Source organism: Cryomorphaceae bacterium, from assembly GCA_017798125.1.
GTDB lineage: Bacteria > Bacteroidota > Bacteroidia > Flavobacteriales > ECT2AJA-044 > ECT2AJA-044.
Genome location: CP059070.1, coordinates 692057 through 749727, shown reverse-complemented (window position 1 = coordinate 749727; position 57671 = coordinate 692057). Strand labels below are relative to the sequence as shown.

Below are 57671 nucleotides of genomic sequence, written 5' to 3'. Positions count from 1 at the left end.
GGAAAGTAGTCGTATTCAATCGCGTATCCGGGACGAAAAATCTTGACGTTCTCGAAGCCTTTTACTTTGCGCAGGGCTTCGTATTGGACCTCTTCAGGAAGAGAGGTGCTGAAACCATTGACATAGATTTCAACTGTATCCCAACCTTCTGGCTCAACAAATATTTGGTGCTGATTCTTATCTGCGAATCGATCAATTTTGTCTTCTATGGAAGGGCAATAACGCGGCCCGATACTTTGAATGCGGCCGTTGAACATAGGAGAACGGTCGAAGCCCGTCTTCAATACATCATGAACTTCTTCGCTGGTATAGGTAATCCAGCAGGACCGCTGCGTTTGGAGCGGCTGGGTATCCGTAAAACTGAACTTTTGAGGAGCTTCATCACCGGCTTGTTCAGTCATCTTGGAGTAGTCCAGAGAACGACCATCGACCCGTGGGGGAGTCCCCGTTTTCATACGCCCATGATCAAAGCCCAATTTGATCAAATCTTCGGTTAATCCTGTAGCAGCACGCTCCCCAGCGCGCCCTCCACCAAAGTTCTTTTCTCCGATGTGGATGAGCCCATTGAGGAAGGTCCCATTGGTCAGGACCACACTTTTGGCACGAGCCTCCAGCCCTAGGCCTGTGCGAACACCAACCACTCGATCTCCTTCGACGATGATGCCGGTCACCATATCCTGAAAGAAATCAAGATTAGGCGTTTGCTCCAGCATGAGGCGCCATTTTTCCGCAAATCTCATTCGGTCGCTCTGAACGCGAGGACTCCACATAGCTGGACCCTTAGAGCGGTTGAGCATTCGGAATTGAATGGCTGTTTCATCAGAGATGATCCCGCTGTAGCCTCCCAAAGCATCGATTTCACGAACGATTTGCCCTTTGGCGATCCCGCCCATGGCGGGGTTGCAGCTCATCTGCCCAATGGTCTGAAGGTTCATGGTGATCAGTAGGGTAGAGGAGCCCAGGTTTGCAGCAGCTGCCGCTGCCTCTGAGCCGGCATGCCCTGCGCCTACTACTATAACATCGTATTCTTTAGCAAACATGTGTCAATGTTTCACGTGGAACAACCAAGGTACTTTGGCTTAACTAGTTGTGCCTCAAAAAATTAGCTGCAAAAATAAGAAAAAGGGCAAAGCTGTACAACGCTGAAGAAAAGACTTGGTTCAACCGTGAAAAACAGCCAAGTGTCGGTCCTCCTCTGCGCGCATCGCTTTCTTTTCCTCTTCGCTGTGATCAGAATGCCCCAGGAGGTGAAGTACCCCATGGACCATTACCCGAGAAAGCTCCATATCAAAAGATACGTCGAAGGCTTCTGCGTTCTCCCGCACCCGATCTGTTGAAATGAAAATGTCCCCGCTGATTAAATCGTCTTGACTGTAATCAAAGGTGATGATGTCCGTGTAGGTGTCGTGTTTCAGGTATTGTTGATTGATTTCTAACAACTGCTCGTCGGAACAAAAGATGTAGGTGATTTCCCCACAGTGATTTTCCGCCTCTTCAATGACCGAAACGATCCAATCCCCACGTCTTTTCTCGTCGTCTGGACTCAATTGAAAATCGTTCTGACTTTGATAGTAAATGGCCATTAGTTCTCGATCCCGTTAAAGTATTCGTTAACCAAATTACGGTAGAATGGAGCTAGTTGAGGGGGTACCGTCTTCAACATTTCCGCCTGCTCTTCTTTAAGTTTTTGATACTCTAGGAAGGCATTTGGATTTCGTTCGGGTGTCTGAAGCGCCTCTTTCGATTCGCGCTTATTGTCATATTCACGCTCACGTTCGGCTTTTTCCGCCTCTAGTAATCGGGTCAAGATTTCTTCTTGCCGGCGAATGGTCTCTTCCGTAATCTGTCGGTTGACAAGGTCGCGCTCCGTTTCTTCCATTTTTTCCATGGCGTCTTGAAGGCCACCTGGCCCTTGTCCATTTTCACCGTCCTCGCCCATTTCGTCAGAAAGCTTTCGAAGCTGTTGGCGAAGAGCCTCTTGTTGAGCTGCCATTTGGGCCAGACCCTTGCTCATCTTTTGCCCTTGTCCTTGACCCTTTTTGTCTCCGGGTTTTTGACCTTGTTCCATCTGCCCCTTCATCTGCTTCATCTGCTCCGCCAGCTTTTGCTGCTGCTTCATCATTTCAGACATGCTTGGAGACCCGTTATTCGGCTTTTCGCAACTCTGTGATCCCTTCATCATAGAGGCCATGGAGTTCTGCATTTGATTGAGAACTTCGCTGAGAAGAAGGGCCAAATCATTGGTGGCGGTCATTACAAATTGTTGACGTGAAGAGGCCTGCTGCGTACGACGTTCAGCTAGGTCTGCCAAGGCGAGGTCCATATTGCGATTGACCTCACCCATGCCTTTATTGATCGCACTTTCAATTTGAATTACTCGCTTGCTCAAGGCAAACAAAGAGTCCTCAATCATTTTAGAGTCTTCCTTCAAGCGGTTTTGCTCTCGCAGTACATCGACGAATTTCGGATCGTTTCGGTTGAGCTCCACAGTGGTCTCCAACAGTTCTTCCTGCTCAAAACTCAGGCGGACCAAATTGTCCAAGAGTTGGCGAAGCGCCTCCATGTCTTCCATTTGCTGCTCTTGACCCATGCTTTGCATCATGTTGTTCAGAGAGTCGCTCATTTCGTCCATCTTCTCCTGGGCCTTCTTTTGCTTTTTCGAGGACTCTTTTTTCTCCCCTTGCTCTAGCTTTTCAGCACTTTGCTGCATTTCCTGTTCGATCTCCTTTTCGAGATCTTCGGTATCCGGCATTTCATTCTTAAACTCGAGCTCCTCGTTCTTCTTCTCCAGCTCGTCCATGTCTTTCTGAAATTCCTCGAACTCCTCTTTGAGCTTTTCCTGCTCTTCCTTTAGCTCTTCATCGGACATAGAACCATCCTCAGTCTTTTCCTGAAGTTCTTCTTGCTTTTGCTTTAATTCATCGAGCTTGTCGATATTGTCCTGAAGCTGTTGCTCAAATTCCAATTGCTTGAACAACTCTAGGTTTCGATCGAGTTCTTTTTCCAGGTCCTCGTTGCTCAGCTTCAACTCTTCGATTTGTTTTTGTAGCTCATCTTTGTCGAGCTCTTCCATCAATTTCTCGATCTCCTCCATGAGCTCTTTCATCTCGTCGGACATGATCTCGTTGAACATTTTATCCAACTGCTCCTGTTTCTGGCGAATGCGTTCCTCCTGCTCTCGGTACTCCTTCTGCTCCCGATTGTTGCGCTCGTTTTCCTTGTTCATTTCCTCCATGTTCTGCTCCAACTTTTTCTGTTTGTCGAGCAGGTTTTGAAGGCGTTGTTTGTCGCTAAAATCCAGTTTCTTTTTGTCGAGCATGCGCTCTTGAAGCTCGTCCAAGTCCTTCTGAATATCCTTGGCCAAATCAATGCTCTCCTCCAGTTTATCCTTGACTTCTTCCTTGGTCGCCTCATCTTGCGCCTTGAGCTCTTCCAGCGTTGGAGCCTGGTACATTTGGGTCTGAGAACGAACGGACTTAGGGCCACTCACCCCATCGTTATCGCTCAATTGAAAGAAATACTCTACTTGATCCCCGGGCTCTAGCCCTAGCGGGCCGATATCAAAGCTGTGGAAGAAACTGTGAACCGTAGAAGAACGAGGAACTTCGAGGGCTTCCACTTGAACAGGAAGTGGGCCTTCTTCCTTCAATACGCGGTATTGAAAAGTCAGACGACTGAACCCATAATCGTCCTTCCCCAAACCTCTGAAGTACAACAAACGATCATTCGCGCTGTCCGCCTGCTCCTCCACGTTCAAAACGGGATAAGCGTCCGGAGTCACTTTGATGTAGTAGCTTACGGTATCCGCTCCTTCTACAAATTCATTGGCCGTAGTGAGTCCGTACCTTAAGTCTTGTAATAAGCGTCGCTCATAGCTGTATTTGTCCTCAGCCAAACGTTCTGCAGATAGAGAAGTGTCAGCGAAGAATAGGCGAATATCTTCGGTGTTCCGCGTGGTGAAATTCCAACGAGCTTCTGTACCCGCAGGAACCACTAGGTCGCCGGAATTCTTCAAGGTTTCCGCTGATCGGCCTGTATAGGCGGGATAGACAAGCGAAACCTCAAACCCCAAGAGTGCAGGATCGGGCAAGGCTTTCAGCGTGTAGGATCCCGAAGCAAACCCTGCGGCTTCAAGCCGGAAATCAACGTCTTTTTGGACATTCTGGAAGGTGTACCGATACGTGTTCGGACCTACTTCAGCCAGACGAAAGCGATTGCCGTTGCGCTCGAGATAGACCTTGTCAGGAAGCTCGGCCCCAACGATGACCACTTCAAGGTCGTAGTCTCGATTCCTCAAGACGCTTAAGTCCTCCACGTCGACCTGAAACTGAAAAGGCGCCTCAGGGACAAAATCCTTGTTGTAGTTGATTACCTGCTGAGAGCCCTGTGTAAGCACTTTCGATTGTCCGGAAATCCACAAAACCGCCACCACGGCAGCAGGCGCAATCAAGTAGCGTAGATATTTGCGATTCTTCCGGAGATCAATGGCTTTAGTGAAAGGAACCGGCTCCAATCGTGCACTCTTCTGCGCAATGGAAGCCAAGATTAAAGCACTACCTCCGCCCGATTCACGATGCAGCTGAAGAACGTTGATCAGCTTGTCGTCGACTTCGGGAAAATGCTTCCCGATGATTCGCGCCGCACGATCGTGGCTGATGCGCTCACCAATGCTGAAGAGCTGCAACAACGGGTAAACGATGAAGCGGCCTAAGATAAGCGCAGCTGAAACCACGAAAAGCCAAAACAAAACGGCTCTGGTGGCGGTATCCCATTTGCCAAAGTAGGCGAGCAGGACAACGGCTAAAAAGGTAGACCCAATCAGGGCTCCACTGTAGATGGCTCCACGGACCAGAAGGTTGTGGTAATACTTGCGAATGAACGCATCCAGTTTTTTGATGAGTAGATCGTACGTGTCCATGTCTTCTTATAACTCCAAATCACCCGCTTTGGTGCGTGAAATATACGGTTTTAAAACACTAACTTTGCCCGCCCAAAAAGCTCGGTAATCCATGGAAAATCAAGCGATTCGCGTTCGTTTTGCCCCAAGCCCGACCGGACCACTCCACATGGGAGGAGTTCGAACGGCTTTGTACAACTACTTATTTGCCCGTAAACACGGCGGAACCTTTATCCTTCGATTGGAGGATACGGACCAAACACGTTTTGTGCCCGGAGCGGAGGACTACATTGTCGAAAGCCTGAAGTGGTGCGGGATGGAAATCGATGAAGGAATTTCTGCAGACGGCCCCAATGGACCCTACCGTCAATCCGAGCGAAAGCCCATGTACCGTCAGTATGCGGATCAGCTCATTGAGTCGGGTCATGCCTACTACGCCTTCGATACGCCGGATGATCTGAACGCCATGCGCGAGCGCATGAAAGCGGCAGGTGTACCGAGCCCGCAGTACAATCACATCACCAGAGAGCACATGCAAAACTCTTTGACACTTCCTCACGGCGAGGTTGCGAAGAGGATTGAAGCCGGTGAACCCTATGTGATCCGCATTAAGATGCCTCGAAATGAGGAGGTGAAGTTTGAAGACATTATCCGAGGATGGGTGAGCGTGAATACGAACAATCTCGACGACAAGGTGCTCTTCAAATCGGATGGAATGCCGACCTACCACCTAGCCAACATTGTGGACGATCACTTGATGCAGGTGAGTCATGTCATCCGCGGTGAAGAGTGGTTACCGAGCGCTCCACTACACGTCTTGTTGTACCGCTACATGGGATGGGACATGCCCCAGTTTGCGCACTTACCGCTCATATTGAAGCCAGACGGAAACGGAAAATTGAGCAAGCGAGACGGAGACCGCCTCGGATTTCCCGTGTTCCCTCTTCAGTGGAATCCGGAGGAAGGAGAATCGAGTTCAGGATACCGCGAGCAGGGGTATTTCCCAGAGGCCTTCATCAATATGCTGGCCTTCCTGGGCTGGAACCCAGGCACCAATGAAGAGATCTTCAGCATGGATGAGTTGATCGAGCGCTTTTCCCTTGAACGCGTCAACAAAGCTGGTGCACGATTTGACCCAGACAAAACACGTTGGTTCAATCAGCAGTACTTGCGCGCCTTTAGCGATGCAGAACTCGGCGAGATGCTTCAGCCACAGGCTGCGGCGGCCGGTTTTGATCGAAGCGCAGAGTTTTGCGCCCAAGTGGCCAGCGTCATGAAGGAACGTGCCACGTTCGTGCATGAAATGCTGAGCGATGGGCGTTACTTCTTCGAAGAGCCCAGTGAATACGACCCAAAAGCCTTGAAGCGCTGGAAGGAAGACACTCCTGAAATCGTCAAGGCCCTTCGTGATTTGCTCGAAGGCATTGAGGACTTTACCTCTGAGAATGTTGACACGGCTTTCCAGGGATTCATGGAAGAGCGCGGCCTAGGTTTTGGTAAAGTAGGACCTGGATTCCGATTGGCCCTGACCGGGAAAGGAATGGGACCAAGCTTACCCGATATTGCCGCCATTCTCGGTAAAGAAGAGAGCTTGAAGCGCTTGGACACGGCCCTCGAAAAACTAGCCTAATGGGCATCATCGACGTTACCAACATCAAGCTTTACGGCTACCACGGCTGCATGGACGAAGAAGCGATTATCGGAACGGACTACCGGATCGATGTTCGCGTACACGCTGACCTGGAAAGAGCGGCTAATTCCGACGATTTGGAGCACACCGTCGACTATGTTCAGGTCAACCGCATTGTCAAGGAGCAAATGGCTATTCGAGCCAAGCTCATTGAAGTCGTAGCTCAGCGAATTGTGGACGAGCTTTTGCGTCAGTTACCGCTAGCGGATTCCGTGGAGGTCAGCGTGACCAAGATGAATCCGCCGATTATGGGAAATGTCGAAAGCGTTGCCGTCACCCTAAAAGGCGCACAAAAAAGTTAACTTAGGCCGTATGAACGTACGGCTCCTCCTCATTCTAATTGCCCTTCCTGGTCTTCTAATGGCCCAGGTGGAACAGCACCGGACTCCAAGGTCATGGGGTCACCCTGAAAACTGGAATACCCCAAAAGTCTTCATTGATACGGTAGATGTCGTGGCCCTACGGGCCGATGCCGAGCGCCTCGACCAACAAAACGGCCCGTACCGAATCGGAAGAGAATTGCCTTATCGCGCGAACACCCAAAACTCGGGCCATTGGTACCGAGACACACGAGGTCAGCGCCATTGGACCACAGAAATTCAGGTGCAAGGAGCGCAGGCCGTATCCCTGCTTTTCGAACGATTAGTGCTCCCACCCGGAGGAGAGCTCTACGCTTACTCCGCAGACCTAAAAATATCGCGAGGCGCATTCACGGCGGACAACAATCGGAACGATGGATGGGCCATTGCTCCGATACGCGGAGAATCAATCATTTTGGAGTATTGGGCTCCAGCAAGCCAGGCAACTCTTCCCGAAATAGAAATTGAAGGCATCGGGTGCTATTTTCGGGGTTTTGAGGCCAAGAGCACTCGAGATTATGGAGACGCAGGTCCTTGTCAGGTTAATGCCAATTGCTCCGAAGGAAGTAATTATGGAGACGTCAAAGATGCAATCGTCATGATCATCACCAAGTCGGGCCCTTTCTTTGGGTTTTGCTCGGGGACGCTCATGAACACGACTGGAGCAGGGTGTACGCCCTATATTCTTTCAGCGGATCACTGTGCTGAAAATACATCGACCTCTGACTTCAACCAGTGGACGTTTTACTTCGATTACGCAGCCCCATCATGCCCAGATCCGGGAAGCGACATTGGTTTGGACCTCAGAAGTATGGTGGGTTGCTTACTGCGGTCGAGTACAGGCGTCGGGGACATTTCCAGCGGGAGTGACTTTCTGCTCGTAGAATTACTGAACGATGTTCCCCAATCATATTCTCCCTATTATGCAGGGTGGTCGCGATCGGGAGCATCGAATGGCGGAGTTTGTATTCATCATCCTTCGGGAGATTTAATGAAGGTCAGCACCTTCGCCGGTACCCCTGTCAACGGCTCTTGGCCTGGGTCCACAACCCCCAATAGACATTGGATCACGAATTGGGCGTCAACGGCCAACGGACATGGGACCACGGAGGGTGGTTCCTCTGGATCCCCACTCTTGTCTCCGAGCGGTAAGGTATTCGGTGTGCTTTCTGGCGGATTCTCTGGTTGCAGCGACCTCAATGAAATCGACTTCTACGGTAAGTTCTCTACGGCTTGGGCCAGTGATGGTTCGGCCGCCAATCGGCGCTTAGCTCCTTGGCTGGACCCGGACGGAACGGGCTTTATGACTTTGGCCGGGACCTATCCTCCCTGTCAGGCGGCATCGATTGATGAAAGCGATCGCAGCTGGCGAATGTACCCCAATCCGGCAGCGGAGAGAATCCTAATGGAACTTCCCGCGGCGGCGGAACAAGTGACCATTAGCAATGCCCTTGGGCAGGTGGTTTGGGTGGACGCCTCACTTCAATCGAACTATTCGGTTGAGGTAGCGGGATGGGCACCCGGAACATATTTTGTTCAAGTGACTGTGGATGGATCGGTGAGCACGCAGAGGTTTATCGTGCCGTAGGCACTGAAAATCCTTCAACTGCGGCCCTTGCCGCTTTAGAAAGTTATCGTATTTTTGACGCCCTCGATGGTCCTGTGGCCGAGCGGCTAGGCAGAGCTCTGCAAAAGCTCGTACACCGGTTCGAATCCGGTCGGGACCTCAGTTTCTTTTAGTAAAAGCCTGACAATGTTGAATATAGCGTTGTTGGGCTTTTTTTGTGCGCAATATTTGCACAACAAACTCGTCATTATATATCCTTTAGGATTAATTACTTTTACGGTATATAACCACCTAACTTGTCCATATGAACACTGAAGACGACATTCTTAAAAGACTGCTAAGTGTATTGCCAATTAAAGTAGTTAAGGACGTCTTCGATGAAACGGGGGCTGCCACTGCAGTCCTGAACCAAGTAGTTAGGAATAACGCCAACGCAGTAGTTTTAGCCAATGTGTTAAGCAACTTAGAATGGACAAAGACGCATTGTCATATCTTTAGTGTTCGACAGACAAGATGGAGGCAAGTGGATTCTCGGAATATCCCGTTCACGATATTTTCAGATCGTGAGAATGATGGGGTTAGGAGGATTACAGGTTATGCTGAAGTCACTTATACAGCGACAACAATTCAACCATTTGGCCGTCATAATATTGTTTTTCGTCAACCATTTCGAATCCACTTAGTAGGCGATCAAATGATTGTTTTTATGACAATTTTGGAGCGAAGTCTCCGCAAATATTTTCAGGGGAATACCGAAGTCGTTCATGTTGAAAAAGATTTAGAAGAAACGGAAATTATACAAAGAGTACTTGGTGCTTTTGGGACACCTATTGTAACCGATATTAACAGAGGAGTCAAAGACTTATGGAATCGCGATATTATTGATTCTCGGTATGCAAAATGGAAGAAAGACCGTTCTATGGCTACAGAAGCAATGGACGAGGGCTTTACTTTTAAAGAACAATACCCTGCTGATTACGCTAGCATGGTTACCAGGCCATTAGACAAAATGATATTTAAGTATCTTGTTGATGATGATGAGATGCCCGATCATTTCACAGTTGATCCATCAAATGGAAAAGTATCCTTCATCTTGTATCCAAAAACTGCTAATCAAATAACCAATGTCATTCTATCGATTCTTCAATCTAATTGAATCTTCTTTTTTGGGAGAGGTTATTCAGAGTAAGAGAGAGCTTATTCTAAGAACAGATCCAGAGAGGATATATGTTGAAAACGTGCGTAGCTTCTTTAACTGGCCGACTAGACTAGCTAAACTGGTTTGCGAGATGGCAGTTAGAGAAGGGTATTTTGATAAACGTGTAGGAGTCGAGTGCCCAAGTTGTGGGAGAATGATAGATCATTTCAAAAAAGAGGGAGATATTCCCGAAAGATTAGATTGTGATATATGTCTTCATTTAGAACGTGACGTCTATTCGTTCAACCGAAATCAGCTTCGTATTCGGGAATTCTATCGTTTTAGAAAGAATAAGAAGTGACACAAGCCTCAAACAAAAACAATAGAATAACAGAAGATCAAGCCAAAGTATATGTCTTGCTTTGGAATCTGTTTTTGAAAGGAGTTTTGGTGCTTGCTGCAATCGTTGCTTTCTTTATCGTTTTGTACAATTTGATCCATGAAGACTCCCTGGGTAAACAAATAGTATACGGCGCAATCGAGGTCTTAATGGGGGGTACAGTTTTTCAGGTATTTAGGCACTACTTCCCTTCAGATACAGAAGACGAGTAACATGGGTGAATAAACTATTTCACCTTTACGAGATGAAGTATGCAATTGCCGACGGTAAGAGAGTTGAGGCTATAAAAGGGCTAAAGGCGACATGTCCTGTTTGTAGTATGGAGGTAGTTGCCCGTTGTGGCAAACAAAGAATATGGCATTGGGCTCATCTTGTTCATCGAGCATGTGACTCTTCAAAAGAAAACGAGACTGCTTGGCATAGGATGTGGAAGGATCTATTCCCTTCGGAATGGCAGGAGGTTACGTTTAAAGAGAATTCGGAAAAAGGATATTCCCGAGCAGATGTGGCAACTAGTAAAGGGCTAATCTTAGAGTTTCAACACTCTAGGATTGAGGAAGAAGAAAGAATAGCAAGGGAAGAATTCTACAATAATATGATATGGGTGATAGATGGGACTCGGCTTAAGAGGGACTACCCGAAGTTTCTCAAGGCCAGGGAAGAATTCATTAACCTAGGAAGGCCTCACGTGTTTAGAGTAGACTTTTGTTCGGAAGCTTTTCCAGAATCTTGGACTCAATCAAAAGTTCCCGTAATCTTTGATTTTCTAGGTCAAAGAGACTTGGAAGATCATTCTGATCCGAGAAAATTCCTCTATTGCTTGTTCCCTGGCTTTATAGGGAGATATTTCGTTGTCGCCGAGTTTTCGCGAAATGCTTTTATCAAAGCGGTTATTAATGGCGAATGGGAACATAGGTACCTCAGGTTTATGAATCAACTAGAGGTCCTTAGGGAGCAGTGGCGAACTTTTACAAAGGGCCTATAGTGCTGCGCATCAACAACACGTTGGCCCGGCTCGATTGACCCTAATATCCTGTACACTAGCGCTTTACCTTTAGGAAGGTATTGTCATGTTTACTCAATTCAGAAAGGAGATATTGAGAGAACCAGAATTCCTTAATTTCAGCTATTACTACAATGCAGGCTGATTTAAATAGATTTTGATAGATGGAAGAACTTATTATTGAACTGAGAAAGTTCGCTCTTGATAGAGAATGGGACAAATATCATAATCCAAAAAATCTTGTAATGGCACTTTCAGCAGAGACTGGAGAGCTTGTTGAAATATTTCAGTGGCTAACCGAAGAGGAATCATTAAAAGAGAGAATAAGTCCAAAAGACTACGATCACTGCAAGCAAGAGATTGCGGACATTTTTCTTTACCTAATTCGCTTATCGGATAAACTAGAAGTTGACCTTTTAGAAGCTGCCAAAGACAAGATTAAATTGAATGCCCAAAAATATCCCGTGTCTTTGTCAAAAGGAAATGCGACAAAGTATAATAAACGATGAGCAACATCGTACTCCAGCCTTGTGCGAACTCAGATTCTTTAGCCCACTTTCTCAAAACTGTCGAGAACAGGGTTCCATTGAAGGGATTCAATTCCTTTTTTGATTCTGACTTAATGGAGGGTTTGGAAAGAATATATCCTAGCGGATCGGCTATGTTTTGGGGAGTTACACCCAAAGGCAATAACCCCTCGAAATGGAGAAAAATATCAATAGGAGACAAGGTACTCTTTGCTAAGAACAAGTTCTTTTTTGCTAGCGCGACAGTTGTCGCAAAGACCAGGAATCAAGATGCAGCAAAGAGTTTTTGGGGAAGCTTGCCAGATGGTGCAACCTGGGAATACATGTATTTTCTTGAAGAATTAGAGCGTATACGAATTTCTTATGCTTCTTTTAACAAACTGGTAGGCTATAAGGAAAACTATGTTGTTCAAGCTTTTAATGTCCTAGCTGCTGAACGCAGTAATCCTTTTGTGGAACACTATAGTCTTCAAAGCGAGGTGTTTTCTGATGAAATTTCAGAGGACGAGTATAGAGCTCTAATAATGAAGCTAGAATCTCTTGAAACTAGCGAAGCCGAGATCATTTCTAAGCGTAGAAGGGAACAGTCTTTCTTGAAGAAGATACTCTTTGGTAAATCGACCGTTAGCATATGCGCTTGCTGCTCCAAAGAGTATCCAATTTCTTTTTTAGTTACTGCGCATATTAAGAAGCGATCTGAGTGTTCTCAGGAAGAGAAGCTTGATTCGAATGTTGTTTTTCCAATGTGCAAGTTTGGATGTGATGAGTTGTTCGAAAAAGGATATCTAGTTGTGGACGACTCAGGAGTATTTAAGGCTTTTTACCCATCTATTTCTTCACCAGAACTTAAATCCGAAATAGAAGCGTTGGCCGGTAACGAGTGTAGTTATTTCAAAAACGAAACAAGGCGGTATTTCAAATGGCATTATGAATTTCATAGGCGAAAACGGAATGGATAGGATGAACGGAGTTATACTTGGATCGGGCTACTCTAAAAAAGACTTAGCCCAGATCTTTTCGGAACCAAATATCGCCTTAGTTCGAGAGGGAATATATACTCTTCCGGGAACGAAGAACACCTTTCTTTTTGTCGACTTGGAAAAGGAAGGGAAGGAAGAGAGGTTTCATTTTGATGACTTTTTCCAGGGTGAGTTTTTTCATTGGGATTCTCAAACTACTCAACATCCAGAAACTCCATTAATCAAGGAGATATTTTCCAGGCAAAGACGAGTCTATCTTTTTGCTAGAGAAAGAAGGCGGGTCAAAAGCAAAACTCAACCATTTATATATTGTGGAGAACTAGAGTTCATAGAGTATGAAAAAGGCACATCTAGACCGGTTCATATGGTTTTTCGAAGTATTGACTACGTAGAGACGCCGGAATCAAAGGCACTAATGAGGATTTATCTTTGGAGGCCAGAAAAAGCTAACAAACTTTCAAAAACTCAGATCGATAAATCAAATAGGATATCCGTAGCTCGTGTTAAAAGGTATACAAAGCCAAATACTACGGAAAGGAAAGGACTAGTTACTTCAAGAGTTGGTCAAGGGTACTTCCGTCAGCAAGTAATAGACTCCTGGGATGGCAAATGTCCGGTCACAGGATGTGGAGATATAAGGCTTTTAATCGCTTCGCACATTGTGCCTTGGTCAGAAAGTACGGAAAACGAACGCCTAGATGTGAACAATGGCATTCTTCTATCTCCTAATATTGACGCCTTATTCGACAGTCACTTAATATCATTTAGCAATGAAGGTCAGATTCTTTTATCGGATAAAACGGAACAAGAAGACTTAAAGGCATTAGGAGTTCATTCGGACATTAAAATAAAAGTACCTTCTAAGGCGAGACCATATCTTGAAAAGCATAGAAGGAGGTTTTATGATAAGAATTGACGTCGCCTGCGCTGTCATCCAAGACGAATGGTCAAGGGTTCTTATTTGTCAAAAGGGAGATGGAAGAGATAGAGGAAAATGGGAGTTTCCTGGCGGGAAAAGAAGGCAAAATGAACAGCTTCTGAAAACTGCTGAGAGGGAAGTGTTCGAGGAGTTGGGATTATCTGTTCGCGGAAGACAAGAAGTATTTAGTGACGAAGTCCAAGTCGGAGAATTCATCTACCAATTAAAATTCATTCTTTGCTATTGCTCAAGACCAGGCTCCATGCGGCTTCAAGAACACGTTAACGCTATTTGGGTGGAACCTAGTAAGTTTCCACTTTATTCATTCACAAAGGGAGATCAAAAGTTTGTCAATTCTTTTGATGAAATACTATGAATACGGTCTCGATAATGGCTAGAACCGTTTCAAAAGCGTAGATCTAGATTAGTCCCGTTCAAGACTTCGAGAACGTGTATCAGGTCAAATAAATCGGAAATATCCCGATCCAAAATGAATTGAGGCTCGCCATTCATGCCGTTTATATATACTCCTTTGAGGTATGTATCGTAGTAGTAATCACCAACGGGTGATTTATAGTCAGTCTCATTGATTTTTTTAAATCCTAAATCGCGAAGACTCGTTTTCGAAATTCGTGGTGATGAGCTACTCATTTTCAAGACATTTTTAAGTTGCTTTCTAGGGGATAGGACCGCCGGGGCTTTCTTTTTATAGCGGAAAAAACAAAACTTCATTTCACTGAAAGTTGATCATTGTGAGTTGATTTAGGATAATTAGAGGCTGTTCGAAAACCGTGGGCAGACTTGAGCAAGAATATCCCAACGCGTTGATTTAAACGACCGCTTTCGGTCTCTTGAAGGATGATTGCCTCACACCTATTTTTTAATCTTTTAAGATTTAAAAATACTTCGTCGTCGTATTCGAACTTCTTCAATAAGTAGTTAAACAGTTGTCTGTAGACGCCGCATTCTTCGGCTATTTGAGAAAGGTAGTAGCAGTCTGGGCCACATATATCAAGGGCTTTTTTTGAAATCGACCGTGCGTATTCAAGAGAGTATTTTTCGGCGTTACTGTTTCCTTTTGGCGGGCTCATATGGTTGTTTATCTAGTTTTTCGTGATGATAAAAGCGACTTCTTTCTTCGTTTCATTGCTTCATGGATCCTCCTTGGACACGCCGGGTCACTTAGTAGGTTGCGAGCTGGAAAGACCCTTATTAATTCTTGGAAGGTTTCGGGGTCGTGCTCTTTGTACCATTTAAGGTCCATCCTGGATAAGACGTCTTCACTGTAGTCCGTCCAATAGTGCTCTCTTGGAGGTCTGGGTAAACCGGTTAATGAACAAAAGAGTCTTCTAGCACCAGTTTTTTTAAAATACCTTCTAATCCTAATCTCCATGGACATGACAGTTCTAGCCCTCTTAATATTGATTTTAAGCGGATCAATATTTTCTAGATGATCAGCAATCTTCTTGAAAATTTCAGGCTCGTTTTTTTCGTACCACTCAAGGCCAAATACAGTGAGCAGAATCGTCCCTTGAACTTGCATGGAAATTTTGACACCTGTAACAGGACAGTACAGGTCAGGGTGTACTACGCAAAAAGAAGGTTTACCTAAAGCTTCAGTTTGCGTAGTATCGGACTGATTTAATCCAAATACTTCAAACGTTGAAATTGGGCGTGATAATTCTCTTGCTTTTGCGTCAAGTAACCGACGGATTGAGTCTTTTAGATTGTTTTCAGTTTGCCGTATTGTTTGATTTAGTCGGGTTTTGTGGTAAACACGGTTGTCCCGCCCTAATTCGGACCAAAAGTCTATCGAAGCGTATCTCTCGGCTCCAGGCACCATATTAAGCACTGTCCAGTCGTAAAAAAGATAGTGGTCCCATTGAGAAATCAAATAATTTGTCAGTTTGGGCAGGGAGCAATTATTCAAGCTCAAGGCTTCGATGAGGTCCTCAGTATGTTCGATTCCATACTTCTTTAGTTCAGAATACTCGAACCGTATTTCATGTCGGAAGATTTCATTATTTATATTGTATTCCCTTCGGTATTGAGCCCCTTTATCATAGGCTTTTACGGAGAAGTGGCTGTACTGGAATTCTTTTGACTCGATAGGACGGGTTTCCTTTTTGCCACTTTCGTAACGTCTTGGGAGCTTTGTCTTGTGGAACAGAAGGTTTCTCACAATTCTCTTCGACTCGGCAGGAGGTTCAATATTCAAGCCAATCTCGGCTTGGATAATGCGCATATCGGAAAGTTTCACCCCCAACCAGTTAGCTATCGAGCACAATATTGCCTCGGCCTCGCCAATCCGCAGATCCGAATAATTAACTCCGTCATGTCCGTATTTGTGGACACTTCCCTTTAGAATGGTTCGCCCGCTAGGTGAAACAATGATCTCGAGTCCGTTTTCCTCTAGATATAGCTTCTCCGAAATTACTAGACCGTCACCATCCGTCGCAATAATACCTCCCATATTAAGGCGTTCTGGTATGCGATCTCGCCGTGATCCAGTAATTTCGAGCTTTACGAAATCAATCATTGTTTACCTTTAATGGTAATGCTAGGGCCTCTACCTCCTTCCGTTTATAGTATACCCGGCCCCCAATTCCGTAGGCCATCAGACGGCCTGACTTGGTCCAATGATGAACGGTTGAAAGGTTGATCTTGAATAATTCCGCGACCTCATTTCGAGTAAGGAAAACTTGAGGCTCTTTTGGCTGAAACTCTTTACGTAGCGTTTCAACCTCTTTACGGAAGCCCGCAAGAACCTCTTTTTTAAAGGCTTCAGGGTCAAGTTGTACAAGTGTTACTTGGTTGCTCATTTTGCTTACAGTTATTGGTTATAAGGCAAAACTCGAGCAGATTACTCTCCTTCCAGGGAGAGGAAGTTCACCAATTAGGGGGAGGGACTATGCGGTGCTTTTTCGATAAGACCTTTAACTCGCTCTACAGCTAGCTTCGAACGGTTTTTAAGGGTTTCGTAGGTAGGTATCTTAAATTCGGGGTTTATATCCTCTATGATATTTCCCCAATGGAAGGCCAAATACTCTACGAAGTCACGATGCGGGGTGCCCTTTTTTAACTCACCTTGATACTCCAGCTCTCGATAGACTACATGGATGTCAATCTTCTTACTACCCAAGCGAGGGATGACGAATTCTAGAATCTCTAGGCCCTTTGGGGAAATAATTATTTGCCCATACCCGCCTTCATGTGTTTTGTATTCCCCTGTTCTAGCATTATTTGTATCTGATGCTTTTCCCCGGTTATTTGAAATTTCACTGAGTTCTCTCACCTCTAATCGTAAGGCTTCGTTGAGCCCCTCTAATGAATCAAAGAAGACCTTCCATAAAAAGCGATCTTCTTTTGGGTAAGAATCTAGTTCGCTTTCGACTTCAACCCTCCATTGATTCAAAAAATAGGTCGAAAGAGCATTGCGATTTTCTTCAGAACTAATTAGCTGTTTCCCGGTCGAGTTGGTCACCGATGAATATTTCCTTTCAAAGTCTTCAGTTATTGTTGAAGCACTAAGACTAAAGAAAAGGGGAGAAAACACACTCTGCATCGACCACCAAAGGCGAATCTCTTGGTTAGGGCCTTCCGCGTACCTCGGACCATTGGCATAGTACCTTATTACCTCATCAATAACTTGCCATAGTTCATAGGGGGTTAATTCCTCAGCGCAAATCTCTACAAGAGTCCGTATTCTTGTTTGGTCAGGCATTCCTCTGAGAGCCTCTTTTAATCGGGAAATGTGTTTTTTCATTAACGGCTATAGATTTAGTCGTATATGGTCACAATATCCTCTCCTCGAGGCCCTTCATTTTGCCATAGTTCAGCGAGCTGTTTCGAGTAGTCGATGGGTGCCTTCTTGATATACTTGAGAAAAGTCTCCTCCTTTCTATGCCCCGTAATACTCATTAAGAGTGGAGTGGTGTATCCTGGTTGACCGTAAAAGTTTGTTGCAAAAGATCTGCGGCATGTATGTGAGCTAATGAGACGCCATTTCTCGTACTCTCCTTTCTCATACTTGCCAGTGCTAGGGTTGCGTAAAGCTCCTTCAGTTAGTTCATTGATACCTGCCAGTTTGCAAACCTCTTTTACATAACGGTTAAAAATAGTAGCGTTACTTCCATTTGAAGAGCTCCATAAACCCGGAAAGTCACCTCGTCTTTTGAGAACTTCTTTAACCCAAGGATGTATCGGAATTCTTACCCTAACACCTCTATTTTCATAGTTTTTCTTTTGCGTAAGCTCAATGTACTTGTACCCATCGATTTCCTTTATCATTCGCTTCTTCATTCGGAACAGATCACTTATCCTTTGCCCAGTGTAACAACCTATGATTAGCCAGTCCCTAACGTCTTCATGTACTGGCTTTGTGCTGAGGTCTAAAACTTCAACCAAGCCCAGGTCTTCAAAAGTTAGATAGGTGTTGTAGGTTTTAACGCTTTCGGGTTTAATAGACCTAAGCCCAATCCCAACATCGAATCCATGTTTGTATGCGTGCGCCCCAAAGGATCTAATCCTCGAAAGCTCTTTTTGGATAGTACTATCCGCTAGGTTTGCGTGGTCAGACAGGTATTCAGTATAGTCGTCTTGAAAGGCAACATTGATTTCGTGCATCAATAGACGTTTACCTAAATGGCCTTCGTAACCTTCAAGCCTCTGAATACAATCGAGATAGTCCTTTTTAGTCTCCTCATTAGCCTTCCGGTTTTTATTGGTGTAGTGTCGCCCATACTCTGTTAAATAGTCAAGTTGAACCTCTTCTTTGCGATTAAAGAAGGAGTTTATGACCTCTTTTAACCAAGCCGTATTGAACCGTTCTCCTTGAGCATGTGAGCGATTGTAATTCTCGATGAGATGAGCCTCTAGTCCTTTGAGCTTTAATAAGAGCTCTTTATCAAATGCGTTTCGGCCAAGAGGCAAGCCTTTGGCCTTGCTCCACCTCGAGGGCTCAACTACTAGTCCGGTGTTAGCCATGGGAGCATTTCCTCGGCTTATCGACAGCCGTACGTAGATGTTTGAATTTTTGCCCCGTGGGAAAAATTTTACAGACGCCATAGTATTGAAAAGTACAGATTAAAGATATACTTTGCACAGCAAGTGCACAACATATTTACAATCTCTTGCAAGTGTAACCAACCCCATCGAACTATAATGTTTTGCCTAAATACCCCCCTATAGCTCAAATAATTAGTGTTCATGTGAGAGTGATAAGACTTGGGTTAAGAGGCGTCTTTGTAAGTTGAAGTCCGGTCGGGACCTCAAAACCCACGCACTTCGCGTGGGTTTTTTTGTTTTGCACCAACCAAAGTATCCCTTGCCCTCGTATCCCTTTGTACAGAAAGGTTGGAGCCGTATGCAGTATTTGAAGAAAACAGAAGCCGAATTAGACCTACAGCGCCATGAGTTGGTGCGTCACCCTGTCTTTATGGGGGTGCGTAACATCGCAGGATTGCGCCGTATGATGGAATATCATGTCTTTGCCCAATACGATTTTGCCGTATTGAACCACGCTGTGGCGCGCCAGATTCAGTGGCATTACGCCGCGGGGGCCAAGGAGTTATTTCAGGCCTACCGAGGAGTTATGGAGGACATGGGAGCCGATACCCGCGCCATTGATACGTTTGAGACCCTGAAGCGCTCCAACGTTGCCCATGCAGATGCCCTGCGCCACTGTGGCGCTCCTCAAGCGGTGATCAATTATTCTACCTTCAGTGGTCAAATCAGCGGTTTGGCGGAGCTTCATTTACTCTTAGCACTCATGGCTTATGCACGCGATCACCGCGTTCACGAGACCTTTATTCGCGCACTGGTTGAAGCGCCCAAGCCACTGGCCGATGTGTTGAAGCCCTTGGACCATTTCATCCCGGACTACTTGGCTTTCCCTCGGGAAGAATTGTATCGCGATGCACGTGAAGTGCTTCGGGAATACTGCGGAAATGACCCAGAGATGTGGGTCCAGGTTCGCGAATACAGCCAAAAAGCTATGCGTTTGCGCCGCCGTGTATGGGACGGTCTTTTGAACGAGCTGGTAATGGTGTAAATTGACGGCATGGCCGTTATTCCTTCTTCTTTTTTTCGTGGAGATGATCCTGTATGTGAGCAGACCGCGCTAGCCCAAGGCTACGTCCAAAGACATCATCACGACAAAACCGGCGATAAAACCGAGGGTGGCAATATCCGTGTAGCGATCCTTCTGGGTTTCCGGGACCACTTCTTCAATCACGACGTAGATCATGGCACCGGCTGCAAAGGCTAAGGCATACGGCAAAATGGGCTGTGCCACAATGACCGCTACGGCACCGACGACTCCGGCAATGGGTTCTACAATAGCGCTCAATTGCCCGTACCAGAAACTTCTTCCAGCCGAAACACCCGTTCGACGAAGAGGCATGGATACGGCAATGCCCTCAGGGAAGTTTTGCAGTCCTATTCCAATGGCCAGGGCCACGGCAGCTCCTAATTCCGCGCCTTCTACTCCGCTGGCAAATGCGCCAAATGCGACACCCACGGCTAAACCTTCTGGTATGTTGTGCAGGGTGATGGCGAGCACGAGGAGAGTGGTTCGGTGCCAATTGGTTTCGGGACCTTCAGATTCTTCCTTCTTGAAATTGATGTGTAGGTGAGGGACGAATTTGTCTAAAGCGTATAAGAATAGCGCTCCGCAGAGAAAACCAATGGCCGGAGGAAGCCATCCGGGCATCCCTTGGGCCTCACTCATTTCGATGGCCGGGGCCAATAATGACCAATAGCTGGCGGCAATCATCACCCCACCGGTAAAACCGAGCATGGCATCGAGCCATTTTCGGCTCATGTCTTTAAAGAAGAAGACCAGGGAAGCTCCTGCGGCGGTCAAAAGCCAGGTAAAGGTCGTGGCCAAAAAGGCCTGCATGACCGGGCTCTGTTCCAAAAACCAATCGGGGACAAATTCCATATTAAACGCGTTTGACGTAAAGATTCTGTGCAACGAGTCGGCTGACAGATTGTGCGCTGCCGCCATCGAGCCGTAGGCTCATACTCTGATCAAAAGGAACGATCTCGAGCACTTCGAGATGTGTGCCGAGGCTGATTCCGACGCCGTCCAGGTATTGAAGAAATTCGGAGGAACTATCTCGCACGCCAACGACGCGCAGGCTAAAGCCGACTTTCATTTCGTCGAGCATGGAGGGGTTTTGAGTCTCCATTTCACCTTGAGCATTGGGAATGGGGTCTCCATGGGGGTCGTGTGAGGGGTGGCCTAGGAAGGCGTCGAGCCGTTCGGTTAGTTCGGTGGACTGGATGTGCTCCAATTGCTCGGCCATGTCGTGGACTTCGTCCCAGCCGAAGCCCAGTTTTTCAACCAAGAAGGTCTCCCAAAGGCGGTGCTTTCGAATGATTTGGAGCGCGTATTCAAATCCGATATCGCTCAACTCTACCCCTTGGTAGCGTTGGTAATTCACCAGTCCCTTTTCGGAAAGTCGCTTGACCATGTCCGTCACCGATGAGGATTGCGTTTCCAATCGATCGGCAATGGCCTTGGTCGACACCGTTTTGGTCCGGTGTTCGGAAAGGGTGTAGATGGCTTTGAGGTAATTCTCTTCGGACGTTGAATGCACAACCAACAAGTTTAGTGCTCCAAAGATAAATTTTTAGGCGAATCTAAAACTAGAGTTGTGCGCAAAAGAAAACCGGCCCGAGGGCCGGCTCTTTGAGGATCGTCATTTTGTTTACTTCGCCTCTGCGTAGCGACGAGCTACTTCGTCCCAATTGATCACGTTGAAAAACGCGCCAATGTAGTCCGGACGGCGATTTTGGTAGTTCAAGTAGTACGCGTGCTCCCAGACATCAAGTCCGAGGATTGGAGTACCGCTGCAGTCGCTGGCATCCATCAGTGGATTGTCTTGATTTGGCGTGCTGCACACTTCAAGTGCGCCGTTGTTCACGACCAACCAAGCCCATCCCGAACCGAATTGTGTAGCGGCCGCATTCGAGAACTGCTCTTTAAAAGCGTCGAAAGAACCGAAAGCGCTGTTGATGGCATCAGCCAATTCACCGCTTGGGTTTCCTCCGCCATTAGGTCCCATTACAGACCAGAATAAATTGTGGTTGTAATAACCTCCACCGTTGTTGCGCACACCACCACCGTGGGCCGAAACGTTTGCCAGAATGTCTTCAATTGACTTGCCAGCTAGATCCGTTCCTTCCACTGCTGCATTGAGCTTAGTGGTATATCCGTTGTGGTGTTTGCTGTGGTGAATCTCCATCGTACGAGCATCGATATGAGGCTCCAAAGCATCGTACGCATAGGGGAGTGCAGGTAATTCAAAGGCCATGGTATTCTTATTTAGGGTTTCTACTTTTTGATTGCCTAACAAAGCTACGTATTCAATGTTTCGTGGCCGACAAAAAGAGATAGAGAATACCGATGCAGAATAGAGCGGGGCTCAGGCACGCGTTTTCAGCGAAGCGGGATCGGTAATGTCCAAACCTAGAGCCTCGTAGACGTAGTCAAACGTAGAGAGGATTTCAGGTTCTCCATTGACAATGGCCACATCGTGCTCAAAGTGTGCGCTGGGCTCTTTGTCTTGCGTAACAATACTCCATCCATCATTGAGCTGGCGAATATGTCGAGTCCCCAGGTTGATCATGGGCTCAATGGCGAGCACCATGCCGTTCTGAAGTTTCTTACCTCGACCCGGACGGCCGTAGTTTGGAATCTGTGGATCTTCGTGCATGTCTTTTCCCAAACCGTGCCCAACGAGCTCACGGACCACTCCGTAGCCGTGTCCTTCGGTGTAGCTCTGGATCGCATGACCAATGTCTCCGACGCGATTTCCGGCACGAGCCTGCTCAATACCTAGGTAGAGGCTCTCTTTGGTTACTTCGAGAAGTTTCTCGACTTCAGGATCTACTTTGCCCACTGGAAAAGTATAGGCGTGATCGCCGTAAAATCCATTCATCAGCGCACCGCAGTCGACCGAAATGACGTCTCCTTCTTCCAGTGGACGGTCGTTTGGAATACCGTGGACGACCATTTCATTAACGGAGATACACAGTGAATTCGGGAAATCATACAGCCCCAGAAAACCGGGCTCCGCGCCAAGATCGCGAATGCACTCTTCGGCCAACTCATCCAATTTAAGCGGAGTAACGCCAGGCGCTACCACTTTGGCGACTTCGCCAAGGGTTTTGCTCACCACCAATGCACTTTCGCGCATCAGTTCAATTTCTTCTGTGGACTTTAAGTGTACCATAATCCTATTCGGCTTGCAAAGGTAGTTATAATCGCCGTAGTTTTGAGTTAATGACCGCCCCCCACTTCCCCGTCTACTACGCCTCCGCTGGCTCCGGCAAGACCTTCAACTTAGTTCGGGAGTACCTTGAACGCTGCCTAAAAGACCCCGAACCCGATAAAGTTTTCAAGGGCATTTTGGCCATTACCTTTACCAATAAGGCTGCGGGTGAAATGAAAGAGCGGGTCGTTCGTGCCCTGAGAACGTTTGTGACCTCTGACGGAACAAGCGATGCCATGGCTCAACAGATTCAGGCGAACTTAGGTTTAAAACCGGATGAGTTCACGAAGCGCTGTCGCCTGCTTCTTTCGGGTATACTTCATGAATACGACCGGTTCTCGGTTGGCACCATTGACAAGTTCAACAGTCGAATCCTGAGAACCTTTGCTCTGGACCTGGATTTACCGCTCAGCTATGAAGTGGAAATGGAGACGGACCGCTTGATCGAGGAAGCTGTGGACCGCCTCTTGGACATCATGGGAGAAGATCAAGGCGTTACTCGCCTTTTGACCAAGTACAGCACTCAACAAATTCGCGACAATAAGGATTGGCGCATACAGCGGGACTTGTTGGATAAAGGGAAACTCCTTTTTCAGGAACAGCACCGTTCGCATTTAGAGGGCCAGGCAGGAATGACCCCGAAGGATTATCTGGAGGCGATCGGCAAAATTCAATCGCGCCGTGAGGCGCTGGGCCATCATGCAAGAAAGAGTATTGAAAAAATTCAGGCCCTTATTGACCGACCGGGACAGGGACCGATGCTCTTTGCTGGGAAAGCGCTGAATAAGTGGCTGGTCAAGCACGGAGCGTTGCGTTATGCCAGCGAACTGGATATGCAAAAAGAGAAGGACGGAGCGGCTACCTATCGCGTCGGCTGGATCGAAAAAGCACTGGAACATCATCAGTGGATCAACCTGTCTGCACCGGCAGAAGACCAGTCTTGGCTCGAAAGTCATGAAGGTGAACTACACGGACTTTTGACCCAACTTTTTGAGGCGTATCGGGCCGACCTGCCTCTTTCCTTGTACGCTCGAAACATTTATGGGATGGCGGTTTTGACCGTCTTGGACAGGAGTCTTGATGAGGTAAAGCGAGAGCGAAATGTGGTTCATATCTCGGAGTTCAACCGAACCATAGCGGACCAGGTACGTCAACAACCGGTACTGTACATCTACGAGCGCTTAGGCGAGCGCTACTACCACTACTTCATCGACGAATTTCAAGACACTTCGGTCATGCAATGGCAAAACCTCTTGCCGCTGACCCATGAAGCGCTGTCTAAGGGTGGATCTTCGATGGTTGTGGGTGATGGAAAACAAGCAATTTATCGATGGCGCGGAGGGGAAGTGGAATCCTTCTTGGAATTGACCGCGGGGCACAAACCCCATTACCAGAGTGGTGCGGGCTTGGTCCAGGTTCCTTTTGCACCTGAACCCATTTCGCTCAAGGACAACTGGCGTAGTCGGCAGCAGATTGTATCCTTTAACAATGAGCTTTATTCCGAAGCGGCAGGTGAGCTGGAAGACCCTCGATTCGTGGATCTCTACCGGGCCTCTGGGCAGTCTCCGAAAGGAAAAGAGGGCGGACACATTAGCCTTCATGCCTATTCTGAAAAGCTGAATAAAGAGGACCTGTGGCCGGAGATGTTTCAATGGACGGAAGACCGAATAAACAGGGCTCGAGAGCAGGGCTTTGAATTCGCGGACCTCTGTATTCTGGTTCGGAAAAAGGAAGAAGGTCAGGCCATCGCGGAATTCCTTCAGCGCTCCGGTATTCCGGTCATCAGCAACGAAAGCCTCTTGCTGAGCGCTTCCCCGGAAGTGAATGTCCTGGTCCAGTTCCTTCGTTGGAAAGCTACGGGCAATACAAAGGATGCCGTTTCTCGAATACTCCTCTATTTGTTTGATCGATTGGAGGTGCCCAAGGCCGAACGCCATCATTGGCTGCGCAAAGCCTTGAATGAAGGCGCGGTAGAGGAAGTGCTCAATACCTGGATGCCCTCCTGGGACGCGGCCGGATGGGAGCAGCGCACGCTTTATGAGAAGGTGAATAGCCTCAGTGGATGGATCCCCGAATTCCCGATGGAAAGCGCCTATGTCGAATTCTTTTTGGATCTCTGTCACCAGTTCAGCGTGCGCAGTAAAGGAACGGAAGCCGAATTCTTGGAATGGTGGGAGGACACCCTGCACAAACACAGCATTGTGGTTCCTGCGGGCATGAACGCCGTACAAATCATGACCATCCACAAGGCCAAGGGTCTGGAGTTTCCTGTGGTTCTAGTTCCGGCAGCTCATTGGGCACCGAGGACAGCAGATCAGCAAGATTGGTTCGCCCTTCCCGAAGAAGAGGCGGAGGAATATGGCCTCTCCGAGGTCTTCCTCAACATGAATCCGAACATGCTGGTGACCTCACCCGATTTGGCCCAGTTGTACCGCAGAAGCCAAGAAGCCTTGCGGCTCGATGACTTAAACTTACTCTATGTGGCAACGACCCGAGCGGTCGACGAACTGCACGTGGCTTTCAAGCCCGACGCCGATAAACAAGGCGTTCAGCGCTATTTCGAAAGATGGCTCAAGGCTCAGGGCCGCGAGCACACACCGGGAACATCCGATTCCTGGGGGACTCCTGTAGCTGTGAGCGTTTCCGAGCAGCCCGATGAGGTACAGGAAGAAGTAGTCCGCGGCAAGCCAGAAGAATGGCGCGATAAGCTTCGACTGAGCTTTGAATCCAATCGCTATTGGGGCCTTGGCGGCGAAGCCCGACCTTACGGCGTTGAGGCCCATCGAATCCTTCAGGAAATTGAATCCGTGAATGATGCAGACCGCGTGTTGGAACAGTGGGAAGTGGACGGCTTGCTGAACGCATCGGCCCGTGAGGGCCTAGAAAAGGACATTCGCGATATGCTGGCCCGGCCCGAGGTGGCGAAGTACTTCGACCCTGCATCGCGATCGCGAAACGAGGCCTCGATTCTACTTCCGAACGGCGGCGCCCAACGGCCCGATCGCCTGATCTTTCATCCCGACGGCGGAGTGAGCATTGTCGATTTCAAAACGGGGGCCCCGAGTGCCAAACACCGGCAACAGGTGGACGAATATGCTAACCTTTTGAACTCCGCACACGTAAACGTAGTTAACAGGGCGCTCATTTACGTGGGTCCTTATGCGCTGGACGAGAACTGGTAAAGTCAATTTCGGCGCCTTTTTGATACTTTTGTCGCTTCATTAACCCAAACAATGAAACTACGCTTGCTACAGGGCGCCTTGATGGTGGCCCTCACTCTATATGTGGCCCCGGCACGGGCTCAAGAAAAATGCGCCACGGATCATATTCATCAGCACATGATGGATTCAGATCCGCACTACCGGCAGTATTTTGAAAACAGAGATCTGGCCCTACGGGCCGATGGGGATGCCGCTCGCTCCAATTCCACACTGACCGTACCCGTGATGGTCTGGATTTTTCACAACGACGGACCCGAGAATATTTCACGTGCACAAGTCTTGGATGCGATCGACGTGCTCAACGAAGATGTTCAGCGACTCAACAGCGATACCTCGAATACGTCGAACACCTTCAAGCCAGTCGCGGGCATGGGAAACATCGAGTTCAAGTTGGCCACTGTAGGTCCAACAGGAGAATGTACGGATGGAATTGTGCGCGTGCGGACGGCATTGACAGCCAATGCACCCAATGAGATCAAGAATTTGGTTCCCGCGGACAACAACAAATACATGAACATCTATGTGGTGAAGACCATCGAAAACACCTTCGGCGGGAACGGAACCATCTTGGGTTATGCGTATTTCCCGAATCCAGGACAAAGTGCCTTGAACGACGGCATTGTCATCCGACACGATGTGATGGGCCGCATCGGATCGGCCACCACAGGGTTTGGTCCGAACAACGGCGGGCGCACCTTGACGCACGAACTCGGACATTATCTAGGGCTTCCCCATACTTTTCAGGGTGGTTGTTTTGGCAACAATGACGGGTTTACGGATACACCTCCAGTGGCGGCATCCAATAGCGGATGCAATTGGGGAAACAGCTGTTCCAATGAAAGCCCCGACCTTCCGGACCAAGGCGAAAACTACATGGACTACACCAATGGTATTTGCCAGAACATGTTTAGTGCTCAGCAAGTGGCCCGGATGGAAAGTGAATTAAACGGTACCCGAAGTCAGTTGATCAGCAGCCAGAATTTGCTGGAAACCGGAGTGGATGACGCTTCAGCCCTTTGCGCTCCGAATGCCTACATCGGTACCCCTTCGCCCTACGTTTGCTTGAGTGATTCATTGGAGCTTTTCGACTATTCGTGGAACGGTCCAGTCACTGCTCGTCAGTGGACCCTGGTCAATACAAATTTGGACTTCTCGCAGGACTCTGTGGCCTCCATCGGGTTCAATGCCCCCGGGACGTATACCATCGAACTGAACGCCTCCAATGGTCAAGGTAATTCTCTAGCTACCCGAATCATCAATGTCTTTGATACCGTGGGTATTGTTCCGGGCTACTACGGGGAGTCCTTCGAACCTCCGTTTCCCTTTGGAACGCAGTACCAAGTGCAACCCAACGAAATGGCCTACAGCTGGAACGTCGATACGGACGTCGCCAAAACGGGAACCCAGAGCATGTCGGTAAAGAACTACTTCAAAACGGCCGGGGCTCGTGAAGAACTTCTGATGCCTCCTTTGGACATGACCCAACAAACGGCAAGTACGCTGGAGTTCTCCTACGCATTTGCCCGCAAAACAGTTGATGACCAGGATGAATTGCGCATTTGGGTCAGTACCAATTGTGGGGTGACATGGATTCCTAGAATGGTGATTCCAGCCGCACAATTGGCTACCGCGCCGAATGAATTCTTCGACGAATTTGAGCCGAGTCCGAATCAATGGGAAACGGCCACAGTGAACTTGGCCGCTTACCAAAGTCGAGAGCATCTACTCGTGAAGTTCGAATTCACCTCCGGTGGAGGGAACAACATATACCTCGATGATTTGAAGATTTATGAGACCATCGGCCTCGAAGAAAACTCCGTGGAAGAGATCGCCCTCTATCCAAACCCCGTGCGGGATCAATTGACGATTGACCTCGGGACTTTAGAGGAGGTGGAAATTGAAATTCGAGACCTCACCGGACGACTATTGTTTACTGGCCGACATTCCGGTCAACTAGAAATGACTACCTCTGCCTGGACGGCAGGAACATACTTCGCGATTTTCCGCACTACACAAGGAGTGGTTTCGCGCAAACTGATCAAACAATGAAGATGATGAAGAGAGGATTGATTGCCTTGACCCTTGCGCTTTTTGGCTACACGAATACAAGCGCTCAAGAACACGTTCACAGCGTTCGTTGCTACACCGACGAAATTCACGCACACCGCATGTCTACGGACGAAATTTATCGCCAGGCTTTTGAAGCGACCCAGGCGAGTATGGCAGCCGCTTTACAAGAAGTGCAAGCTGCTCGTGCTGGTCAACAAGACACGGCCTTGTACTACATTCCCACGGTAGTTCATGTATTTCATGCGGATGGGGGTACGGGTAACCTCGGCATGGACCAAATTATTGATGGAATGCGCATTCTCAATGAGGATTATCGCAAATTGAATGCGGACACCGGTAGCGTTCAGACGCCCCACAAGGCCGTTCACGCCGATACGCAAATTGAATTCCGACTTGCGCGTTTAGACCCAAATGGAGATTGTACAGACGGTGTGGTATACCACCGCCAACCTCTGGTAAGCAATAGTGCTGCGCCAAACTGCTTGAAGGCCTATGGGTGGGACAACGACAAATACATGAACATCTTCCTGGTTCCAAATTTGGCCGGACTTCTGGGATATTCGGCCTTTCCGGTCAACGGAATGATCGGCTTGGACGATGGTAATTTCATGCTTTCGGCGAGTTTTGGATCCATAGGAACGGCAGCGAACAACGCACCTTATGACCTTGGACGTACGACTACACACGAGGTCGGTCACTACCTGGATCTATTCCACACCTTTCAAGGAGGGTGTTCCAATGGAGACCAAGTGGGCGATACCCCAGCAACTTCTTCTTCCAATTTTGGCTGTGCTCAGGGCCAGACGACTTGTGGCACCTTGGATATGCCCGAGAATTTCATGGATTATTCCAATGATGACTGTCTCTTGATGTTTACGGCGGGTCAAGCTGCTCGTATGCAAAGCGCTTTAAGTAGCCCAAGCTCACAACGCGGGCAGTTGGTAACGCCCACCAATTACGCGGCAACGGGAGTCTTACTCCCTGTATCTCCTTGTGCCCCAAAACCCGATTTTATCGTGAGCCGTGATCAAACGTGCACCGGTACAGCAATCACTTACACGGATAACCACTACAATGGAGTGGCCACATCGCGTATTTGGGAATTTCCAGGTGGGAATCCAGCGACCTCTACAGATTCGATCGTGTCCGTGACGTATGATACGCCAGGAAGCTATGACTTTAAGCTATCTGTGACCAACGCGCAAGGAACCAATTTGGAGACCTTTGATGGTGTCATTGTCGTTCAGTCGGACCAAGGTGAAGACGCCACCCAATGGGGTACCAGCTTTGAGACCGCAGCAGAGATTGGAACTGATGTGACCCAGCAAGGATGGGAATTTGGCGACAACTTTGAGCGTGTATCTACGGCTTCTCAAGATGGCAACTCGAGCATGATGGTCAATGCGTTGAATAAGACCAACATCATGGGATATGGCTTTAATGATTATCACATAGAGTACTTGTACCTACCAACAGTGGACATGACCACACAAGGAGCATCAGACCTTCATTTGTGGTATGCGTACACCAGCCAATTCGGCAATGATGGAGACACAGAGCTCGAAGTCCAGGTGAATTTCGGTTGCTCGAATGCTTGGATTACTCGTTTGTCGAGAAGCGGCAGTGCTTTGAGAACAGCCACCCAAACCAATGCCCCATTCACGCCGACCACAACTAGCTCCTGGGATGAGTTAGTCGTTAACTTGGCTGGCTTTGCCGCACGAGACAACCTCCGTATACGTTTGAAATTTACTTCAGGTGAAAACGCCAATAACCTGTACGTTGATAACGTCTTCTTAGTCGATCAAACGATCAGCTTGGAAGAAAGCGGTATCTTGGAGCTGCGCGCCTTCCCGAATCCTGCCCACGATCACATCACCGTGGCCAACGGAGCTCAGGATTTAAATGAGGCGACTTTGCGCTTGACGGATCTTCAAGGACGCGTGGTGTTTGTGCACGATGTGGCATTCCTCGCGGCCGGAAGCGATCTTCGGATTGACCTTCCCGCGAACCTTTCGAAGGGCGCATATGTATTATCGGTTGAGTCTGGCACTGGGTCCTACGTGGACCGCTGGATGATCGATTAACCCAAACAACGACATATGAAGAAGTTCTTTACTCTGCTGTTCGGGCTTGCTCTGTTGGCAGGACCCTCCTATGGACAGAACCACATTTGTGCCTTTGATGAGGATATCAACGACCTCCTCCAACGGTATCCCGAAAAAGTCAATTGGTTTAGTGAGACACTTCCTTCACTCCTCCAGGATTATCGCGCTCAGGAATCGCAAATTCCAGAGGACAGCACCTTCATCATTCCCGTTGTCGTGCACGTGTTTCACGACGGAGGACCGGAGAATATTTCGGACGCTCAGGTTTTTGATATGATTCGCGTCATGAATGAGGATTACTCCTTTACCCATGCGGATACGGCGCTCATAGATTCGACTTTTCGTGGGGTTCAGGCCTCGATGCAAATCGAGTTTCGATTGGCGCGTTTGGACCCGGACAGTAATTGTACCACTGGAATATTGCGCCACCGAACGCGCTTAGCAAACGACCTTCCACAGGGCTTTAAAACCTTTGGCTGGAATAACCGGGATTACCTCAACATCTATTTGGTTGGAGGATTGTACGGCGGTGGCGGTGGCGGAACCTTGATTGGATATGCCATGCCTCCAGGATTTAATGTGCCCCTACGGCGCGATGGAATTGCCAACCGCTCCGATTACGCCGGAACCATAGGTACAGCTCTTGGGCTTCCAGTGGGTAGTCGCGGAGGTAGTGTACTCTCTCATGAAGGAGGGCATTATGTCGGCTTGATGCACACCTTTCAGGATGGGTGTTCAGCGCTTCTGGACAACGATTATTGCACCGACACTCCACCAGTGGATTCACCGAATTATGGTCCGTGTACCGCCCAAATCAACAGCTGCAATTTCGACGTTCCGGATTTACCGGATAACATTGAAAATTACATGGATTACACCGATAATGAATGCATGCGCATGTTTACCGAACAACAGCGCGATATTGCTCATTTCAGCTTGTCGAGTGTATTCGGGCGCAAAAGGCTGGTTGAATATGATAACCTGGTAGATCGCGGCGTTTTCTTAGATCCTAGTCCATGTGCTCCTCAGCCAGACTACATCATCGAAGATGAAGTCGTTTTGGTAGGAGATACAGTGGTTCTGCACAGTAATGCCTACAATGGTGCAGTTACTTCTCACACTTGGGACTTTCCCGGGGGAACCATTACTTCAGGGGCTAGCGACTCAACGGTTAAGGTGGTGTATGCCCAAGGAGGAACTTATGACTTTCAATACACGGTTGGAAATAACGAGGGCTTTAATACCCGAATTTACACCGACCGAGTAGTGGTATTGGATACTGCTGTTCAGCAAAGTGGTCCGGCCATTTTTGATTTTGAAAACGTTTCCGGAGAGGGAGCAGAGCCATTCCAAGTTCTGGTTTCAGAATTAGGCAATGGTTTTGCCACCACTGGTGATGCCGCTGCGAGTGGAAATCGCTCTTTGAAGTTGGACAACTTTGCCAAATTTGCTCCCGCGGTGAATCGCGAATACCAGAAAGACGAAGTTTACTTCGGGCCTTTTGACGGTACTTCACTGAGCAATTATAACGTCAGTTTTGACTATGCCTTCGCGGCGAAAGAAGACTTTACTGAAGACCTGGTTCGCGTTTGGTTGAGTACGAATGGAACCAGTTGGTCACCCAGAGGGTCCATTAGTATGAATAGTCTTCCAACGGATACGGCTATTTATCAACTTCAGCCATTTGTTCCAGGACCAACGCACAACTGGAGTAACAAGCAAATATCTGTTGCTTTGGCGCAGAATTCGGAGAAATTCTGGATCCGAATCGAGTACCTTGGTAAGTATGGAAACAACTTCTACATGGACAACCTGTACGTGGGTACTGAAGTCGGATTGGCGGAGTCTGGTGAATTGGCACTCGAGGCCTATCCCAACCCAGCAAATGATCACTTGACCTTGGCCATTGGCGGAGAGGATTTGGTTCAAGCTCAACTGGAGCTGGTGGATTTGAGCGGTCGAACCGTTTTAAGTCAAGAGCTTCCAATGCTGTTGGCAGGCAGTTCACACCGTGTAGCCCTGCCCAATACGCTGGCCACAGGTTCCTATATTCTGCGAATTCAGTCCAGTAAAGGACAATTCGTAGAGCCTTGGATTATTGAATAGGTCTTAGTGCGCCTCTAACCAAGTTTGCCCGGTTCCCATATCTACGAGGAGGGGAACGTCAAGCGTAACGGCGTTTTCCATTAAATCCCGAACAATCGGTTTAATGGTCTCGAGCTCATCGATATGGGCATCGAAGACCAATTCATCGTGTACCTGTAGGATCATTTTCGACTTAAACCCTTCCGCTTGGAATCGGTCATGGATCGCAATCATGGCTTTCTTGATGATGTCAGCCGCGGAGCCTTGAATGGGAGCGTTGATGGCGTTTCGTTCAGCGAACCCACGAACGGTGGCATTGCGCGAGTTGATGTCTGGTAGGTATCGACGCCGCTCCATAATGGTCTGTACATATCCGAGTTCCCGTGCAAAATTGATGCTGTAGTCCATGTACTCCTTAATGGCCGGGTACTTGCTGAAGTAGTTGTCAATGATTTCCCGTGCCTCCGTTCTTTTGATGTTCAGACGATCGGCTAGTCCAAAGGCGGAAATACCGTAGATGATACCGAAGTTGACCATTTTGGCACTGCTCCGCATGTCGCGATCCACTTCTTCCAAGGGGACCCCGTAGACTTTCGCCGCCGTGGCTTTGTGGATATCCTGTCCACTCTTAAAGGCCGCAATCATGTCCTCATCTTTGGCCAGAGCGGCGATCAAACGAAGCTCAATTTGACTGTAATCCGCCGCCAGAAGAACATGGTTTTCATCTCTTGGGACAAAGGCAGCACGTACTTTCCGACCCCGCTCCGTTCGGATGGGGATGTTCTGAAGGTTCGGATTGTTGCTGGATAAACGCCCTGTGGCGGCAACAGTTTGATTGTAGGTCGTGTGGATGCGACCCGTCTTAGGATTGACCAGTTCAGGCAAGGCGTCTACATAGGTGCTGATCAGCTTCGATACACTGCGATAATCGAGGACCTGATCAATGATCTCGTGCTCCCCGGCCAGTTTACTCAAAGTGTCCTCCGAGGTGCTGTACTGCCCGCTTTTCGTCTTTTTGGGCTTGTCTACGATCTTCATTTGTTCAAAGAGGATTTCACCCAATTGTTTGGGCGACCCAATATTGAACTCGGCACCAGCTAGATCATAAATGCGGCTCTGGATCCCTTGCAATTCCGTTTTGAGTTCGGAGCTATACTGTGCCAGGTTCTCCGAATCAAGCCGAACCCCTTCGGTCTCCATGGCGGCCAACACCCGAACCAAGGGTGTTTCCAAATCGCGAAACAGACGCTCCACGTTGTTGGCCCCCAGGTCTTTCTCAAAAACCTCTTTTAGCTGAAGGGTGATGTCCGCATCTTCACCTGCGTATTCCGCGACTCGATCCACGGCAACATCCCGCATCGAGCCTTGTTTTTTTCCTTTTTTGCCAATCAAGGATTCAATAGAGACGGGCTGGTAGTTCAAGTACGTTTGCGCCAGAAGATCCATGTTGTGTCGCATATCGGGATTCAATAGATAATGCGCCAACATCGTGTCCCAAACCGCGCCACGTACTTCAACGCCATGCCATTTGAGCACGTTGATGTCGTACTTCAAATTCTGACCGACCTTCTCAATGCCCTCATTTTCAAAAAAGTCCTTGAATTCCGCTGTGACCTTCAGGGCCTCATCTCGGTCATCGGGCACAGGCACGTAGTACGCTTTTCCCACTTCATAGCTAAAAGCCAAACCGACCAATTCGGCCAAATTTGGATCAATTCCGGTCGTTTCCGTGTCAAAACACACCGATTTTTGGTCCAAAAGGGCAGAAATCAGCGTTTTTCGCTTTTCCGGCGAATCGACCAATTCATAGTCGTGCGGCGTATTTTCTAAAGTTTTGAATTCTGCTTCTTGGGCCTCACGGCCCGATGCGCTCGTCGGCGCACCAAACAAGTCCATTTGGTCGGTTGCCGGCGCCGCCTTTGCCGGCGCTGAAGGAGTACTCGACGGGGCACTCGCCCCGGCTGAATCATCCCCAAAGACCCGCTTAACCAAACTCCGGAATTCCAATTGCTCAAAGAGCTCTCGAACTTGCGGCTCGTCAGGCTCTTCGCGGATCAAGTCCTTCTCGTCAAACTCAATAGGCACATCCGTGATGATGGTGGCTAGTTTCTTGGACAAAAAGGCCAGCTCACGGTTCTGCTCCACCTTCTCCTTCATCTTGCCTTTGAGATCATCCAGATTCTCGTACAAGCCCTCCATGGACCCGTATTGGGCGATGAATTTTTGAGCGGTCTTTTGACCCACCCCTGGAATACCGGGAATGTTGTCCACGGCATCTCCCATCATCCCCAAGAAGTCGATCACCTGATCCACACGCTCGATTTCAAATCTTTTCTTGACCTCTTCAATTCCCCAGACTTCAACACCTTTACCCATGTAGGCGGGTTTGTACATGAAGATGTTGTCGGAGACCAATTGGCCGTAGTCCTTGTCCGGGGTCATCATATACACTTGATACCCGGCCTGTTCTCCCTTTTTGGCCAAGGTTCCGATGACGTCATCTGCTTCAAAGCCCATGACCTGAAGGCAGGGGATGCGGAAGGCCGCGGCTAAATCTTTGATGATGGGGACCGACATCTTGATGTCCTCAGGGGTCTCCTCGCGGTTGGCCTTGTACTCGGCAAAGTCGTTCACGCGATCCACAGGGCCAGGCGGATCAAAAACGATGGCGATGTGGCTCGGGTCCTCTTTTCGGATGAGGTCCAGCAGGGTGAGCATGAAACCGTAGATGGCCGATGTGTTGCGCCCGTCCGAAGTCATTCGCGGGTTCTTGCTGAAGGCAAAGTAGGAACGGTATATGAGGGCGTATGCGTCGAGGAGAAAGAGGCGTTTTTCGCTGGTTTCGGCCATGGGGTTCAATTTGGGAGACAAAAGGTATGAACTCTAGGTGAATGACTATGTTTGTTGGGGGACTACTTCGCGCAAAATGAATCAAATGATCGTTCGTCTGCTCATCATCATCGGGATACTCTTCTTTCTCGATCTCTACGCTTTTCAAGCTGTTCGTACCGCAACCCGAGGAAAACTCTGGCTTTGGACTTACTGGGCCATCACTCTTGGTCTCTTTGCATGGCTGGGTTATACCGTACTCAACTTTGACCGGTCTTCCGGTCCTCAAAACCGCATTTTCTCTTGGCTTTTCGGCATGATGGTGCTCTTTTATGTGCCCAAAATGGTCATTGCCTTCCCGCTTCTATTGGAAGACCTCTTCCGCGTATTCCGCGCCGGTTGGAAAGTCATCCTTTCTGTACTGCCCAGTAGTGAAGCGAATGTGGAAGCGACCAGTTATTGGCCTGCGCGTCGGAAGTTCATCAGCCAATTGGGCCTCATCCTGGCGGCACTACCCTTCGCAAGCATTTTATACGGAATCACCCGCGGGAAGTACCGCTATGAGGTTTGGCGACACACGCTCTACTTTGACGATTTACCCGAGGCTTTTGACGGTTTTAGAATTGCTCAGATTTCGGACATCCATTCGGGAAGCTTTGACAACGCTGAAAAGGTAGCTGAGGCCGTTCAGCTGGTCAATGAGCAAGAGAGTGACGTCATCCTCTTCACCGGTGATTTGGTGAACAATGCCGCCGATGAAATGGATCCTTGGAAGGAAACCTTCAGTGCCCTGAGCGCACAGGACGGGGTGTATTCTGTACTCGGTAACCACGATTATGGCGACTACATGGAATGGCCATCGGCGGAAGCCAAGGCGGCCAATATGCAAAAGCTGTACGATACCCATCGAGAGATTGGTATGGACCTACTTCGCAACGAACACCGCACCTTGGAGCGCGATGGTCAAAAGCTGCACATCGTGGGTGTGGAGAACTGGGGCAAGCCCCCTTTCCCTCAGTACGGTGATTTGGACCGCGCCACGGAAGGCATTGGCGACGACGAATTCTGCGTTTTGATGAGCCATGACCCAAGCCATTACGACTTGGAGGTCAAGCAACATCCCAAGAACTTCCGACTCACTTTGAGCGGGCATACACACGGAATGCAGTTTGGGATTGAGATTCCCGGAATCAAGTGGAGCCCGGTGAAGTATCGCTACCCTAAATGGGCCGGCCTTTACGAAGAGGCAGGACGTTTCCTCAACGTGAACAGAGGGTTCGGCTTCTTGGCTTTTCCCGGCCGGGTAGGTATTTGGCCGGAGGTCACTGTGCTTGAACTCAAGCGCCGTGCTACCGCCTGAGCTCGCAAATAGAAAGATCATTCACGTAGACATGGACGCCTTTTACGCGTCTGTGGAACAACACGACCATCCGGAACTCAAAGGAAAACCCCTCGCAGTGGGCGGGTCCAAAGAACGAGGTGTGGTGGCCGCTGCCAGCTATGAGGCACGCAAATTTGGCGTCCGAAGCGCCATGCCCAGCGTGACGGCCGCTCGATTGTGTCCGGAGCTCATCTTCGTCACTCCGCGGTTCGATCGCTACCAAGAGGTCAGCCGACAAATTCGAAACATCTTCTTCGACTACACGGACCTCGTAGAACCGCTTTCCCTCGATGAGGCATATTTAGACGTGACCGAAAACAAGAAGGGCATGACGTCTGCCACCTTGATCGCCCTCGAGATTCGGGACCGCATCCAGGCCGAGACGGGATTGACGGCCAGCGCGGGGATCAGCATCAATAAATTCTTGGCCAAAGTGGCCTCGGATGTCAACAAGCCCAACGGACAAAAGCTGATTCCACCCGAAGAAGTCCTGGACTTTTTGGAGCAACTCGAAATCCGCAAGTTCTATGGCATTGGAAAAGTGACCGCCCAGAAAATGATGCAGCTCGGCATCTTCACGGGTAAGGACCTCAAGCGCCAAGAGCTCGCCTTTCTGGAAGACCATTTTGGCAAGAGCGGGGAGCACTACTACAACATCGTTCGGGGCATCCATCGAAGTGCGGTCAAGCCCGATCGCATACGCAAGTCCATAGGTGCGGAACGCACCTATGATGTGGACCTACGGTCCGATGAGGAAATGCGCGAAAAATTGAAGAAAATCGCCGAAAAAGTATCCGAAAGGGCCAAAAAGAGTGAAAAAAGCGGAAAAACCATCACTTTGAAGTACAAATACGATGATTTTGAACAGCACACCCGAGCCCGTACTTTGCCTTACTTCGTGAACGACGAACAAATCATCTACGAAACCATCATTGAGCTTCTGGAGGAGAATGAACTGGAACGCCCCGTTCGCTTGCTCGGCATCACCTTGTCCAACCTCGATACTGAAGAGGAACGCGGTGAAGGATACCAACTCACGCTGGAGTTTTGATATATTGAAGCGTGAAACGCGCAATCCTATTTGTTCTTCCCCTACTGCTGCTGTTGGGCTGCGGAGATCGAGCATCGCGCCGTGAGGCGCAAGACCTTCCGGAAATACAACGGGATTGGGAGCAGATCGCTGAGGACGGCGTGCTTCGGGCGATCACAAATTATTCTGGGACGAGTTATTTTCTCTACCGCGGGGAGCCCATGGGCTTTGAGTACGAGCTCTTGAAGCGGCTGGCCGATCACCTCGAATTAGAGCTCGAAATCGTTTTGGCAGAGAACATCGACAGTATTCTGCCCATGCTCAAACGGGGAGAAGGGGATTTGATCGCCTTTGGACTGACCATTACTCAAGAGCGCAAAACGCAAATCTCATTTACGGATTACCTCTACCTGACCCGTCAAGTGCTGGTGCAGCGCAAGCCAGAGGGCTGGCGAAACTTGAAGCGGCATCAACTTGAAGCGCAATTGATCCAAGAACCGGTGGAGCTGATTGGGGATACGGTATCGGTCCGTTTGGAAACCTCTTATTTCAAGCGATTGGTTCATTTAATGGATGAAGTTGGAGGAACGATTTATATCGATACGCTGCCTGGGTCTATGTCCAGTGAAAAATCAGTTCAGGCGGTACTCAATGGTGAGATCACCTATACCGTGGTCGACGACAATATTGCGGCCATCAGCGCTGCCTATCATCCCGAACTAGACGTGGGCACACCTGTCAGTTTTGCTCAGCGCATCGGCTGGGGTGTGCGTCAAAGTAGCCCAGCCCTTTTGGACACCCTCAACGATTGGGTGGCGGGATTCAAGAAGGAAGTAGACTATGCGGTGATCTACAACAAGTACTACAAGAACAAGCGGGCCTATCGCAAGCGCGTCAACAGCGAATTCTACAGTTTGAACGAACAGCGCATTTCGCCCTACGACGACCTCATTCGGCAAGAAGCCACGCGCATCGGTTGGGATTGGCGGCTGATGGCCGCACAAGTCTATCAGGAATCGCAATTTGATCCCAAGGCCACATCTTGGGCGGGAGCCGCCGGGTTATTGCAGCTCATGAAAGGAACGGCCTCAGACCTCGGCGTCGACGATCGCTTGGATCCGGAAGAGAACCTCCAGGGGGCAGCGGATTACCTTGCACAAATAGAAGCCAACTTTTCCGAAGTACCCGACAGCCTTCAGCGCATCAAGCTTACTCTGGCCTCCTTTAATTGTGGATACTACCACGTACTTGATGCGCAAAGCTTGGCGGAGAAAAGAGGTCTGGACCCGCAGCGATGGGATGAAAACGTGGAGGCCATGATCTTGGAACTGAGTTTCCCTGCGAACTACCGAGACGAGGTCGTGAAATACGGATATGTCAAAGGGGTTGAACCCTTCAATTACGTGCGTGAAATCTTTGAGCGATACGACCGGTACCGTCAGTTTATTGAACGGGACTCGGGGGTCGATGTACCGGAAGTCCTTTAGAGCTTAATACAGACGTTCTTGGGTTCAGTGAAGAAGCGCAAGGCTTCAAACCCGCCTTCTCGTCCAATTCCACTCTGCTTTACACCGCCAAAAGGCGTGCGCAAATCGCGCAAGAGCCACGTGTTCACCCAAACAATTCCGGTGTGGAGTTGAGCCGCCATGCGGTGAGCGCGTTTGAGATCGCTGGTCCATAGCGTGCTGGCCAAACCGTATTTGGTGCCGTTTGCGTACTCCAATACTTCCTCTTCTGTGTCGAAGGGTTGTAAGGTGACTACGGGACCAAATATTTCTTCTTGATTAGTGCGGCAGGTGTGGGGTAATCCTTCAATAACGGTAGGGGCAATGTAGTAGCCTTCGGCGTGCTCGCCTTCGAGCTGAACGCGGTGCCCTCCGGCGAGTACCGTTCCGCCTTCTTCTTCGGCCAACTCAATGTAACTGAGGATTTTTTCCATGTGTGGTTTGGAGACCACTGCGCCCATTTTCGTATTGGGATCATCCGGGGTTCCCACTTGCATGCGCTCCACTTTGGCGACGAAGGCCTCCTTGAATTTGTCGTAGATCCCGCGCTGTATGTAGATACGCGATCCGCACAAACAGATTTGCCCCTGGTTGGCAAAACTGGATCGAACGGTGGTGCGCAACATGTCGTCAAAATCGCAGTCGTCGAAGATCATGTTGGGGTTCTTACCGCCCAATTCCAAACTGAGTTTTTTGAACATCGGAGCTGCGACTCGAGAGATTTGTTGTCCCGTTGCCGTTCCACCGGTAAAGGAAATCATGGGTACATCGGGATGCTCGGTAATGGCCGCTCCAACTTTAGGGCCTAGTCCGTGGACGATGTTGAGGACTCCTGCCGGTAAGCCCGCCTCAATGCACAATTCACTTAAAAGATAGGCCGTCATGGGCGTAATTTCCGAAGGCTTAGCTACGACTGTGTTTCCAGCGGCAAGGGCCGGAGCAATCTTCCAGGTAAAGAGATATAGGGGAAGGTTCCAGGGGGAGATGCAACCGGCCACGCCAATAGGTTGACGCAGGGTATAGTTCAAGGCGACTTCGCCCATGGAATGGCTTTCGCTCGAATCGTGCAAGATGGCCGTTGCGTAGAAATAAAAGTTTGCTTGAGCCCGTGGTATATCAACCGCAGTTGCTAAGCTTACGGGCTTTCCATTGTCTTTACTCTCTGCGGCGGCAAGTCGATCGAGGTTGGCTCCAATGAGTTCTGAGATGCGAACCATGATCCGGGAGCGTTCTTGGATGGACATACTGCTCCATCCCGGAAAGGCCTCTTTCGCAGCATCTACAGCGGCCTGAACATCGGCAGCGTCACTGTCCGGAATCAGGGAATACACCTGTCCACGACTGGGGTCGTAGTTATCGATGTAGGCTCCACTTTGTGGTGGCACCAATTGTCCACCAATGTAATTCTGTAGTTTCTCCATGCTTATAAGCTTGAGGTCCGGCCCCCATCTACGGGGACGTTGATGCCGTTGATGTAGCTCGCCGCTGGGCTGGCCAGGAAGGCGATGGCATTGGCCACTTCTTCGGGTTTAGCGAAGCGCTTCATGGGTACGGCGTTGGCCATGCCTTGCGCGGCTTCTTCAATACTCGAATTCGTTTTCGCTGCTTTTCCGGCGATGATGCTCGTGAGACGCTCGGTCTCCGTGGCTCCGGGCAGTACGTTGTTGACCGTGATGTTGTCGATGCCGAGTTCGTTGGCCAAGGTTTTGGACCAGTTGGCCACTGCTCCGCGAATGGTGTTGCTTACCCCGAGATTGGGCAGGGGCTGCTTAACGGAGGTGGAAATAACGTTGATGATGCGCCCGTAGCCCGCATCGCGCATACCGGGAATCAGGGCTTGAGCCAAGATTTGGTTGCAGACGAGGTGCTGGTTAAAGGCATTTAAAAATTCCTCGGTCCCGGCCAAGTGCGCCGGTCCAGCGGGTGGTCCACCGGTGTTGTTGACAAGGATGTGATAGGCGTTTTCGGGAGTGACCCAATCTTGAAGGATGGTCCGCAGACGATTGGGGTCTTGAAAGTCGGCGACGAGCGCATCGTGCCGTGAGGCACTGATGGCTTTTAATTCTTCGACGACCTTATCGAGTTTCTCGGGATTGCGGGCCACGACGGTTACTCGGGCACCCAATCGGGCGAGTTCGAGGGCGGTGGCTTTTCCGATGCCTTGGGAGGCGCCACAGACGAGGGCGCTTTTTCCGTTGAGATTCAAGTCCATAAGGCAAAGCTACGTTTTTGTACCTTCGTTCGACAACCGAAAGATCAGCGTCATGGCCATCAAAGCACCCTTCAATTTGTTTCAGTGGATCGAGGAGAATCGCGACCTGTTGAAGCCACCCGTGGGGAATAAAAACCTCTATGTAGAGTCGGGTGATTACATCGTCATGATTGTGGGAGGGCCCAATGCGCGCAAGGATTACCACTACAATGAGACCGAAGAGCTCTTCTTTCAATTGGAAGGAGACATCACGGTGTACATCCAAGAGGACGGTAAAAAACGCGAGGTGAAAATTCGAGAGGGAGAAATGTTTTTACTCCCTGGGAAGATTCCCCATTCACCGGTGCGACCAGCCGGATCGGTTGGCTTGGTGATTGAGCGCAAACGCGAGCCGCACCACAAGGATGGTTTGATGTGGTTCAGCGATACCGCCAATGCCAAGCTGTACGAAGAGTACTTCCACTTGACCAACATCGAAAAGGACTTTCTTCCAGTTTTCCGGCGCTTCTACTCCGATGAGAAGTTGCGCACTTGCCCAGAGACGGGAGAAGTGATGGAAGTAGACGAGCGCTTCGTTTAAGCCTTGGGCATGCCCAAAATGTAGTAGCCTACTGATTTACCTTTTTTGTTTTTAGGACGCTCATAGCTCCAAGTGTATGCATCACTTTGGTGCCCATCGAGCAGTTCATCGAGATCGCTCTCGGTGTACATGCGCACGTTCGACACTTGTCCGTCCCAAGCGTAACCGATCGGGATGACGGGAATTAAATAAGTGAAAAGAAGCTGCTTTGCGGTCAGCGGTTTCACGGCTGGGGTCATGAACCAAGTCATGAGGAAGAGGATCAGAAGTCCCAAGGGCAAAAACAACCACCAAAGCAGAAGCGGCACTTTGTTTTCCGCCATTTCATAGATGAGAATGGGTTGCTTGGCCTCTTGTGCGCTCAACAGAATATCCTTGGCCACCGGTGGAGGCATGTGGTGAAAACTGTTCATCATGGTTTTCAGTCCTTCGGGCGCTTGCTCCAAGTGCCGAGCATCCGTGGATTCCGAGCGATACTGTACGTTGGGGTCGTTTTGACCATTGATTTCGGTCACAAAATCAGGATGCGGATTGAGGTCGGTCAGGGTCAGCTTCAATGGTGCGTCCATATTCTGCTCATTGTATTGCTTCACCGCTGGCATGATGGCACCACCGGAACCCGACCCGATGTCCACGATCTGGTCAAAGCCATGTTGTTCTCTCACTTCGGCGAGGAGCTCTGAGATCACTTCGGGAACACCGAGCATTTTTTGTAGGACTACGATGAGGTGGGTCATTCCCGTGCGCCAGGAGCGAGGCCACCAGCTTTGGTCTTCAAATTCGAATAGGTGTATTCGTTTCATGGTCAGTGGAATAGGTTCGCTCAAAGGTATGGCGGGAAATCGTATTTTAGCCGGACACGAAAGCTTATTTAACCAAAACCTACTCGCCTTGACTCAACCGCGACTCAAGATCGATATGCACACGCATATCCTTCCTTTAGACATACCCGATTTTCACCACAAGTTTGGCTATGGCGATTTCATCAAACTGGAGATGACGCAAACGGGAAATGCCCGGATGATGAAAGGCGGTGAGTTCTTTCGGGAAATCAAACCGAACTGTTGGGACGAAGATTTGCGGATGAACGAGTACGCGGAATTTCAGACCCAAGTCCAAGTGGTTTGTACCATCCCCGTCATGTTCAGCTACTGGGCCAAGCCGGAGCACTGCCTGGAAACGAGTCGCTTTCTGAACGATCACATCGCGGATTTGGTGGCGCGCTACCCCAAGAACTACATCGGTCTCGGAACCCTGCCCATGCAAGATGCAGCCCTGTCGGTTCAGGAGTTGAAGCGATGTAAGGAAATCGGATTGGTCGGGGTGCAAATCGGGTCCAACATCAACAATCACAATTTGGATGAGGAGCAGTTCTACCCCATTTGGGCAGCGGCTGAGGAATTGGGGATGGCCGTTTTGGTGCACCCTTGGGAAATGATGGGTTTTGATCAGATGCGGAAATACTGGCTGCCTTGGCTGGTCGGAATGCCGGGCGAAACGTCGCGCGCTATTTGCTCCATGATTTTCGGTGGTATTTTCGAGAAATTCCCTGGACTGCGCGTGAATTTTGCCCACGCGGGCGGAAGCTTTCTACCGACCATTGGACGGGTCGAACACGGCTTCAATTGCCGCCCCGACTTGGTGGCCATTGACAACGACAAACCCCCTCGCGATTACCTCGGAAAGTTCTGGGTCGACTGCATCACGCACGACGAGAAAATGCTGCACTACGTCTTGGACATGGTGGGCTCCAAGCGTGTGACCTTGGGATCTGATTACCCCTTCCCACTCGGGGATCTGGAAATCGGGAAATTCATTGAAGACGGAGACTTTGATGCGACGACGGTAGACGATATCTTCTGCAACGCCACCATGGAGTGGCTTGATTTGGATAAAAACAACTTCACGTAAGATGCGAACGACTCGTTTATTGCTTTGTGTCCTGGTTTTGGCCCTTGGTGCCGGGTGTACCGTGGAGCACCCACTGAAAACGAAATTTGCCTTTTTGGAAGGAGATTGGATCGCTCCGATGGGCGAGGATACCAAGTTCTACGAGAGCTGGCGTTGGGAAGGAAAAGAGTGGACGGGCACGGGCATCACCGTGGAGCAAGGAGACACCTTACTCCGTGAAGAGATTTCCATTTTCAGCGCCTACGGCGCGATATTTTACGGTGCCAACACAGGAACCGAAGAGGGGCGGATCGACTTCGAACTTCAACACGACACCTTGGGCATCTTCATTTTCCGCAATCCGGAGCACGATTTCCCCAACGAGATCGGATATGAATCGGTGAATCCAGACAGTATCCGAGCTTGGATTGGCGGAAGAGAGGGGGAGGTCTTTGACTGGTCGTTTAATCGGCGCTAGAGGGCGACTTCATCGGTCCGTAGGACCTCTTCAAGCATTTCAACACAGAATTCGTTTTCCTCGGGAAGTCCAATCGTTATTCTCAGGCAGTGTGGAAGGCGGAATGCCGTCAAAGGGCGGACAAAAACACCTTTTTTCATGAGCGCCTGAAAGATGCGCTGGACCTCTTCGGGTGTACCGAAATCGATCATCACAAAGTTTCCGGTGGAGGGGTAATGCGCGAGGCCCAGCCGGTCAAAGGCTTCTCTAAAAAAGGTCATGCCCTCTTGATTTAGCCGCACGCTTTCCTCGAGAAAGGCCTCGTCTTTCAATGCACCTATTCCTGCGGCCTGGGCCACATTTGAGGGCTCAAAAGTCAGTTTGACCTTCATCAAGGGCTCTATCAAAGCCTCCGGTCCAATACCGTATCCAATACGCACGCCAGCGATGCCATAGGCTTTGCTAAAGGTGCGCAAAGTGATGAGGTTGGGGTGGTTCAAGCGGGTGGAATCGGGGTATTCACGGCTCAGAGATGTAGCGTATTCGAAATAGGCTTCATCCACCACCACGAGGATGTGTTCCGGAATCTCCTTTAAGAAAGTCCTGAGTTCGTCCTCTCGGATCATGGCCCCCGTTGGGTTGTTGGGGTTGCTCAAATAGATCACTTTGGTTTTATCGGAAATGGCTTCCTGAATAGCCCTGAGATCAAAACCGTATGCCGAGGTCATGGCTACGGTTTTGCAGGGCACATTATTGGCCTGTGCCCAAATATAAATGGCCACGAAGGTTCCTTCGCTGGTGAGTAATTCGTCTCCGGGACTAAAGAAGGCGCCCAGCATATAATTAAATACACTTTCTGAACCATTCCCGACAATGATGTTTTCCATCTGCTGACCGACGCGCTGGGCAATAGCGGTTCTCAGTTCTCGGCAAGCGGGATCGGGATAATAGTTGGAATCAGTAGCTGCTTCCGACATCGCTTGGACGGCCAAAGGTGAAGCGCCCAAGTTGTTCTCGTTGTTCCAAAGAATGGCCGTTTTCGTAAGTCCGTATTCCTGGATGATTTCTTCGAGCGGTTTGCCGGGTTTGTACGACTTCAACTGCTCGATGTTCTCGGGAATGTTGATCATAGTGTGTGTAGTGCCTAAGAACCAAATATACCATTTGCTATATTCGCTGTCAAAGCAACCATCATGGCGAAGAAAAGTGCAGCTAAGGGTCGAAAAAAGAAGCAGGGTTCAGCTTCAGAACCCAAAAAATCCTTGCCTTTAGGGCCTCTTGTGGGCTTACCCATCTTGATCATCGCTCTGACTTGGATTGCCTACAGTGGTATCGGCGAATACGACTGGGTCAATTTCGATGACCCTCCCTATGTTTATGAAAACGGATATGTCGTTGGCGGCCAATTTTCTGAGGTATGGAAACCCCGCTCTTTTGTCATGGGAAACTACCACCCTCTGACGATGTGGACCTTGGCTCGGGACTGGGCTCAGAACCCAAATGATCCAGGTGCCTTTCACCGTTCCAATGTATTCTACCACATTCTTGCGGCGCTCTTTGTGTATTTCTTCTTTTGGAGACTTACAGGCTCTTGGTTCATCGGAGGATTTACCGGATTGGTCTTCGCGGTTCATCCCATGCACGTGGAATCAGTGGCCTGGGTAGCGGCCCGGAAGGATCAGCTCATGGCGCTGTTCTTTTTTGCCGCCTTACTGTCCTATCTCTATTACTTGGAGGATCAAAAACGAAGGTGGATCTGGTATGGTTTAACTCTGGTGCTTTTCCTTGGCTCCATGATGAGCAAAGCCATGGCAGCTCCCTTTCCTGTCGTACTCTTACTCGTTGATTTCTACCGAGGGAGAAGCTTCAAATTGCCCACGTGGTTGGAAAAACTACCCTTCTTTGCCGTCTCTTTTGTCCTGGGGTATTGGGCGATCATTGCACAGCGCAGTGCTGATGCACTCACCATGGAAAGTTTTCCGCTGTCCGAAAAAATCTTCTTTGCGGGTAACTCGACCATTCTTTATCTGGTCAAGTTCCTAGCCCCATTCAAGTTGAGCGTCTTTTATCCTTATCCGGAAGGAGGAGTCCCCTTCACATTTTACTTGACTACCCTTTTGGCTGTTGCCCTTGGCATCGGTGCTATAGTGACCGCGCGCAAAACCAAGGTGTTCCTCTTTGGCTTTGGCTTTTTCATTCTTATGGTCGCTCTAGTGCTCCAGCTGTTGTCTGTAGGTGCGGCCATGATGGCCGATCGCTATACCTACATCCCGTACGTCGGATTGGCCTTTATGTTGGGTGTTGGATTGGAGCGAATCAATGCGCTGCGGCCTCGTGTAGGTTGGGTTCTTGGTGGAGTCATGGTTTTGGCCTTCACGGGCTTGACTCGAGACCGGGTTCCGGCATGGGAGAATACGGTTACACTGTTTACTGATGTCATTGAAAAGTACCCGAATGTTCCAGTCGCCTACAACAACCGAGGAAAGTATTATGGCTTTCAAGAACAGGATTACGAGCGGGCTTTTGCGGACCTCAATAAGTCGGTTGAAGTAGACCCGGAATACCCCAATGCTTACGTCAACCGAGGCAATGTCTACAGTATGCGCAAGGAGTACCAGAAGGCGATGAAGGACTACGATCGCGCATTGGAACTTCGTCCCACCTATTACGACGCGCTGACGAATCGAGCCATTACCAATGCCCTATTGGGAAATTACGAATCCTCTCTTGCCGATTATGGTCGTGCCTTGGAGATTCAACCCAACAATGCTCAAATTTACTTCAACCGAGGCTATACCTACTTTCAAATGCGCGATTGGGATGCTTCCTATACAGACTACAATAAAGCGCTTCAACTAAACCCTTCAAATGGGCAGGCCTATTACTACCGATCCATGGTCGAATCCCAGCGAGGTAATTTGGATGCCGCGCGTCGAGATGTACGAACCGCTCGGGCGAGAGGTTTCGCTGTTCCAGACTCCTACGCAAGACAGTTGGGGCTTTAGGTTTTGAAAGGATAGGTCACTGAGCTCGCTGAACGGATATTGTATATTGCGCTATATGCCGCACATCATGTCTCGAATCGTCACGATTTTAGCCATTCTTTGGTCCACGTGGGCCTACGCACAATCCGCCCAGGAACTGGGGGAAATCATGCGTATTTCAGATTCGCTAACGCGGTATCATCCACAGGAATTCATTCAGGATTGGGGGAGCCTCGAAAATCGCCCCGTAGGGGCAAGCGACAGTCTTTGGGCCCAATTCCGAATACAATTGGGATATGCCTATTTCTACACGGGATCCTTAGACAGTGCATTGAGTCAATTTCAAACGGCCGTTGATTTAATTCAAGAGGGACCAGAGCGCGCTCGGATGTACAACAACATCGGCGCCGTGCTGACTCGAATGGAACGGCCGAGGGAGGCCTTGATGTCCTATCAGAATTCTTTGGAACTCAGAAGGGAGTTCAGTGACTCGGTTGGTACGGCCAAGACCTTGAATAATATGGGGGTGCTTCTTCGTAAGACCGGGGACTATCAAGAAGCTCAAAGGATTACTTGGGAGGCTATTGGAATATACGAGGCCCTTCGGGATACCTACTTGCTGGGAGAAACCTACAACAATTTAGGTCTGATCTATAAGGAACAGCAGCGGGTTGACTCGGCGAAGTTTTTGTTTGAAACGGCGCTGGAATACAAGATCATCGGTGGAAATAAGCGGTCTTTGGCCAGCACCTATTTGAATCTGGGCATCCTGAACCACGAGGCGTTTGAGTATGAACAGGCCGAAGTGAGGTATCGAAGAGCTGTGCAGCTCCGAGCACAAATAGGTGATCAGTATGGGCTCACTTCAGCTTTGGGGAACCTCGCGGAACTCTACATAGACTTAGAACGACCACAGGAGGCCGAAGAAATTCTCAATGAGCTACTCGAACTGGTACGCGCACAGAATTATAAACCCTTCGAAGCACGAACTCTTAAGGGTTTGGCTAGAGTATATGAAATGCAGCGTCTCGACGCCAAGGCCTATGAATTCTTGAAGGCGGGATACATTATCCAAGACAGCATCAACGACGCGGACGAAAGAGCTGAAATCAAAAAGATGCAGGTTCAATTTGAGCGGGATCAGGTGGTCATGGAGAATGAACGACTCAGGCTTCAAGGCGAGCTCCAAGAAACCGAACTCAGAAATCAGAATCGCGTTCGGCGCATATACATTGCCTTGATCGCCTTGTTGGTTTTCTTTGGCCTCGTCATTGGATCGCTTTATCGTCGTCAGCGGCAACTCAATGCTAAACTCAAGCTTTCTGATCAGCGTTATAGAGAACTTTCCAACGCACCATTCATTGCCATCTACCTGGCGCGAAACGGAACCATTCTCGAGAGTAATTCGGAGTTTGAACGTTTGATTGGTTCGCCATCACCAGCGAGTCTTCAAGAAAAAGATTTGTTGAGCTATTCCTTTGAGTCTTCAAGGACCAAGGGACTCATAAACCCGATTAAAGGAGGATTGCCCATCCCCGTGGATGTCTACCACAAGCGTGTAGAACTGAGTGATGGGCCAGCTCGAATCGTGGCGCTCCGGGACCGCCGTGAGCAAGAACGGGCTGAACAGGCCATGGTCCGTGCTACCGAAGAAGCCATGGCCTCTGAGCGGTCAAAGACGGAGTTCTTGGCCAACATGAGTCATGAAATTCGCACACCCATGAACGGGATAATCGCTGCCGTTGATTTACTTAAAAAGAGCGAAGACAAAAAGAAAGGTGCGGAGTTGATTGATTTGATCGAAGCCTCCACCCATGACCTGATGCAAACCCTGAATGACATTTTGGATTTGAGTAAGGTGGAAGCCGGGAAAGTAGAGCTGGAGCATGAGTTGTTTGATTTGAAAAAGGCCTTCTCACAGTCCTTTACGCTGTTCCAGTTTAAGGCCGAACAAAAGGGGCTTGAATTTGGCCTCATTTTCGAAGGCGATCTTCCTGCCCATGTGATTGGCGACGCGTTGCGCTTGCGGCAAGTAGCGGGGAACTTCTTGAGCAATGCGGTCAAGTTTACAGAGCAGGGATCTGTCCATATGTTGGTACGCGGTGAGCACATATCGGACCGTCGTTGGCGCATACACTGCGAGGTCGTTGACTCGGGAATCGGTATTGACGAAAAGCAGGCAGAGCAGATTTTTGAAAAGTTCAATCAGGCTGATTCGTCGACCACTAGAGAATTCGGAGGAAGTGGTCTGGGCTTGGCCATCGCCCGATCACTGAGTGAGCTTATGGGTGGGGGAGTAGAAGTCGAGTCCGAACCTGGGGAGGGCTCAACATTCCGCTTTTGGATAGAAGTGGATGAGGCGGAAAGCAGCGTTGAAGAATCGGGAAGAACAGATGAATCCAGTGATAGCGCAATCTTCCAGGGCCCTGTTCTCGTTGCCGAGGACAACCCCGTCAATCAAAAGATTATTGAAATGGCGCTCAAAAATCTTGGAATTGAACATCGAATTTGCAGCGATGGAAAGGCTGTATTGGACGCCTACATGGCCGGCGCGTACCGAGTGGTACTCATGGACATTCAAATGCCCGTTATGGATGGACTAGAAGCCCATGATCGCATACGTGCATTCGAGTTTGAACAAGCCATGGATCCGGCCTACGTGGTCGCTATGACGGCCAATGTCATGAAAGAAGATCGAGATCGCTACAAGGAACAAGGCTTGAACGATTTCCTGGGAAAGCCCTTCAACTTAGGCCAACTCACCCAGCTCCTCCAAAGAGTAGAGCGGAAAATAAAAGAATGATCAAGGCGCTGAAGGCGTTGACCAGGTCATTCGTCCACCAGGAAACTCCAGAAATCTGAATCCCGTTTTCCTGACGTTTTTCGGACCATAGCTCGCTGTCTTTCGCCTGATACTTGGCCTGAAAAACTCCGGCTATGGAGTCCAGAATGGACCCCGCGAACCCAAGGGCGATGATCCAAAGCACAGGTATATCCGGATTGAGCCAATAGACGACCGTAGCAATCAATGAGGCCCCGAACAAGGCCCCTAGAAAGCCCGCTAGGGTTACACCGCCACTCAATCCTTTGGCCATCTTTTTCCCGTTGAGAATATGTCTGGGCGTTCCGCCAAAACGCATCCCAATTTCAGTCGACCACGTATCAGCGGTAACCGAGGCTAGCGCTGCGGCGAACAAAATAAAACCAAGGGACTGCTGCCCGGTGTAGTATCCCCAAAATAACCCCAAAGCTGGAACCCCGCCATTGGCCAGCACTTGCCAGGAGTCTCGCGCTCCACTTTTTTCAACGCCATTCGCTGTTGGATTCAGCAAACGACTTAGTAGTGATCCAGTCAAAAAGAAGATGAGGATGGGCACCACATAGTTCCAGCCTCCATAGGTATACAGAAGGATGCCCAATGAAGCTGCAGAAATAGCTCCATCTCGGGTTAAAAACTTTATTCGCGCAGACAATAGCGCAAATAAACCTGCCGGTATAAATACCCACAAGAAACGCTCTTGAAGGGAAGATTCACCGCCCTCCATCATAGTTGCGTAGACCCATCCGAACAAGAGCGGAACGCTTAGATTATCGGTTCCTTTTCCGGCACTGTTTTCCACCACGGTCAACCAAAAGACCAAGGCAACCATCGAGAGCGCAGAATAGTCCGAGCCATCCATACCCGGACGATCGCGGGTCAGCGAAAACAGAAGAAATCCAGTAATGATGAAAAAGACTGCACTTCCCGCCCAGCTTTTCGTTTCTCTGCCGAGGGTTAGGGACGGATTGGGGAGCATTTTACCGATGAGCGCGGCCACAGAATCGGCAAGCCCCATAACAGCCATGCCGAGCATTACAGTGAATGGAGACTGTTGTCCGAAAAGAAGGAGTAAGAAAAAATAGCTGAGACCGAAGTAGAAAATCCCCCAACTTCTTCGACCGTCGACTTGATCGATGGAGAACCACTGTTTCCGAACGCTGTACCACAAGAAAAGAACAATGAGACCTACGGCACCGGTAAACCAAGTGCTCGCGGGCAAGATTTCCACGGCCAAAGCGCAGCAGATGGCCACAGTGATGTGCACTCCTTTGCGCGCGGCAAACAGGGAAATCCATCCCTGACGTGCAGTGATTTCACCAAGTGCGGTAAGCAGTGCGGCGGCGGCAAGAAGCACCCCAAACCAAAGCGGCCAACTCATGTCGTCAAGGTAGTAAATCGTCCGGGTAAAGCCTATCTTGAAGGCCAATGAGACTGTTCGAATTTGAAGATTTACCGGGGTTTCCTTCCTCTTTTCGACGTTGGCAAATGGACTACATCCGCTTCGCCGTTGATCTGTTGAATCCGTACGGTTCCATTGAAGCGCCTTGGAAAGATCAGAAAGCGCCGAAAACCTGGGTAGACCTCGCTACAGGTACGGGTGGCCCAGTCCCACAGTTTCTGCGCCGTTGGCTAAAGACCTCGGAGACATGTCACTTGATTCGTACGGATCGGTTTCCCTCCGAAGAAGGAGTGGAGTATTTGGACCTGCGGTCCGATGCCTTCCCGCCCGCAGAATTCTACACCCTATTCAATGCCTTTCATCATTTTGCCCCTGCTGACCAAAAGGACATAATGGCCAAAATGTCGACCGGAACCTATGCCTTGATCGCCGAGCCACTTTCCAGAAGTGTCTTCACGTTTGTCGGCATCTTTCTCTTGACTGGCCTGCTCCACTGGATCTTTGCACCCTTTGTACGGCCTTGGTCTTGGAGGCGAATGCTCTGGACCTACCCAATTCCTGTTATGCCTATCGTCACTTGCTGGGACGGATTGGTTTCGGTCCTTCGAGCACCTCGACAAAAAGAATTGGAAACTCTGGCCCGTCAAGCATCCACGAGCCGTTTTCATTGGTCGGTTGAATCGGTATCTTTCCCTTTTGGATCAGTCCTCATTTTAATCGGACAAAGCATCGACAAAGCATGAAGTATTTGAGTATTGCCTATCGGTTTAGTCGGCCACATACCATCATGGGCAGTACCCTCAGCACGCTGGCCCTTTATTTCATGGCGGCCTATCCGGTTGCGTGGCCAACAGGACAGAACGATGTGTTGATCTGGACCTTACTTTCCGCCCTAGCGTGCAACCTGTACATCGTCGGGTTGAATCAATTGACCGATATCGATATTGATCGTCAAAACAAACCACACCTACCTCTAGCATCCGGAGAAATGAGCGCCTCTACGGCGCGATGGATTATTTCCGTGAGCGGAATTCTGACCCTGCTGTTCGGACTTTTAGCCGGGTATACGATGCTCGTTTTGGTCCTTGTGGTAGGAGCTTTGGGAACGGCGTATTCTCTTCCCCCACTGAAGTTCAAGAAGAACCACTTCTTTGCCGCCCTGAGCATTACGCTTGTCCGTGGTGTATTGGTCAACATACTCATGTTCCTCCATTTTCGATGGGAGCTGTGGTCTGAATGGGGTCTACCATCCTTCATGTGGCCCTTGATTTTGCTGATGATCCTATTCAGTGTCGGAATTGCCTGGTTCAAAGACATTCCAGATGTTGAGGGTGATCAGAACCATGATATCGGCACCGTTGCCGTGAAGCGAGGAGTTCGGTGGGCCTTTAGAGGAGCAATATCACTGGTTTCGTTGGCTTATTTGACCCTTATTTTGTGGGCTGGTGTCGGGTTGAAATCCTACAACACTGACCTTATGGCGGTATGGCACGCCCTTGCCCTTTTGCTTTTTTGGCTCGTTGCCTACACGACAAATCCTTTCAAGAAGGTAAGTGTCACTCGTTTTTATCGTGCCTATTGGATTCTGTTCTTCCTTGAATACATCATCTACCCCCTAGGTCTGCTTTGAAAACATGACAATCATCATATTTTGAGCTGAGCTATATGACTTTCTTTGAATTAACTATTTGAGGGTAGTTTTTTGTTTGCTGGTCGGCTCTGAAGTGATTTGAGGAACTCGCTTCGGAGCCGATTTCTTTTGGGATGACCTTAGATTTCGATGGACCTCAAACCTTTATGGTTTGGACCCTGATAAACGTCATATTTCCCCATCCTAATGCCTGATATCTTTGGTTTCAAATTCAAATGCTATGAAACTACACCCCACCCTACTCATTTCCTTCCTCTTCCTTACCTCCCTTGTTGTCGCGCAAGAAAAGATGCCTGTTCAAGGCAGTTCTGAGGTTTTGGTACACGGAACCAGCACCTTGCACGATTGGACCATGAACTGCGAGCAGTTTAATGGATCTGTGGTGCTCACAGAGTCGGAAGGCGTATTGACCGATATGAGTGACCTTCAATTCACCATCGTTGTGAAAGGAATGAAAAGTGGAAAATCGGCCATGGATAACAACACCTACAAGGCCATGTCCGAGCCCAACCACCCCAATGTACAATTTGAGAGCAGCAGCATCGATATCCAATCAAAAGGAGAGGGGTATGCTGTAAAGGCCAAAGGAAAACTGACCATTGCAGGAAGCACCCGTGAAGTAACATTGGAGGCCACAGGCCGAAGGAGTGGAGAACGCTGGGTATTCTCAGGCAAGAAAGATATTCACACACCGGACTACGGTGTTGAACGCGTTTCCGCCATGATGGGAACCATCAAAACAGGCGAAGATGTAGTCATTGATTTTGACATTGTTTTTTAAACCACAAACCACTAGTACCATGAAATCTGCACAAATAACTAAGCTGCTTGCGGTGGTCTTTTTGTTGACCGGACTAACCGCTTGGGCACAACAGCCCCCCATTCAGTATTTCCGCTATCCTGATCAACGAGGGGTAAACGTTTTTGAAACTCCTCGCACTTGGGACGAGGGCTTCGAGGGCCTGAAGGTTCGAATTGGAGGTGCATTCACCCAGCAAATGCAATTGCTGAGTCATGAGAATGGCCTGGCCGGAGGAGATACCACACTCTATGCCTTGGCACCTGGATTTAACTTGGCAACAGCCAACTTGAATATTGATGTACAATTGGAAGATGGAGTTCGACTTCAGTTGGTGACCTATTTGAGTTCTCGCCACCACCCGGAAGCATGGGTAAAGGGAGGGTTTATTCAGATTGACAAACTCACCTTCTTAAGTGACAATCTCCGATGGTTCGATGATTATTTCACCTTGCGTGTCGGACACTACCAAGTGAACTACGGGGATATGCAGTTCCGGAGAACCGACAATGGTAATGCGATGTACAATCCCTTTGTAGGAAATGCCATTATGGATGCCTTTGCTACAGAAATTGGAGGTGATGTAACCTTCCAGTCGCCATCGGGAATTCTCGCGGTTGTCGGAATGACTACGGGGGAAATTCAAGGGAACGTTTCTGAAAATGACTTGAGAGGTCCTGCATTCCAGTTGAAACTCGGATGGGACAGTCAAGTCAATGACGACCTACGTCTACGCTTCACAGGTAGCGCTTACATCTGCCCAAGCTCAACGCGCAATACGCTGTACGGAGGAGACCGTGCCGGATCTCGATTCTACTATGTAATGTCTGATCCTGGAGCAAGCGCAAGTTCTGACTTCACCACAGGTCGTGTGAACCCAGGGTTGAGCAACGAGCTGACCGCATTTCAGATTACTCCATTCGTGAAGTTCAAAGGACTCGAATTCTTTGCCTTCTATGAAGTGGCTAGTGGTCAAAACACGGGAGAGACCGAGTCGCGTTCCTATACTCAGATTTTGGCAGAGCTTCTCTATCGCTTGGGTGAACGCGAGCAGTTCTACATCGGAGGGCGGTTCAATACGGTTACAGGCCCCGGGTTCTCAGGGAGTAACCGAGATGCCATTGTAGCAGCGGACGAAGACGTTACCGTGAACCGACTAGAGGCTGGTGCGGGATGGTTTGTGACCAAGAACATCTTGGTCAAACTGACCTATGTAAACCAGAGCTACAACGATGTAGTCGATACGAGCAAGTACTTCGAAGGAACCTTTAACGGGGTAATGGCGGAAGCCGTCGTAGCCTTCTAAGACACAGATATACCTAAACCAACGGCCCCAGGATTCTTCACGAGAATTTGGGGCCGTTTTTCTATTTTTCCGGAACCAACGGAACCCCTATGTTTTGGATCCTTTCCCTTTTACTGCTTTTACCATCGCCTTACCGGAAAGGAGAGGAGGAACTCTACATCAAGCCGACGAGCTACGTTGAGGTGCACGGAGCGTCCAACGTCATGGATTTTTCGTGCAAAATTGGAGGGGAGTACTTCGCCGATACCGTTCGGGTTCAGTATGAAGATCAAGTTGAGCGCTTTGTCTTTCGCAACTTTGATTTTAATCTTCCAGTAGAGAAGTTCGCTTGCGGGAATTTCGTCTTAAACAGCGACTTTAAAAGAACGCTCTGTGAAGAAGACCACCCGGTGATGCAAGTTCGGTTACTGAGTTTCCGTAGGACCAGAGTCAATAAAGTCAGTAAAATGGACTGGGGAATGCTGGAGGCGGAATTCACCATCGCAGGTGTGACCAAAATATACACCTCCGAAGTTCGTCGGGGCCTCGTATCCGAAGGCTTCAACATGAAGGGCACCTTGCCCGTCAACATGTGTGAGTTTGGCCTAGAGGCGCGGTCTAGTGTCCCGCTGGTCAAGGTCGAGGACGCTCTGCAGGTGGAATTCGACTTTATCTTCGAGCAATTATAGCATCTTGAGTGCCGGGCGCTGCGAGATTTCGTGGTAGCAAATGTGGTCTGGAGCGAAGTAGTGTAGGACCATGCTTTTCCTGGTGGAATTAGGATCACCAATGGGTTCTCCTCCGTGTAAGAGGTTGGCGTGCCAGATGAACACATCCCCTTTCTTCGGTGTAAAAATCTTCTTCTCCAATCCTGCTTGGTCAATCCTTTCGTTTACGACTTGGGTATAGGCAGCGTAGGGCTTACCTCCCAGCATTAGCGCATTCCCTTCATTGCCGAAATCGACGTTGTCGATGTACGGCAGCTTATGGGAACCGGGGTAATAGTGTAAGGGCCCATTCTCTTCTGAAATATCCTCAAGAGCAATCCAGGCAGCAATGAGTCCTCCCCTGGGATGAGTGCTCATATGAATAGAGTCGGAGTGCGTCCCTTGTTCGCTTCCGCGCAAGAAGTTGATGGATTGAAAAAGAGCGGTTTCCTTCCCCATGAGAAGGTCCATTAATGGATGAAGCCCGCTCTCGTCAATCACCTTTCGGACGGCTTCAGATTTTCTCAAAGCGAACATAATCTTGTTCCCTTGACGGTTAAAGCCGACCTCCTCTTTTTGAAGTAATCGGTCAATCTCATCATTGACGATCTCCACGTTTTCCCCAGACAACAATCCTGGAAGCACGAGATAACCCTCTTCGGTCCACGACCGAATTTCATTCGAATACCGATCCACAAGGTTTTGAACGAGTGGGTCTGAGGCTGAGGTCATGTGTGATTCAGATACCTCGGGCCACCATTCACGGTCGGGCTTATTCGCAAAAGTTGAGGCATTGATGGAGAACCATCTGGGGCGATGAACTCCATAGCGACGAAAGGTCGCTCTATCGCTCAGAATGCGATTTCGATTCAGGAGATTGTACCCCCAATGAAGTGGTTTGAGGCGGAGGGCCCACTCTTCCAAATGTTTCTTTAAGGCCACGGCGCAAAGTTAACCCAATCCTAGCTCTTGTAATATGGAACAAAGAAGCTTCTGTGATATAAGTCCATAAGCAAGAGCTTTCCGTCCTATACTTTTGTGCTTATGAATACTGCGAAAAAATCATCTTCAATACCCTTGGCTCTGGTAGCAGCCCTGACGCTAGGATTAGCCCCATTTGTCCCTGAACCTCATATATGGGGAAAGATCAAATGGTTGGCTGGAGGAGGAGAAGGCATGGGCCCAATGGACTATTTTGACGTCCTCCTCCACGGTGCGCCGTGGGTGTATTTGTTCTACGTACTGTTCCGCGAGATGCGCGGTCGTTTAGCCCAATAATACCAAACGAAAAAAGGCCAGCGTGATGCTGACCTTTTGCTTTGCTCCTCCTCTTGGGCTCGAACCAAGGACCCTCTGATTAACAGTCAGATGCTCTAACCAACTGAGCTAAGGAGGAGTATTCCTTAAAATCGGACGGCAAATATACGGTTTAGTCTTCTAAGAAAGCAATACCTTTGCGTCAAAATTTCTAAAGCTCCGATTATGAGTCTTTTGGTCGTTGGAACCGTCGCGTACGATGCTATTGAAACCCCTTTCGGCAAAACGGATAAAATCGTTGGTGGATCAGCGATGTACTTCAGTATGGCTGCATCTCAATTCAATATTCCGACTCGTTTAGTTTCTGTCGTAGGAGAGGATTACGATCAAGACTTTTTGCAGGGGATGCGTGATCGTAAGATCGATCTTGAAGGTCTTCAAGAATTGGAAGGACGCAAGTCGTTTTTCTGGGCAGGCAAGTACCACATCGACATGAATTCTCGAGACACATTGGACACTCAACTCAACGTGTTGGAAGACTTTGATCCAGTATTGCCTGAAAGCTATAAAGACACGGAATTTGTCATGCTCGGAAACCTCATGCCGAGTTTGCAGACCAAGGTCTTGGATCAGTTGAAC

Annotated in this window: 48 protein-coding genes and 2 tRNA genes (2 of these 50 running past the window's edge); 30 read left to right on the top strand and 20 right to left on the bottom strand. The window is 49.1% G+C overall.

What is annotated here, in order from left to right:
- The 3 genes from mnmG to HZ996_03250 form a co-directional block, all read right to left on the bottom strand.
- A protein-coding gene (gene mnmG, locus HZ996_03260; GenBank protein ID QTN38195.1) for a tRNA uridine-5-carboxymethylaminomethyl(34) synthesis enzyme MnmG crosses the window boundary here: on the bottom strand, positions 1-1040 show its 5' portion. The gene continues 829 nt to the left of window position 1, outside the view; the window shows 1040 of its 1869 coding nt (coding positions 1-1040); it begins with the start codon at positions 1038-1040; the stop codon falls past the left edge of the window.
- Between the two features lie 120 nt (positions 1041-1160).
- On the bottom strand, positions 1161-1583 hold the full coding sequence (gene ybeY, locus HZ996_03255; protein ID QTN38194.1) for an rRNA maturation RNase YbeY: 423 nt from the start codon (positions 1581-1583) through the stop codon (positions 1161-1163).
- Complete coding sequence (locus HZ996_03250; GenBank protein QTN38193.1) at positions 1583-4918, bottom strand: DUF4175 domain-containing protein; 3336 nt, start codon at positions 4916-4918, stop codon at positions 1583-1585. Before HZ996_03250 ends, ybeY begins: the two co-directional genes overlap by 1 nt.
- A gap of 91 nt (positions 4919-5009) precedes the next feature.
- Between HZ996_03250 and HZ996_03245 the strand changes: the two genes are divergently transcribed.
- The 10 genes from HZ996_03245 to HZ996_03200 all read left to right on the top strand — a co-directional run bounded on the left by HZ996_03245 (position 5010) and on the right by HZ996_03200 (position 13856).
- Entirely contained in the window at positions 5010-6527 is a 1518-nt protein-coding gene (locus HZ996_03245; protein ID QTN38192.1) for a glutamate--tRNA ligase, read from the top strand.
- The gene (folB, locus tag HZ996_03240) at positions 6527-6889 is read left to right on the top strand and encodes a dihydroneopterin aldolase (GenBank protein QTN38191.1); all 363 of its coding nucleotides are present in this window, start codon (positions 6527-6529) and stop codon (positions 6887-6889) included. The genes HZ996_03245 and folB overlap by 1 nt, the downstream gene beginning before the upstream one ends.
- Before the next feature lie 10 nt (positions 6890-6899).
- Positions 6900-8534, top strand: coding sequence for a T9SS type A sorting domain-containing protein (locus HZ996_03235; protein QTN38190.1), 1635 nt, complete (start codon positions 6900-6902; stop codon positions 8532-8534).
- Positions 8535-8602: 68 nt separating this feature from the next.
- A tRNA-Cys gene (locus HZ996_03230) sits at positions 8603-8673 on the top strand.
- A gap of 144 nt (positions 8674-8817) precedes the next feature.
- Positions 8818-9669: a hypothetical protein gene (locus HZ996_03225; GenBank protein QTN38189.1), complete on the top strand. Its 852-nt coding sequence runs from the start codon at positions 8818-8820 to the stop codon at positions 9667-9669.
- A gap of 626 nt (positions 9670-10295) precedes the next feature.
- A complete protein-coding gene (locus tag HZ996_03220; protein ID QTN38188.1) occupies positions 10296-11036 on the top strand; it encodes a competence protein in 741 nt (246 codons plus the stop codon).
- Positions 11037-11218: 182 nt separating this feature from the next.
- Positions 11219-11563, top strand: a complete 345-nt coding sequence (locus HZ996_03215) for a nucleotide pyrophosphohydrolase (GenBank protein QTN38187.1) — start codon at positions 11219-11221, stop codon at positions 11561-11563.
- Positions 11560-12540 carry an HNH endonuclease gene (locus tag HZ996_03210; protein ID QTN38186.1) on the top strand — a complete coding sequence of 327 codons (981 nt, stop codon included), beginning with the start codon at positions 11560-11562 and terminating at the stop codon, positions 12538-12540. The genes HZ996_03215 and HZ996_03210 overlap by 4 nt, the downstream gene beginning before the upstream one ends.
- Positions 12509-13477 (top strand): DUF3427 domain-containing protein, encoded by a 969-nt coding sequence (locus tag HZ996_03205; GenBank protein ID QTN38185.1) that lies wholly within the window; start codon positions 12509-12511, stop codon positions 13475-13477. The genes HZ996_03210 and HZ996_03205 overlap by 32 nt, the downstream gene beginning before the upstream one ends.
- Positions 13464-13856: an NUDIX domain-containing protein gene (locus HZ996_03200; protein ID QTN38184.1), complete on the top strand. Its 393-nt coding sequence runs from the start codon at positions 13464-13466 to the stop codon at positions 13854-13856. Before HZ996_03205 ends, HZ996_03200 begins: the two co-directional genes overlap by 14 nt.
- 29 nt (positions 13857-13885) lie before the next feature.
- Here the strand turns inward: HZ996_03200 and HZ996_03195 are convergent, their stop codons facing one another.
- The 5 genes from HZ996_03195 to HZ996_03175 form a co-directional block, all read right to left on the bottom strand.
- Positions 13886-14131, bottom strand: a complete 246-nt coding sequence (locus tag HZ996_03195) for a hypothetical protein (GenBank protein QTN38183.1) — start codon at positions 14129-14131, stop codon at positions 13886-13888.
- Positions 14132-14579: 448 nt separating this feature from the next.
- The gene (locus HZ996_03190; protein QTN38182.1) at positions 14580-16019 is read right to left on the bottom strand and encodes a hypothetical protein; all 1440 of its coding nucleotides are present in this window, start codon (positions 16017-16019) and stop codon (positions 14580-14582) included.
- Entirely contained in the window at positions 16012-16302 is a 291-nt protein-coding gene (locus tag HZ996_03185) for a helix-turn-helix domain-containing protein (GenBank protein QTN38181.1), read from the bottom strand. The genes HZ996_03190 and HZ996_03185 overlap by 8 nt, the downstream gene beginning before the upstream one ends.
- A 74-nt stretch (positions 16303-16376) precedes the next feature.
- Positions 16377-17246, bottom strand: coding sequence for a hypothetical protein (locus HZ996_03180; GenBank protein QTN38180.1), 870 nt, complete (start codon positions 17244-17246; stop codon positions 16377-16379).
- 14 nt (positions 17247-17260) lie between these two features.
- Positions 17261-18466 (bottom strand): phage integrase SAM-like domain-containing protein, encoded by a 1206-nt coding sequence (locus HZ996_03175; GenBank protein QTN38179.1) that lies wholly within the window; start codon positions 18464-18466, stop codon positions 17261-17263.
- A 379-nt stretch (positions 18467-18845) separates the two neighbouring features.
- Here HZ996_03175 and HZ996_03170 point away from each other — a divergent pair, with 379 nt between their 5' ends.
- On the top strand, positions 18846-19532 hold the full coding sequence (locus HZ996_03170; GenBank protein QTN38178.1) for a DUF3050 domain-containing protein: 687 nt from the start codon (positions 18846-18848) through the stop codon (positions 19530-19532).
- A gap of 69 nt (positions 19533-19601) precedes the next feature.
- Here HZ996_03170 and HZ996_03165 read toward each other — a convergent pair whose 3' ends face one another.
- The 4 genes from HZ996_03165 to map all read right to left on the bottom strand — a co-directional run bounded on the left by HZ996_03165 (position 19602) and on the right by map (position 22722).
- Positions 19602-20423: a ZIP family metal transporter gene (locus tag HZ996_03165; GenBank protein ID QTN38177.1), complete on the bottom strand. Its 822-nt coding sequence runs from the start codon at positions 20421-20423 to the stop codon at positions 19602-19604.
- Between the two features lies 1 nt (position 20424).
- Positions 20425-21084 (bottom strand): metal-dependent transcriptional regulator, encoded by a 660-nt coding sequence (locus HZ996_03160; GenBank protein ID QTN38176.1) that lies wholly within the window; start codon positions 21082-21084, stop codon positions 20425-20427.
- Between the two features lie 111 nt (positions 21085-21195).
- On the bottom strand, positions 21196-21801 hold the full coding sequence (locus HZ996_03155) for a superoxide dismutase (protein QTN38175.1): 606 nt from the start codon (positions 21799-21801) through the stop codon (positions 21196-21198).
- A 111-nt stretch (positions 21802-21912) separates the two neighbouring features.
- On the bottom strand, positions 21913-22722 hold the full coding sequence (gene map, locus HZ996_03150; protein QTN38174.1) for a type I methionyl aminopeptidase: 810 nt from the start codon (positions 22720-22722) through the stop codon (positions 21913-21915).
- A gap of 50 nt (positions 22723-22772) precedes the next feature.
- Between map and HZ996_03145 the strand changes: the two genes are divergently transcribed.
- Genes HZ996_03145 through HZ996_03130 form a run of 4 tightly spaced genes read left to right on the top strand, consistent with a single transcriptional unit; the run spans position 22773 to position 32266 of the window.
- A complete protein-coding gene (locus tag HZ996_03145; protein QTN38173.1) occupies positions 22773-25943 on the top strand; it encodes a UvrD-helicase domain-containing protein in 3171 nt (1056 codons plus the stop codon).
- A gap of 51 nt (positions 25944-25994) precedes the next feature.
- Entirely contained in the window at positions 25995-28031 is a 2037-nt protein-coding gene (locus HZ996_03140) for a T9SS type A sorting domain-containing protein (protein QTN38172.1), read from the top strand.
- Positions 28032-28033: 2 nt separating this feature from the next.
- The gene (locus HZ996_03135) at positions 28034-30139 is read left to right on the top strand and encodes a T9SS type A sorting domain-containing protein (protein ID QTN38171.1); all 2106 of its coding nucleotides are present in this window, start codon (positions 28034-28036) and stop codon (positions 30137-30139) included.
- Positions 30140-30154: 15 nt separating this feature from the next.
- Entirely contained in the window at positions 30155-32266 is a 2112-nt protein-coding gene (locus HZ996_03130; GenBank protein QTN38170.1) for a T9SS type A sorting domain-containing protein, read from the top strand.
- A 3-nt stretch (positions 32267-32269) separates the two neighbouring features.
- Here HZ996_03130 and polA read toward each other — a convergent pair whose 3' ends face one another.
- Entirely contained in the window at positions 32270-35095 is a 2826-nt protein-coding gene (gene polA / locus HZ996_03125; protein QTN38169.1) for a DNA polymerase I, read from the bottom strand.
- Between the two features lie 76 nt (positions 35096-35171).
- On the opposite strand from polA, the gene HZ996_03120 reads away from it, so the two are divergent.
- The 3 genes from HZ996_03120 to HZ996_03110 are packed head-to-tail and all read left to right on the top strand — an operon-like array spanning position 35172 to position 38972.
- Complete coding sequence (locus HZ996_03120) at positions 35172-36434, top strand: metallophosphoesterase (protein QTN38168.1); 1263 nt, start codon at positions 35172-35174, stop codon at positions 36432-36434.
- Between the two features lie 31 nt (positions 36435-36465).
- Positions 36466-37506: a DNA polymerase IV gene (gene dinB / locus HZ996_03115; protein ID QTN39993.1), complete on the top strand. Its 1041-nt coding sequence runs from the start codon at positions 36466-36468 to the stop codon at positions 37504-37506.
- Positions 37507-37517: 11 nt separating this feature from the next.
- The gene (locus HZ996_03110) at positions 37518-38972 is read left to right on the top strand and encodes a transporter substrate-binding domain-containing protein (GenBank protein ID QTN38167.1); all 1455 of its coding nucleotides are present in this window, start codon (positions 37518-37520) and stop codon (positions 38970-38972) included.
- Here the strand turns inward: HZ996_03110 and HZ996_03105 are convergent.
- Both HZ996_03105 and HZ996_03100 read right to left on the bottom strand, forming a co-directional pair.
- Complete coding sequence (locus tag HZ996_03105; protein ID QTN38166.1) at positions 38969-40411, bottom strand: aldehyde dehydrogenase; 1443 nt, start codon at positions 40409-40411, stop codon at positions 38969-38971. The two genes, HZ996_03110 and HZ996_03105, sit on opposite strands and share 4 nt — an antisense overlap.
- 2 nt (positions 40412-40413) lie before the next feature.
- The gene (locus tag HZ996_03100) at positions 40414-41202 is read right to left on the bottom strand and encodes an SDR family oxidoreductase (GenBank protein QTN38165.1); all 789 of its coding nucleotides are present in this window, start codon (positions 41200-41202) and stop codon (positions 40414-40416) included.
- A gap of 52 nt (positions 41203-41254) precedes the next feature.
- Between HZ996_03100 and HZ996_03095 the strand changes: the two genes are divergently transcribed.
- Positions 41255-41782 carry a 3-hydroxyanthranilate 3,4-dioxygenase gene (locus HZ996_03095; GenBank protein QTN38164.1) on the top strand — a complete coding sequence of 176 codons (528 nt, stop codon included), beginning with the start codon at positions 41255-41257 and terminating at the stop codon, positions 41780-41782.
- Here HZ996_03095 and HZ996_03090 read toward each other — a convergent pair.
- Entirely contained in the window at positions 41779-42585 is an 807-nt protein-coding gene (locus HZ996_03090) for a class I SAM-dependent methyltransferase (GenBank protein ID QTN38163.1), read from the bottom strand. The two genes, HZ996_03095 and HZ996_03090, sit on opposite strands and share 4 nt — an antisense overlap.
- 115 nt (positions 42586-42700) lie before the next feature.
- Here HZ996_03090 and HZ996_03085 point away from each other — a divergent pair, with 115 nt between their 5' ends.
- Complete coding sequence (locus HZ996_03085) at positions 42701-43693, top strand: amidohydrolase (protein QTN39992.1); 993 nt, start codon at positions 42701-42703, stop codon at positions 43691-43693.
- 1 nt (position 43694) lies between these two features.
- Positions 43695-44150 (top strand): hypothetical protein, encoded by a 456-nt coding sequence (locus HZ996_03080; GenBank protein ID QTN38162.1) that lies wholly within the window; start codon positions 43695-43697, stop codon positions 44148-44150.
- Here HZ996_03080 and hisC read toward each other — a convergent pair.
- The gene (gene hisC, locus HZ996_03075; protein ID QTN38161.1) at positions 44147-45259 is read right to left on the bottom strand and encodes a histidinol-phosphate transaminase; all 1113 of its coding nucleotides are present in this window, start codon (positions 45257-45259) and stop codon (positions 44147-44149) included. The two genes, HZ996_03080 and hisC, sit on opposite strands and share 4 nt — an antisense overlap.
- Positions 45260-45322: 63 nt before the next feature.
- On the opposite strand from hisC, the gene HZ996_03070 reads away from it, so the two are divergent.
- Positions 45323-47134: a tetratricopeptide repeat protein gene (locus HZ996_03070; protein ID QTN38160.1), complete on the top strand. Its 1812-nt coding sequence runs from the start codon at positions 45323-45325 to the stop codon at positions 47132-47134.
- Between the two features lie 67 nt (positions 47135-47201).
- Complete coding sequence (locus tag HZ996_03065; GenBank protein QTN38159.1) at positions 47202-49916, top strand: tetratricopeptide repeat protein; 2715 nt, start codon at positions 47202-47204, stop codon at positions 49914-49916.
- Here the strand turns inward: HZ996_03065 and HZ996_03060 are convergent.
- The gene (locus tag HZ996_03060) at positions 49873-51312 is read right to left on the bottom strand and encodes a DUF92 domain-containing protein (protein QTN38158.1); all 1440 of its coding nucleotides are present in this window, start codon (positions 51310-51312) and stop codon (positions 49873-49875) included. The genes HZ996_03065 and HZ996_03060 overlap by 44 nt on opposite strands.
- 47 nt (positions 51313-51359) lie before the next feature.
- Between HZ996_03060 and HZ996_03055 the strand changes: the two genes are divergently transcribed.
- From HZ996_03055 to HZ996_03035, 5 genes are all read left to right on the top strand, one after another.
- Positions 51360-52076 (top strand): hypothetical protein, encoded by a 717-nt coding sequence (locus HZ996_03055; protein ID QTN38157.1) that lies wholly within the window; start codon positions 51360-51362, stop codon positions 52074-52076.
- On the top strand, positions 52073-52963 hold the full coding sequence (locus tag HZ996_03050; protein ID QTN38156.1) for a homogentisate phytyltransferase: 891 nt from the start codon (positions 52073-52075) through the stop codon (positions 52961-52963). The genes HZ996_03055 and HZ996_03050 overlap by 4 nt, the downstream gene beginning before the upstream one ends.
- A 241-nt stretch (positions 52964-53204) precedes the next feature.
- Positions 53205-53765 (top strand): YceI family protein, encoded by a 561-nt coding sequence (locus HZ996_03045; GenBank protein QTN38155.1) that lies wholly within the window; start codon positions 53205-53207, stop codon positions 53763-53765.
- A 19-nt stretch (positions 53766-53784) separates the two neighbouring features.
- Positions 53785-55089, top strand: coding sequence for a hypothetical protein (locus HZ996_03040; protein QTN38154.1), 1305 nt, complete (start codon positions 53785-53787; stop codon positions 55087-55089).
- Positions 55090-55178: 89 nt separating this feature from the next.
- On the top strand, positions 55179-55757 hold the full coding sequence (locus HZ996_03035) for a YceI family protein (protein ID QTN38153.1): 579 nt from the start codon (positions 55179-55181) through the stop codon (positions 55755-55757).
- Here the strand turns inward: HZ996_03035 and HZ996_03030 are convergent.
- A complete protein-coding gene (locus HZ996_03030; GenBank protein QTN38152.1) occupies positions 55752-56717 on the bottom strand; it encodes a phytanoyl-CoA dioxygenase family protein in 966 nt (321 codons plus the stop codon). The two genes, HZ996_03035 and HZ996_03030, sit on opposite strands and share 6 nt — an antisense overlap.
- A gap of 102 nt (positions 56718-56819) precedes the next feature.
- On the opposite strand from HZ996_03030, the gene HZ996_03025 reads away from it, so the two are divergent.
- Positions 56820-57053, top strand: a complete 234-nt coding sequence (locus tag HZ996_03025) for a hypothetical protein (GenBank protein QTN38151.1) — start codon at positions 56820-56822, stop codon at positions 57051-57053.
- Positions 57054-57097: 44 nt separating this feature from the next.
- Here the strand turns inward: HZ996_03025 and HZ996_03020 are convergent.
- A tRNA-Asn gene (locus tag HZ996_03020) sits at positions 57098-57171 on the bottom strand.
- Between the two features lie 86 nt (positions 57172-57257).
- Between HZ996_03020 and HZ996_03015 the strand changes: the two genes are divergently transcribed.
- Positions 57258-57671, top strand: partial view of a bifunctional hydroxymethylpyrimidine kinase/phosphomethylpyrimidine kinase gene (locus tag HZ996_03015; protein ID QTN38150.1) — the beginning only. 510 nt of this gene lie beyond the right edge of the window; the window shows 414 of its 924 coding nt (coding positions 1-414); its start codon is at positions 57258-57260; its stop codon lies beyond the right edge, outside the window.

What these genes read in the sequence shown, in the direction of transcription:
- HZ996_03065 (QTN38159.1), top strand. Translation starts at nt 47,202, where the DNA reads ATGTCTCGAATCGTCACGATTTTAGCCATTCTTTGGTCCACGTGGGCC.
- HZ996_03140 (QTN38172.1), top strand. Translation starts at nt 25,995, where the DNA reads ATGAAACTACGCTTGCTACAGGGCGCCTTGATGGTGGCCCTCACTCTA.
- HZ996_03215 (QTN38187.1), top strand. Translation starts at nt 11,219, where the DNA reads ATGGAAGAACTTATTATTGAACTGAGAAAGTTCGCTCTTGATAGAGAA.
- HZ996_03235 (QTN38190.1), top strand. Translation starts at nt 6,900, where the DNA reads ATGAACGTACGGCTCCTCCTCATTCTAATTGCCCTTCCTGGTCTTCTA.
- HZ996_03095 (QTN38164.1), top strand. Translation starts at nt 41,255, where the DNA reads ATGGCCATCAAAGCACCCTTCAATTTGTTTCAGTGGATCGAGGAGAAT.
- HZ996_03220 (QTN38188.1), top strand. Translation starts at nt 10,296, where the DNA reads ATGAAGTATGCAATTGCCGACGGTAAGAGAGTTGAGGCTATAAAAGGG.
- HZ996_03195 (QTN38183.1), bottom strand. Translation starts at nt 14,131, where the DNA reads ATGAGTAGCTCATCACCACGAATTTCGAAAACGAGTCTTCGCGATTTA.
- HZ996_03245 (QTN38192.1), top strand. Translation starts at nt 5,010, where the DNA reads ATGGAAAATCAAGCGATTCGCGTTCGTTTTGCCCCAAGCCCGACCGGA.
- HZ996_03135 (QTN38171.1), top strand. Translation starts at nt 28,034, where the DNA reads ATGATGAAGAGAGGATTGATTGCCTTGACCCTTGCGCTTTTTGGCTAC.
- HZ996_03070 (QTN38160.1), top strand. Translation starts at nt 45,323, where the DNA reads ATGGCGAAGAAAAGTGCAGCTAAGGGTCGAAAAAAGAAGCAGGGTTCA.
- HZ996_03205 (QTN38185.1), top strand. Translation starts at nt 12,509, where the DNA reads ATGAATTTCATAGGCGAAAACGGAATGGATAGGATGAACGGAGTTATA.
- HZ996_03210 (QTN38186.1), top strand. Translation starts at nt 11,560, where the DNA reads ATGAGCAACATCGTACTCCAGCCTTGTGCGAACTCAGATTCTTTAGCC.
- HZ996_03050 (QTN38156.1), top strand. Translation starts at nt 52,073, where the DNA reads ATGAAGTATTTGAGTATTGCCTATCGGTTTAGTCGGCCACATACCATC.
- HZ996_03105 (QTN38166.1), bottom strand. Translation starts at nt 40,411, where the DNA reads ATGGAGAAACTACAGAATTACATTGGTGGACAATTGGTGCCACCACAA.
- HZ996_03100 (QTN38165.1), bottom strand. Translation starts at nt 41,202, where the DNA reads ATGGACTTGAATCTCAACGGAAAAAGCGCCCTCGTCTGTGGCGCCTCC.
- HZ996_03180 (QTN38180.1), bottom strand. Translation starts at nt 17,246, where the DNA reads ATGAAAAAACACATTTCCCGATTAAAAGAGGCTCTCAGAGGAATGCCT.
- HZ996_03190 (QTN38182.1), bottom strand. Translation starts at nt 16,019, where the DNA reads ATGATTGATTTCGTAAAGCTCGAAATTACTGGATCACGGCGAGATCGC.
- HZ996_03170 (QTN38178.1), top strand. Translation starts at nt 18,846, where the DNA reads ATGCAGTATTTGAAGAAAACAGAAGCCGAATTAGACCTACAGCGCCAT.
- HZ996_03130 (QTN38170.1), top strand. Translation starts at nt 30,155, where the DNA reads ATGAAGAAGTTCTTTACTCTGCTGTTCGGGCTTGCTCTGTTGGCAGGA.
- HZ996_03045 (QTN38155.1), top strand. Translation starts at nt 53,205, where the DNA reads ATGAAACTACACCCCACCCTACTCATTTCCTTCCTCTTCCTTACCTCC.
- HZ996_03120 (QTN38168.1), top strand. Translation starts at nt 35,172, where the DNA reads ATGAATCAAATGATCGTTCGTCTGCTCATCATCATCGGGATACTCTTC.
- HZ996_03035 (QTN38153.1), top strand. Translation starts at nt 55,179, where the DNA reads ATGTTTTGGATCCTTTCCCTTTTACTGCTTTTACCATCGCCTTACCGG.
- HZ996_03090 (QTN38163.1), bottom strand. Translation starts at nt 42,585, where the DNA reads ATGAAACGAATACACCTATTCGAATTTGAAGACCAAAGCTGGTGGCCT.
- HZ996_03060 (QTN38158.1), bottom strand. Translation starts at nt 51,312, where the DNA reads ATGAGTTGGCCGCTTTGGTTTGGGGTGCTTCTTGCCGCCGCCGCACTG.
- HZ996_03145 (QTN38173.1), top strand. Translation starts at nt 22,773, where the DNA reads ATGACCGCCCCCCACTTCCCCGTCTACTACGCCTCCGCTGGCTCCGGC.
- HZ996_03085 (QTN39992.1), top strand. Translation starts at nt 42,701, where the DNA reads ATGCACACGCATATCCTTCCTTTAGACATACCCGATTTTCACCACAAG.
- HZ996_03080 (QTN38162.1), top strand. Translation starts at nt 43,695, where the DNA reads ATGCGAACGACTCGTTTATTGCTTTGTGTCCTGGTTTTGGCCCTTGGT.
- HZ996_03225 (QTN38189.1), top strand. Translation starts at nt 8,818, where the DNA reads ATGAACACTGAAGACGACATTCTTAAAAGACTGCTAAGTGTATTGCCA.
- HZ996_03025 (QTN38151.1), top strand. Translation starts at nt 56,820, where the DNA reads ATGAATACTGCGAAAAAATCATCTTCAATACCCTTGGCTCTGGTAGCA.
- dinB (QTN39993.1), top strand. Translation starts at nt 36,466, where the DNA reads ATGGACGCCTTTTACGCGTCTGTGGAACAACACGACCATCCGGAACTC.
- HZ996_03040 (QTN38154.1), top strand. Translation starts at nt 53,785, where the DNA reads ATGAAATCTGCACAAATAACTAAGCTGCTTGCGGTGGTCTTTTTGTTG.
- ybeY (QTN38194.1), bottom strand. Translation starts at nt 1,583, where the DNA reads ATGGCCATTTACTATCAAAGTCAGAACGATTTTCAATTGAGTCCAGAC.
- HZ996_03250 (QTN38193.1), bottom strand. Translation starts at nt 4,918, where the DNA reads ATGGACACGTACGATCTACTCATCAAAAAACTGGATGCGTTCATTCGC.
- HZ996_03165 (QTN38177.1), bottom strand. Translation starts at nt 20,423, where the DNA reads ATGGAATTTGTCCCCGATTGGTTTTTGGAACAGAGCCCGGTCATGCAG.
- hisC (QTN38161.1), bottom strand. Translation starts at nt 45,259, where the DNA reads ATGATCAACATTCCCGAGAACATCGAGCAGTTGAAGTCGTACAAACCC.
- HZ996_03175 (QTN38179.1), bottom strand. Translation starts at nt 18,466, where the DNA reads ATGGCTAACACCGGACTAGTAGTTGAGCCCTCGAGGTGGAGCAAGGCC.
- map (QTN38174.1), bottom strand. Translation starts at nt 22,722, where the DNA reads ATGGTACACTTAAAGTCCACAGAAGAAATTGAACTGATGCGCGAAAGT.
- HZ996_03200 (QTN38184.1), top strand. Translation starts at nt 13,464, where the DNA reads ATGATAAGAATTGACGTCGCCTGCGCTGTCATCCAAGACGAATGGTCA.
- HZ996_03185 (QTN38181.1), bottom strand. Translation starts at nt 16,302, where the DNA reads ATGAGCAACCAAGTAACACTTGTACAACTTGACCCTGAAGCCTTTAAA.
- HZ996_03055 (QTN38157.1), top strand. Translation starts at nt 51,360, where the DNA reads ATGAGACTGTTCGAATTTGAAGATTTACCGGGGTTTCCTTCCTCTTTT.
- HZ996_03155 (QTN38175.1), bottom strand. Translation starts at nt 21,801, where the DNA reads ATGGCCTTTGAATTACCTGCACTCCCCTATGCGTACGATGCTTTGGAG.
- polA (QTN38169.1), bottom strand. Translation starts at nt 35,095, where the DNA reads ATGGCCGAAACCAGCGAAAAACGCCTCTTTCTCCTCGACGCATACGCC.
- folB (QTN38191.1), top strand. Translation starts at nt 6,527, where the DNA reads ATGGGCATCATCGACGTTACCAACATCAAGCTTTACGGCTACCACGGC.